This is a genomic window from Chlorobium sp. KB01 (genome assembly GCF_001975465.1).
In the GTDB taxonomy this organism is placed as follows: domain Bacteria; phylum Bacteroidota; class Chlorobiia; order Chlorobiales; family Chlorobiaceae; genus Chlorobium.
In genome coordinates this window covers 1-41,698 of the sequence record NZ_MPJE01000029.1, presented here as the reverse complement: position 1 = coordinate 41,698, position 41,698 = coordinate 1, and the positions used below count along the sequence as shown (strand labels likewise).

Annotated in this window: 40 protein-coding genes and 2 pseudogenes; 31 read left to right on the top strand and 11 right to left on the bottom strand. The window is 50.6% G+C overall.

All coding sequences use genetic code 11. From position 1 onward, the window contains the following. Nucleotides 1–557: 557 nt before the first annotated feature. The 4 genes from BOO20_RS03280 to BOO20_RS03270 all read right to left on the bottom strand — a co-directional run bounded on the left by BOO20_RS03280 (nt 558) and on the right by BOO20_RS03270 (nt 3,344). Nucleotides 558–1,706 carry a YhcG family protein gene (locus BOO20_RS03280; protein WP_076790548.1) on the bottom strand — a complete coding sequence of 383 codons (1,149 nt, stop codon included), beginning with the start codon at nt 1,704–1,706 and terminating at the stop codon, nt 558–560. 238 nt (nt 1,707–1,944) lie between these two features. Beyond that, the gene (locus BOO20_RS03275) at nt 1,945–2,157 is read right to left on the bottom strand and encodes a BrnA antitoxin family protein (protein WP_255372196.1); all 213 of its coding nucleotides are present in this window, start codon (nt 2,155–2,157) and stop codon (nt 1,945–1,947) included. A gap of 143 nt (nt 2,158–2,300) precedes the next feature. Beyond that, nucleotides 2,301–2,453: a hypothetical protein gene (locus BOO20_RS12915; RefSeq protein WP_198935409.1), complete on the bottom strand. Its 153-nt coding sequence runs from the start codon at nt 2,451–2,453 to the stop codon at nt 2,301–2,303. A 117-nt stretch (nt 2,454–2,570) separates the two neighbouring features. Next, nucleotides 2,571–3,344, bottom strand: a complete 774-nt coding sequence (locus tag BOO20_RS03270; protein ID WP_076790545.1) for a sulfite exporter TauE/SafE family protein — start codon at nt 3,342–3,344, stop codon at nt 2,571–2,573. Nucleotides 3,345–4,076: 732 nt separating this feature from the next. On the opposite strand from BOO20_RS03270, the gene BOO20_RS03265 reads away from it, so the two are divergent. From BOO20_RS03265 to BOO20_RS03190, 14 genes and pseudogenes are all read left to right on the top strand, one after another. Next, on the top strand, nt 4,077–4,889 hold the full coding sequence (locus BOO20_RS03265) for a TOBE domain-containing protein (protein WP_076790543.1): 813 nt from the start codon (nt 4,077–4,079) through the stop codon (nt 4,887–4,889). 370 nt (nt 4,890–5,259) lie between these two features. Then, nucleotides 5,260–5,730 (top strand): DUF4395 domain-containing protein, encoded by a 471-nt coding sequence (locus tag BOO20_RS03255; protein WP_076790540.1) that lies wholly within the window; start codon nt 5,260–5,262, stop codon nt 5,728–5,730. 68 nt (nt 5,731–5,798) lie between these two features. Next, nucleotides 5,799–7,130, top strand: a complete 1,332-nt coding sequence (locus tag BOO20_RS03250; RefSeq protein ID WP_076790539.1) for an O-acetylhomoserine aminocarboxypropyltransferase/cysteine synthase family protein — start codon at nt 5,799–5,801, stop codon at nt 7,128–7,130. Between the two features lie 18 nt (nt 7,131–7,148). After that, nucleotides 7,149–7,415 (top strand): HPr family phosphocarrier protein, encoded by a 267-nt coding sequence (locus tag BOO20_RS03245; protein ID WP_076790537.1) that lies wholly within the window; start codon nt 7,149–7,151, stop codon nt 7,413–7,415. Between the two features lie 2 nt (nt 7,416–7,417). Further along, the gene (locus tag BOO20_RS03240) at nt 7,418–8,071 is read left to right on the top strand and encodes a response regulator transcription factor (protein WP_076790535.1); all 654 of its coding nucleotides are present in this window, start codon (nt 7,418–7,420) and stop codon (nt 8,069–8,071) included. A gap of 110 nt (nt 8,072–8,181) precedes the next feature. Further along, on the top strand, nt 8,182–9,135 hold the full coding sequence (gene cysK, locus BOO20_RS03235) for a cysteine synthase A (RefSeq protein WP_076790533.1): 954 nt from the start codon (nt 8,182–8,184) through the stop codon (nt 9,133–9,135). Nucleotides 9,136–9,276: 141 nt separating this feature from the next. Next, nucleotides 9,277–10,188, top strand: coding sequence for a serine O-acetyltransferase EpsC (epsC, locus tag BOO20_RS03230; protein ID WP_076790551.1), 912 nt, complete (start codon nt 9,277–9,279; stop codon nt 10,186–10,188). 67 nt (nt 10,189–10,255) lie between these two features. Next, nucleotides 10,256–11,713 (top strand): family 2B encapsulin nanocompartment shell protein, encoded by a 1,458-nt coding sequence (locus BOO20_RS03225; protein ID WP_076790531.1) that lies wholly within the window; start codon nt 10,256–10,258, stop codon nt 11,711–11,713. Between the two features lie 1,099 nt (nt 11,714–12,812). Beyond that, nucleotides 12,813–13,951 (top strand): annotated as a pseudogene (locus BOO20_RS13310) (aminotransferase class V-fold PLP-dependent enzyme); the annotation flags it as partial. 265 nt (nt 13,952–14,216) lie between these two features. Beyond that, nucleotides 14,217–15,356, top strand: a complete 1,140-nt coding sequence (locus BOO20_RS03210; RefSeq protein ID WP_076790528.1) for a PLP-dependent aspartate aminotransferase family protein — start codon at nt 14,217–14,219, stop codon at nt 15,354–15,356. A 60-nt stretch (nt 15,357–15,416) separates the two neighbouring features. Next, nucleotides 15,417–15,620 carry a sulfur carrier protein ThiS gene (gene thiS / locus BOO20_RS03205; protein WP_198935410.1) on the top strand — a complete coding sequence of 68 codons (204 nt, stop codon included), beginning with the start codon at nt 15,417–15,419 and terminating at the stop codon, nt 15,618–15,620. Nucleotides 15,621–15,645: 25 nt separating this feature from the next. Continuing rightward, a complete protein-coding gene (locus tag BOO20_RS03200; RefSeq protein ID WP_076790525.1) occupies nt 15,646–16,425 on the top strand; it encodes a thiazole synthase in 780 nt (259 codons plus the stop codon). Further along, complete coding sequence (thiH, locus tag BOO20_RS03195; protein WP_076790523.1) at nt 16,422–17,516, top strand: 2-iminoacetate synthase ThiH; 1,095 nt, start codon at nt 16,422–16,424, stop codon at nt 17,514–17,516. Before BOO20_RS03200 ends, thiH begins: the two co-directional genes overlap by 4 nt. Continuing rightward, entirely contained in the window at nt 17,507–18,250 is a 744-nt protein-coding gene (locus BOO20_RS03190) for a HesA/MoeB/ThiF family protein (RefSeq protein ID WP_076790522.1), read from the top strand. The genes thiH and BOO20_RS03190 overlap by 10 nt, the downstream gene beginning before the upstream one ends. An 11-nt stretch (nt 18,251–18,261) precedes the next feature. Here BOO20_RS03190 and hypE read toward each other — a convergent pair whose 3' ends face one another. From hypE to hypA, 6 genes are all read right to left on the bottom strand, one after another. Next, nucleotides 18,262–19,305 (bottom strand): hydrogenase expression/formation protein HypE, encoded by a 1,044-nt coding sequence (gene hypE / locus BOO20_RS03185; protein WP_076790520.1) that lies wholly within the window; start codon nt 19,303–19,305, stop codon nt 18,262–18,264. Further along, a complete protein-coding gene (hypD, locus tag BOO20_RS03180) occupies nt 19,302–20,396 on the bottom strand; it encodes a hydrogenase formation protein HypD (protein WP_076790518.1) in 1,095 nt (364 codons plus the stop codon). The genes hypE and hypD overlap by 4 nt, the downstream gene beginning before the upstream one ends. 11 nt (nt 20,397–20,407) lie before the next feature. Further along, complete coding sequence (locus tag BOO20_RS03175; RefSeq protein WP_076790516.1) at nt 20,408–20,680, bottom strand: HypC/HybG/HupF family hydrogenase formation chaperone; 273 nt, start codon at nt 20,678–20,680, stop codon at nt 20,408–20,410. A 104-nt stretch (nt 20,681–20,784) separates the two neighbouring features. Beyond that, nucleotides 20,785–23,115, bottom strand: coding sequence for a carbamoyltransferase HypF (gene hypF / locus BOO20_RS03170; RefSeq protein ID WP_076790514.1), 2,331 nt, complete (start codon nt 23,113–23,115; stop codon nt 20,785–20,787). Further along, nucleotides 23,076–23,900, bottom strand: a complete 825-nt coding sequence (gene hypB / locus BOO20_RS03165; protein ID WP_076790513.1) for a hydrogenase nickel incorporation protein HypB — start codon at nt 23,898–23,900, stop codon at nt 23,076–23,078. Before hypB ends, hypF begins: the two co-directional genes overlap by 40 nt. Nucleotides 23,901–23,905: 5 nt before the next feature. Further along, entirely contained in the window at nt 23,906–24,259 is a 354-nt protein-coding gene (gene hypA, locus BOO20_RS03160) for a hydrogenase maturation nickel metallochaperone HypA (RefSeq protein ID WP_076790511.1), read from the bottom strand. Nucleotides 24,260–24,415: 156 nt separating this feature from the next. Between hypA and BOO20_RS03155 the strand changes: the two genes are divergently transcribed. Both BOO20_RS03155 and BOO20_RS03150 read left to right on the top strand, forming a co-directional pair. Next, nucleotides 24,416–25,345, top strand: coding sequence for an aspartate carbamoyltransferase catalytic subunit (locus BOO20_RS03155; RefSeq protein WP_076790549.1), 930 nt, complete (start codon nt 24,416–24,418; stop codon nt 25,343–25,345). Between the two features lie 33 nt (nt 25,346–25,378). Beyond that, nucleotides 25,379–26,275, top strand: coding sequence for a DUF1207 domain-containing protein (locus tag BOO20_RS03150; protein ID WP_233120861.1), 897 nt, complete (start codon nt 25,379–25,381; stop codon nt 26,273–26,275). 89 nt (nt 26,276–26,364) lie between these two features. On the opposite strand, the pseudogene BOO20_RS03145 reads toward BOO20_RS03150, so the two are convergent. Next, a pseudogene (locus BOO20_RS03145) lies at nt 26,365–26,861 on the bottom strand (NUDIX domain-containing protein). Nucleotides 26,862–27,172: 311 nt separating this feature from the next. Here BOO20_RS03145 and BOO20_RS03140 point away from each other — a divergent pair. From BOO20_RS03140 to BOO20_RS03070, 15 genes are all read left to right on the top strand, one after another. Continuing rightward, the gene (locus tag BOO20_RS03140) at nt 27,173–28,270 is read left to right on the top strand and encodes a hypothetical protein (protein WP_076790507.1); all 1,098 of its coding nucleotides are present in this window, start codon (nt 27,173–27,175) and stop codon (nt 28,268–28,270) included. A gap of 408 nt (nt 28,271–28,678) precedes the next feature. Beyond that, on the top strand, nt 28,679–29,116 hold the full coding sequence (locus BOO20_RS03135; protein WP_076790506.1) for a universal stress protein: 438 nt from the start codon (nt 28,679–28,681) through the stop codon (nt 29,114–29,116). Nucleotides 29,117–29,189: 73 nt separating this feature from the next. Continuing rightward, nucleotides 29,190–30,764, top strand: a complete 1,575-nt coding sequence (locus BOO20_RS03130) for an MFS transporter (protein WP_076790504.1) — start codon at nt 29,190–29,192, stop codon at nt 30,762–30,764. A 26-nt stretch (nt 30,765–30,790) separates the two neighbouring features. Next, nucleotides 30,791–31,015 carry a DUF6814 family protein gene (locus BOO20_RS03125; protein WP_006365209.1) on the top strand — a complete coding sequence of 75 codons (225 nt, stop codon included), beginning with the start codon at nt 30,791–30,793 and terminating at the stop codon, nt 31,013–31,015. Nucleotides 31,016–31,145: 130 nt separating this feature from the next. Then, a complete protein-coding gene (gene uvrC, locus BOO20_RS03120) occupies nt 31,146–33,020 on the top strand; it encodes an excinuclease ABC subunit UvrC (RefSeq protein ID WP_076790501.1) in 1,875 nt (624 codons plus the stop codon). A 112-nt stretch (nt 33,021–33,132) separates the two neighbouring features. Then, a complete protein-coding gene (locus BOO20_RS03115) occupies nt 33,133–34,533 on the top strand; it encodes a tetratricopeptide repeat protein (RefSeq protein WP_076790499.1) in 1,401 nt (466 codons plus the stop codon). A 24-nt stretch (nt 34,534–34,557) separates the two neighbouring features. Further along, a complete protein-coding gene (locus tag BOO20_RS03110; RefSeq protein WP_076790497.1) occupies nt 34,558–35,430 on the top strand; it encodes a shikimate dehydrogenase in 873 nt (290 codons plus the stop codon). A gap of 41 nt (nt 35,431–35,471) precedes the next feature. After that, nucleotides 35,472–35,981: a signal peptidase II gene (gene lspA / locus BOO20_RS03105; RefSeq protein ID WP_076790496.1), complete on the top strand. Its 510-nt coding sequence runs from the start codon at nt 35,472–35,474 to the stop codon at nt 35,979–35,981. After that, nucleotides 35,971–36,744: a TatD family hydrolase gene (locus BOO20_RS03100; protein ID WP_076790494.1), complete on the top strand. Its 774-nt coding sequence runs from the start codon at nt 35,971–35,973 to the stop codon at nt 36,742–36,744. Before lspA ends, BOO20_RS03100 begins: the two co-directional genes overlap by 11 nt. Nucleotides 36,745–36,890: 146 nt before the next feature. Next, nucleotides 36,891–37,571 carry a tetratricopeptide repeat protein gene (locus BOO20_RS03095; RefSeq protein ID WP_076790492.1) on the top strand — a complete coding sequence of 227 codons (681 nt, stop codon included), beginning with the start codon at nt 36,891–36,893 and terminating at the stop codon, nt 37,569–37,571. Between the two features lie 28 nt (nt 37,572–37,599). After that, nucleotides 37,600–38,091: a peptidylprolyl isomerase gene (locus BOO20_RS03090; RefSeq protein ID WP_076790490.1), complete on the top strand. Its 492-nt coding sequence runs from the start codon at nt 37,600–37,602 to the stop codon at nt 38,089–38,091. A gap of 12 nt (nt 38,092–38,103) precedes the next feature. Continuing rightward, the gene (locus BOO20_RS03085) at nt 38,104–38,793 is read left to right on the top strand and encodes a YggS family pyridoxal phosphate-dependent enzyme (protein WP_076790488.1); all 690 of its coding nucleotides are present in this window, start codon (nt 38,104–38,106) and stop codon (nt 38,791–38,793) included. A gap of 140 nt (nt 38,794–38,933) precedes the next feature. Continuing rightward, nucleotides 38,934–39,755 carry a purine-nucleoside phosphorylase gene (locus BOO20_RS03080; RefSeq protein ID WP_006365218.1) on the top strand — a complete coding sequence of 274 codons (822 nt, stop codon included), beginning with the start codon at nt 38,934–38,936 and terminating at the stop codon, nt 39,753–39,755. Between the two features lie 14 nt (nt 39,756–39,769). After that, nucleotides 39,770–40,834, top strand: coding sequence for an S-methyl-5-thioribose-1-phosphate isomerase (mtnA, locus tag BOO20_RS03075; RefSeq protein ID WP_076790486.1), 1,065 nt, complete (start codon nt 39,770–39,772; stop codon nt 40,832–40,834). Between the two features lie 250 nt (nt 40,835–41,084). Then, nucleotides 41,085–41,698, top strand: a 614-nt coding sequence (locus tag BOO20_RS03070) for a cbb3-type cytochrome c oxidase subunit I (protein WP_198935408.1), incomplete at its 3' end; no start/stop codon positions are given.

Here is a 41,698-nt window from a genome sequence, read left to right as displayed (position 1 = left end):
AGTAAGTGAAATAAAGTTATATTCAGCGAACAGGAGGTGAAGTTGCTGAGTGCTGAGGATGCGGGGTGAGAAACAGTTCAGTGATGAGCGAATTTTGGGTAGAGGAGATTTTGTTCGTGAGATTCTTGATGGCGCTGAAGATTCTGTAAAAGATCGACTGCCGGCGATTTCCAGGTATGTGGAAGCAGCAGAGCGGTTAACAAGGGCTTGTGAAGAGGACGGTATACATGTGCAGGCATTGCAGGGAGGGTGTCGAATGAGGAAGTGTTCGGATTTGCAAAAAAAGCTTGCGGTTGAGTATGTACAGGTGCTCGGGATGAGCTATGCCGGAGCGGTACGTCTGCCTGGGATATCAGGGGGAGGCGTGGAAAAAATTGTGAAGCATTGTTCTTCGGTAAGTAGAGTTATTCGAGAGCGTCCCCTAAAACTCATATCGGGCTAATGAATGGGAAGAGGGTTGCGGTATTACTATCGTTATTCAACAACGTCCCGGATCCTCACGGCAACACCCCCTACTTTGTAGGTCAAAAACTTTCCTGATATCCTGATTGACCCATTTATCGAACATCGTCGGTGCCCTCCTGATCCGAATGTTCACGATGCTCAATGCCTGCCGCCTCTTCCAGTTGCCTCTTCAGCTCCTCTTTTGATGGCAGATAGAGTTGATACTTTGAAGCAAAGATATTTGAATCCTTGGGGAGAGTAAGCTCAACCAGCGCATCATGTTTGCGATGGCACAACAGAATGCCGATTGTCGGCAGTTCATCGTCAGTTTTGACATAGCGATCAAAGTAGTTCACATACATCTGCATCTGCCCAAGGTCCTGATGGGTGAGCTTGTCGCGCTTGAGATCAATGAGCACATAACAGCGCAACAGTCGATTGTAGAAAACCAAATCAACATAGAAGTGGTCATTGTCGAAGGTGAAGCGTTTCTGGCGAGCCTCAAAAAGAAACCCTTTGCCGAGTTCAAGCAAAAAGTGTTCGAGGTGGTCGATGATGGCCGTTTCAAGTGCATGTTCTGAATAGGCGCTCTTCTCTTCCAGATCGAGAAACTCAAGCACCAGGGGATTCTTGATCACATCCGCCGGTTTTTCAATCAAGAGCCCCTTCTCTGCAAGCAGCCTGACTCCATCCTTGTCACGGCTGAGCGCCAGCCGTTCATACAGCGAAGCTGCTATCTGCCGCTCCAGCTCTCTGGCACCCCAACTGTTTTCGCTGGCTTCAATTTCGTAGAAGCGGCGCTCATCCACGTTCGATATGGTCAGCAAAGCAACATAATGTGTCCATCCGAGAGAGATGCTGCCTGCCAGTTTTGCGGAGAGTGCTTGCAGTATTTGAGGAGAATTGATAATCGCATTACAAGAAGGAACAGGCAGCGTCTGTTGAATCTCCTGTAGTCCAATACGGTTATCAGAAGATTTTGCAGGCAGTGCCTGCAAAATTCCGGAATAGGTGAGATAGAACTTACAGCAAAGTGCAAGGCTTCGTTCTGAACAGCCCTTGAGCTTCAACTGGGCTGCGATTTTTTTCAACAAATTGGCGCCATACTCCGCTCTGTCGGAGCCCCCCTGCTCAAACTCGACAATGTACCATCCGAACAGCCAGTTCCGGATCACCAGAGAGGTGTCAACCGAGCGAACAGCTCTCTGCTGCAACGCCCGGTTGGTCTCTTCGAAGAGGGTGAGTAACTGTTTATAGTTCATAGAATTCACACATTACCAGTCCTGGTTCAGATACTTTTTGAGCTGCCCAAAGGCCTCGCAGCGATTCATGATCCTGAACGAGCTGCGATGGGTTACTTCGGGAAGCACACAAACTACCTGCCGAATACTGCAATTATCAAATATACGATATCGGAGAAAAGATCGTGAGATTATAAAGGCAGATGAAAAGTTGAGCGCATAACGGGTTCATCAAGATTCATAAACATTCGGCCACATTTCACTCGCTCCGGAAATGGCGCATTACGTACTTACGAAGCACACCATCCATTCGCGATTGCCAACCTTCACTGGTTGACTTGAAATATGCAATGACCTCAGGGCTATAACACACCGACACAAGCAGCTTCTTGTTTTCAGATCTCGGACGACCACGCAGGGGGCACGTCCACATCAGTGCGGCTTCCCGGTCGAGGTCGCCTGCCATAGCCAGAGAGACACCGTGCTTCGCCTGGTTTGCTGCATCCCTGGCGGGATCGAACTCGGCTCTATGTAGCTACACTTAATGAGAGTGCCAAAAGAACCGCAGGCCGCTCGACTGCGGGGTTAGAAGGGCAAATTAACGAAAGTTGCTTGTCATTTACTTTTTTTCGGATTGCTATTCGGATTGCTAGATTTGCTAGGTTTGAGGGACGGTGTATTCCCTGGTGTTGTTTTGTTATCACGGCGGCGCTGATCCGGTTTCCCTGTTGATTTTGCTATCGGCTTTGGTCCTGGTTTAAGTGTCATGAATGCTCTCCTTTGTGGTTTAAAAAATTACAGTGTGTGCGTACCTTCTAACGTGAAGCTAACCGGGGCTGCGCGGCTTTATCGCGCAGCGTCCGGTTGAGCGTAGTGTTAGACGTGTTACAGCACACCTGACATTAGCCCCAGAGAAACTACGACAAGCAGTATTGACACCACTATCTGTATGGATCTGATGGTGATCTTTTTGAGCAGCTTTGAACCGAGGTATGCGCCAACAAATGCTGAAACCGATGCCGCGATAACAAGTGGCCATTCGACGCCGCGGTGCTGCCCAGACATCTCCCAGCCATATATCAGCATACGGGACGTATCCACCATGACGGCCAGCATTACCCCGGTTGCCACGAACTCTTCTTTGCTTAAACCGGCTTTGAGCAGAAACATGCTTCTGAACGCACCCTGATGGCCAGACAGGCCACCAAAGAAACCGCTGACCACGCCGCCATATGGTAGGTACTTCTTGTCCAGTGCGATGGACGAGAACTTAGGCGACAACTCAAGTACGACAAAGGCCAGAATTAGCATTCCAACGACCAGCTTTAGGGGCGATACGTGTATTTGATTTCCGAATGCGGCGTACTCAAGAATCGACGGAACGACCGAGAGCCATCCGAGAACCAAGGCACCCAAAAATGCCGAAACGACAGCCGGAACACCGAAGCTCAAGAGTACGGATCGGTTGGCTTTCTTGCCGAGCAAAGCAACTTTGAACAGATTGTTTGCTAGATGCACCATGGCCGTAATTGCAATTGCGACTTCGACAGGAAAGAAGATCGCGACAACAGGCATGAGCAATGTCCCAAGGCCAAACCCGGAGAAAAGGGTTAACGCCGAGGCGAATAGTGCAGCTACTGAAACAACAACAATTTCCACAGCGCCTCCTGATACGTCTAACAATGTTTAGACTGATCCGCATAAATCGGAAAATGCAGAAACCCCTTTCTGCATAAGACAAATTCCAAATTATTCAGAAACAGCGTATAATCTATTATCTATAAATGAGTTAAAACAAGAGAACTTTTTTATCATGCCGGTATAGACAGATCAGTCTAAATCAGCAATAAACATATCAAAAGAACTTTTTATTAGTCGACAATCCCTCATCTTCCGTCCCATCCAGAATATCAGAGGGTCAGACAGCGCTCTGTTCTACCAACAACCTCCCGTCGAGCCCAGCCTGAATCAGTAAATGCTAACCGTTCCTCTCAGTACAAGGACGCAGATACCTGCTGATTGCAGTTCTGGTTCATCCTTCAACAATTCGGGCCGGTAGCTCCCGTTTGCATATTTATCTATCACCAAGATAGCGCTGAAATACGGCAAACACAAATTGATCAGCCATAGAATCACCGGTTTTTGTGCTCATCATGGCGGATTGTGTGTGTCAAGGAGGTCGGCGGCGATAAAATCAAGTGACGATGATTGTGACGTTTTTTTGTGGTATGGGGTGAGGAGTCGTTCTCCGAAGAGGTATTGGTTGCGCTATAATCGAATACGTGTAGAGTAAAATCGTAATGGCAGATTACCCGGAAAACTTATATTCCGGTTCGAGTCTGAGCGCCAGACACCAAATACGGAACCGTTTATAACCAATGCGGGAGGAGGATGGTGAAATCCAAAAATGACGCGGTCGGCCTTGAGGGCTCTATCTGGTTTCAGAAAGCTGAAAACAGATATCTGGGCGGAGAGAGAATCGCCCTGCTCGAAAAAATAGATGAGCTCGGCTCGATCAACAGTGCGGCCAAGGCCGTCGGGATCAGCTATAAAACCGCATGGCATCTGGTCAATATGGTAAACAATCTCGCTGAAAAGCCTCTTGTTGACCGTGTAACAGGAGGAAAAGGGGGGGGCGGCACCGTTCTGACAAGGGAGGGAAAAAAAGTTATCGAACAGTTCCGGATTGTTCAGGAAGAGCACCGGAAATATCTCCAAAATCTTGAAAGCCGTCTCGGCGACGCAAGTAATCTTTATCAATTTTTACAAAGAATATCAATGAAAATCAGCGCACGCAACGTCTTTTCCGGCACTATTGAAAAAATTACAAAGGGTGCTGTCAATGCTGAAGTCACGCTTCTTATCGGCACAGAGACCCGCATCATAGCCATCATCACCAACGGTGCAGTTGACAATCTCGGTTTGAAGGCGGGCATGAATGCCTATGCAATCGTCAAATCAAGTTCCATCATTATCGCCCAGGAGCTGCATGATGCAAAATTGAGTGCCCGCAACATCCTGCCCGGCATCATCAGCAAGCTTATCGAAGGTCCGGTCAGCACGGAGGTCGATGTTGAAATCGGTGGCGGCAACGTCATATCGGCCATCATCACCCATGGCAGTTCGGAAAAACTTGCACTCAAAGAGGGCGATCATGCCTGTGCACTCTTCAAGGCATCAAGCGTGATACTTGGTGTTAACTGAACTGAAAACCGTGTAATAGAACAAGCATTCAATCCTGACTTCCTCTGTTTTTTCTGATAGAGGAAGTCAGGAAAAAAACAGAGTTTATTTGGAAAGTTTCCGAAAAATAGTTAACAATCGTTAATACGTAATCAACAAGACGTCGAATCATGAAAGCAATGACCTCCAACATAATCTGTACAAGCTGTTGCTGTTGCTGTTGCGGAATGCAGAGCAACTCTGATACAGGAATATACCGGAGGAGATTGTAGCCCCACTTGGATTCATGAAATGCGTACACTCTTTTAAAAGCCGGTCCTGAATTGTCAGTACCGGCTTTTTTTATTGTAAAACAAATTTTTTTTATCAAAAACACGAAGCACAAACCGCCATGTCCCATTCACTAAAATCAACTGATTCAGCCGTTTGCACAGGAATACCCCTTCCGGTTGTCAAACTGAACCGGGTCGTCCTGCTTACCGGTATTGTTGCTGCCATTCTCACGCAGCAGCCGGTTATTACCACCCTGCTCTTTGTGATCATTCTCGGATCCGTTGTGTTTGGCCGAAAAGGGAGCCTCATCTTCTTTGTCGGATCGCGAATTTTTGCAGAACAGAACAAACACGCGGCCACTGAAGATCCGAAACTGATGCGCTTCAATAACTCCATAGCAGCAATATTGCTCGGAGGTGCCCAGATTGCATTCCTGCTTGGCTCCCCTCTTACCGGGTGGATTCTCTCAGGGTTTGTCGCCGTAGCAGCAGCCGTTGCCCTCGGAGGGTTCTGCTTTGGCTGCTTCCTCTTCTACCAGTTCAATTTGCAGCGGTTCAAATTTTTCGGTCCAAAACAACAACAACAATAACTTTTGCGATCGTCCTGTTTCCAAAAAAACTAACAGCATCATCATTAATCAATCAAGGAGAATTTTCAATGAGTTCAGCAAACTACCGTTTTGAAACGCTCGCCCTGCATGCAGGCCAGAGCGTTGATGCAACCCAGTCGAGAGGTGTTCCGGTCTATCGTACCAGCTCCTATCTCTTCAAGAACACCGAGCATGCAGCAAACCTCTTTGCCCTGAAAGAGCTGGGCAATATCTACACCCGGCTGATGAACCCGACAACCGATGTTCTCGAACAGCGGGTCACGCAGCTTGAAGGCGGCGCTGCATCCGTAGCCCTCGCATCCGGCACAGCCGCGATATTCAACACCATCATCACCATCGCCGAAGCCGGAGATGAGATCGTTTCGGCAAACAATCTCTACGGAGGCACCTACACACAATTCGATGCCATTCTTCCCAAGCTGGGTATAACCGTTAAATTTGTTGATCCGAAAGACCCTGCCAATTTCGAACGGGCGATAACCGAAAAAACAAGAGCACTCTATATTGAAACCATCGGCAATCCCGTCCTTGATTACAGCGATGTCAAGGCCATTGCCGAGGTAGCTCACCGTAACGGCCTGCCGCTGATTGTCGATGCAACCTTCACCACTCCGTTTCTGCTCAGAACCATTGATCTGGGTGCTGATATTGTGATTAACTCACTCACCAAATGGCTTGGTGGCCACGGAACGGGAATCGGCGGGATTGTTACCGATGCCGGGCGTTTCAACTGGAAGGGAGGCAAGCACCCGCTCTTTACCGAACCGGACAAAAACTATCACGGGCTGCGCTGGGGCATTGACCTTCCGGAACCGCTGGCTCCGATTGCATTTGCCCTGAGAGTACGGACCGTTCCGCTCAGAAATCTGGGAGCAAGCATCTCTCCGGATAATTCATGGATCTTTCTCCAGGGTATCGAAACGCTCCCCGTCAGAATGATCCGCCACAGCGAAAATGCGCTCAAGGTTGCAGAGTACCTGGCCGCACATCCTGAAGTGACATGGGTACGCTATCCCGGACTGAAAAACGATCCATCCTACCCGCTTGCATCACGGGACCTTAAAAACGGATTCGGTGGTGTTGTGGTATTCGGTGTAAAAGGGGGATATGATGCTGCTGTTAAAATAATCGACTCCATCAAACTCTTCTCTCACCTCGCCAATGTCGGCGATGCCAAAAGCCTTATCCTCCACCCGGCAAGCACTTCGCACAGCCAGTTGACAGAAAAACAGCAGATCGAGGGAGGGCTTTCACCCGACCTTATCCGCCTCTCCATTGGCCTTGAACATCCCGATGATTTGATTGAGGCTCTTGATGAGGTGCTGCATACGGAGGAGTCGCACAAGCAGAGTTGGCTGTCGAAACTGATCAAGAAATAGATTTTTAACAATACAACCATGGTGCAGAAGCATCTCACAGTAAAGACTCCTCACGGCCTCCATTTCAGGGCTGCTGCGAAAATCGTCAGGATTTCGAGAGAGCAGCAGTGCCCGGTTTTGCTTGAGAAAAAAAATGGGGAAACAGCCAGCGCTGAATCTTTACTTGAGATGCTCACCCTTTGCGCAATTTCCGGAACCCGCCTCAGGGTTACCGCCGAAGGGAAGAACGGGAGCAAAGCTCTTGCCATGATAGAAGAGGTTTTTGAAAACGGGGCAGGCATCTGACCATGAACAATCATAAACGAAACATCACGCTTGTAGTTGCTGATACCCAGTTTTTAACCAACGAAGCACTCAAGTCAATTCTCTCTCCGCTATACCAGGTGGTGCACCTTGTGTCAACCAAGGCCGGGCTCCTGCAGTATCTGCACCAGGAGACCATATCTCTGGTCATTACCGATCACACGCTCTTTGATTTTGATTCAGTCAACGATCTCGGGGAGATCAGAAAAGAGTATCCGGAGCTGGGCATCATCATCCTGACCAACTCGATAACTCACCCGAAAATAAAGGAGCTGAACGACTGCGGCATTAAAAATATCGTGCTGAAAACCGATGACGGTGATGAACTTTTTCATGCCATCGAAGCTGCCCTGAAAGGGAAAAAATACTATTCCGGAGATGTGCTTGATATTCTGCTGAAAAAGGATGGGCCGATGGAAGATGCGAGCCTCCTGACAACATCAGAAATTGAAATCGTCCGTCTGATTGCCGCCGGCTTGTCAACAAAAGAGATTGCGGTTAAAAAGCATATCAGCTTCCATACCGTCATGACGCACAGAAAAAACATCTTCCGGAAACTGAGCGTTTCAAGCAGCCCGGAGCTTATGATGTACGCGATCAAAGCCGGATTGATAGACAATATTGAATACCACATCTGATATACCTATACCCTGTTTGCGGTATAAAAGATGCCCTTTACAGGGGATTTACATTACGGGGCATATTCTTCATCTTGAATTATTCACAAACGCTTAAACAATCAACAACCATGGGACGTATTGCAAAAAAACTGACCGATCTTATCGGTAACACTCCGCTGCTTGAACTTGGCAATTTCGGCCTTGAACATGAAGCTCTGGGCTCGGTCATCGCCAAACTTGAATACTTCAATCCGGGCGGCAGTGTCAAGGACCGTATCGGTTTTTCCATGATCGAGGATGCCGAGAAAAAGGGTCTGCTCAACAAGGATACCGTCATCATTGAACCAACCAGCGGTAACACCGGTATTGCACTGGCATTCATTGCCGCGGCCAAAGGGTACCGCCTGATTCTCACGATGCCTGAAACCATGAGTATTGAACGCCGCAACCTGCTCAAGGCTCTCGGTGCCGAGCTGGTTCTTACTCCAGGACCGGAAGGAATGCCCGGCGCCATCAGAAAGGCTGAAGAGCTTCACTCGGAATATACCAACTCCTTTCTCCCTCAGCAGTTCAAGAACCTGGCCAACCCTGATATCCACCGCAGAACCACAGCCGAAGAGATCTGGAATGATACCGACGGCAAAGTCGATATCTTTGTGAGCGGTGTTGGTACCGGCGGAACGATAACCGGTGTCGGAGAGGTACTCAAACAGAAAAATCCCGGTGTAAAAATTGTTGCTGTCGAACCCTTTGACTCCCCGGTCATTTCAGGAGGAAAACCGGGACCGCACAAGATACAGGGAATCGGTGCCGGATTCATTCCTGATATCCTCAACACCGGTATCATTGACGAAATCATCCAGGTAAAGAACGAGGATGCCCTGCGTACAGGACGGGTTCTGGCCCGCACCGAAGGACTCATTGTCGGTATCTCATCGGGAGCTGCAGCGTACGCAGCCCTGCAACTTGCCCAACGGGAGGAGAACAAGGGTAAAAAGATTGTTGTTATCCTGCCCGATACCGGCGAACGCTACCTCTCTACCCTGCTCTACCAGTTTGAGCCCGAGCAGGTCAATATCTGAGCGTTCATCTGTTCCGGGACGCTCCACTGAAAAGGACAAGTCGGCATGGGATTGAAAATCTACCTGCCGGCTTGTCCCGACAAGGGATTTTTTAAACAAAGGAGAACCGGAAAGGCATCCGGCTCCAGGAGATGTGTAATTATGGAAACAAGAAACGGCAGTATCATTGAAGAGACTATCGCGCTTTTAGCCGGATCCGGCAGCGCTGAATGCGACTATCTGCCAGATCATGAGCAGTTGCAGCCTTCAATCGAAAAACTCAAGGCGATTGTCGAGCTGCTCCGTGCACTTCTCTTTCCGGGATATTTCGGGGAACCGATTCAGCGCCAGCAATCTCTGCCTCACATTCTGGGTGTTCGTACAGAAAAGCTCTACATGCTCCTCTCGGAGCAGATCAGGAGTGTGCAACAGTTCAATCATGAGAACAATCACACGTCAACCTCCGAAGAGAATGCCGAGGCAGTTGCAGAGCAGTTTATCGGAATGCTGCCTGAAATACGAAGGAAACTGTGCACTGACGTCAAAGCAATCTTTGACGGTGATCCTGCAGCAAAAAACTATGGTGAAATCATCTTCTGCTATCCCTCGATCCGGGCAATGATCAATTACCGTGCAGCACATACACTGCTCTCTCTTGGTGTACCTCTTCTGCCGAGAATCATCTCCGAGATGTCCCATTCGGAAACCGGTATAGACATTCATCCCGGCGCCCATATCGGCGAATATTTTTGTATTGATCACGGAACCGGTGTGGTTATCGGGGAGACCTGCATTATCGGCAACCATGTACGGCTCTACCAGGGGGTAACCCTTGGGGCAAAAAAATTCACGCTCGACAACGACGGAAATCCGGCCAAAAATGTTCCCCGTCATCCGATTATCGAGGATAACGTCGTCATCTACTCCAATGCCAACGTCCTTGGAAGAATAACCATCGGCAAAAACTCCATTATCGGAGGCAACGTCTGGCAGACGAAAAGTCTTCCTCCAAACTCCAGGGTACTGCAGCAGAAAGCCGTTGAAAGCAGCTTTACGGACGGCGGCGGCATTTAAAATGAGCATAACCCGGTATCAAACAGTCAGACTCACCCTCTTACACTCTTAAACCAGCACACAACTCATGTCAAACGCACAACGGGAATCGAACAGTCATTTACAGCGCAGTGTAACCACTACTGTAGCAAGAAATCTGGCGAACACGACCAAAACCGTTCCCCAGATGATGTCCATAACCCCGAGGTGGCTGTTGAAGCTGCTCCCGTGGGTACATGTCTCATCGGGGACCTACCGGGTAAACCGCACCAAAATAGAACTGCAGAAACCGGAACGGATCGGTATCAACTTTCAGGAAGGAATCGCCTCGTTCAAACCTGAAGCCCTGAAGAGCATTCCCCTCTTTGCATCCTTTGAAGATGATATCATCAGTCAGATCGCCAAAAAGTTTGTACTTGAAGAAGCCGAGCTTGGAAATACCCTCATTCTTGAAGGCGAAGACCGCCATAAACTCTTTATCATTGCACACGGCCAGGTAGAGATACTGAGCAAGGGTCTCCATGGCGAGGAGCTGCGCATTGCACTGCTATCTGAAGGCGAGTACTTCGGTGCCGAGGATCTGGTATCCGACAAGCCCTCTTCGGTTACCATACGGACTATAACTCCCGGATCGTTTTTCTCGCTTTCAAGTGTCGATATCGAGAAACTCTTCCGCCAGTCCCCTTCCCTGAAGGAGTCCTTCCAGAAAACCGTTGCCGAGTACCTGAAAATCCGCTCCACTGTCAACACGCATGGTGAAAAGCATATCGACCTTGTCGCCGGATTTGCTGAAGATGTCGAGATTCCGGAAACCTATGTCGATTACACAAACAAACCCCGCGAATATTCGCTGCAGGCAATCCAGACTGTAGTCCGCGTTCATACAAGGGTTTCCGACCTCTACAATGAGCCCTACAACCAGATTGAGCAGCAGATGCGCCTGACGATCGAGGGCATCAAGGAGCGTCAGGAGTGGGAGTTTATCAACAACCGAGAGTTTGGTCTTCTCCACTCTGTTGATCCGGGGCAGCGTATCAGTACCCGGTACGGCACGCCAACGCCTGATGACCTTGACGACCTGCTCACAAAGGTATGGAAAAAACCGGCCTTCTTTATCGCCCACCCAAAAGCCATCGCAGCATTCGAGCGGGAGTGCACCTGGCGCGGTGTACCTCCGGCCACCATCAACCTTTTCGGAACTCCGGTTTTGACCTGGCGCGGTGTTCCGCTGATCCCGAGCGACAAGCTTGAAATCAACAAAAACAACAAGTCTGGTCACGGCACCACAAATATCATTCTGCTTCGTGTCGGTGAAAATGAGCAGGGTGTGGTAGGTCTGCATCAGGCCGGTATTCCCGGAGAGATCAGCCCGAGCCTCTCGGCAAGGCTGATGGGTCTCGACAAGCTTGGTGTAGCATCCTATCTCCTGACCCTTTACTCCTCACTGGCTGTACTGACCGATGATGCACTTGCCGTACTTGAAAATGTCGAAGTCGGCTACTATCACGATTACGAGCATCGCAAAACTGCCGCCAAAACCAAGTAAAGGGAACCGAAAAACCACCATACCGGTCAGGAGCTGAACATCCTGACCGGTATGGATTACCAAAGGAGTTATGCCGAGAGAATACGAACAACCATACATTCCGGGAATCGAGAGTGAAGCGATCAACCCGACACTCATTGCAGAGATCGCAAGTCGCCTCTTCAATGATCTTCCGGAAGCCTCCAGCACCCCGAGATATGAGACCGACATACTGACAGCACCCTCTTCACTTGCAGGCAACCTTGGTGACAAAACCGGAGCCGCTGCTCAACAGGGTGATGTGCACCTCCCCGACAATTCGCAACTGAAAGAGCTGCCGACATACCCGGAAATCCCTTATTTTCAGGGTGATGCCCTCCCCTCACAGGAGCATGATCTCTATTTTCTCTCCCCTGCTCCGGCAAAAAAAGAGGAACCGCTTGGACACCATGCCAACAAGCTGACCGACCAGCAGAACTACTCGGAGAACAGCAACGGCTCATACGGACTCGATCAGTTTATCCGCCGTACCCTTCCACCAAAACCGGAGCGTGCTGACGGGTTTGCGGAGGCAAGCCCGGAGAGTATTGCCCCGTTTTTCACCACGCTGAACAGCGGTCTTCCGGGTGAGGACGATTTTTCCTTCAATCTGCTTCTTGCTGCAGCTCAGACGCCCGCCTCCAGTGCAGATATCAACCCGCAGACTGTAACCCCGGAGGCTTTTTCAGACCACCTGCCACAGCAGCAATTTCCCGGAGTACCGGAACCTGCCGGAGACCCGGCAGAAGGTCAATGCTACGCAGAGAAGCTCTACAGGAACTTCGAATTTGAGCAGGGATCTCCTGATCTCTCATCAGTTTTTCAGGCGCTTCGCCGTGCCAATGGAGTTACTTCTCCTGCTCTTCCCGGCATCCCGGAAGCAGGGATACCGGCAAATCTCAAACCTGTGTCCGCTTCCCGACCTGAACTGCCAGGAAAAGCGCCAGCCCCGATAGTGCCGAACAACACTGCTGCTCTGCCCGGCACGACGAATTTGCCATTCAGCATCCCTGATACCTCTCTTGTTGATCCTTACTATTTTTTACGTGAGCCCAAGCAACCCCTGCATACACCTCAAGGGTTTGACGTTGCCACCATCCGCAAGGATTTTCCGGTGCTGCGCCAGTTGGTTCACGGCAAACAGCTTGTCTGGTTTGACAATGCCGCCACAACCCAGAAGCCGCTGAGCGTCATCAACGCGGTTGCGCAGTTCTATGCAACCGACAACTCCAATATCCACCGGGGTGCTCACACGCTTGCCGCGAGGGCGACCGATGCCTATGAGGGTGCACGTGAAAAGATCCGTCAGTTTATCGGTGCCGCTTCAACTTCGGAGATTATCTACGTCAGGGGCACCACCGAAGGGATCAATCTGGTGGCGCAGACCTGGGGGCGCAAGTTCCTCCAGCCGGGGGACGAGATTGTGCTCTCCATTCTCGAGCATCATGCCAATATTGTTCCCTGGCAGATGGTGGCCCATGAACGCGGTGCACGAATCAGGGTTGTTCCGGTCAACGACCGGGGCGAGATCATTATGGAAGAGTACACAAAACTGCTCGGACCACGCACAAAGTTTGTATCACTGACACAGGCGTCAAACGGCCTCGGAACCATCCTGCCCGTCAGGGAGATGATTCAGTTGGCCAAACGCTTTGATGCAAAAGTGCTGATTGATGGCGCACAGTCGGTGGCACATGTTCCGGTCAATGTGCAGGATCTCGATGCCGACTTCTTTGTTTTCTCGGGCCACAAGATTTTCGCACCGACCGGTATCGGAGTGGTATACGGTAAACGGGATCTGCTTGAGCTGATGCCACCATGGCAGGGAGGCGGAAACATGATCCAGGATGTACGTTTTGAGGAAACCACTTACAACGAACCGCCGGCCAAATTTGAAGCCGGAACACCCTCGATCGGCGATGCTGTCGGTCTCGGTGCGGCACCGAACGGCTGAGATCTATTCCGGGTCTGCGACTCATCGGAACAGCACGAAACAAGGTGGGTGTTCTCTCCTTTGTGCTGAACAATCTGCCAAATGAAGAGGTCGGAAAAATCCTCGACCAGGAGGGCATTGCCGTACGCACCGGCCACCACTGCACACAGCCCTCACTGCGGCGCTTCGGAGTGGAGGGCACCATCCGGCCATCACTGGCATTCTACAACACAAAGGAGGAGATCGACCGCCTGGCGGAGGTGATCAATCATATACAGCGCCGATGAAAGTTATCGCTATTAATTTATTCCGCGATTCGATTACTTCGTTGGGCGGTGCTCGAAATCCTCATGTACAGCGTGTACATTCCGGTTTCTGCGCGCCGTCCGCCTCGCACTCAAAGCGCTCATGACAATTAATAGAGATAACCACACGAGTAATTGTTAAAAAGTGTTTCGGTAAAAAAGGAAAAGAACGGTTATCTTTGTTCCCGGCAGTTCCGGAAAAACCGGATCCCGGAGATAAAGAAATAATCGCCCAGGAAAAAGCAACATGCAGTTTGAAACCATAGCCATTCATGACGGTCAGGCTCCCGACCCCCATACCGGTTCGGTAACGGTTCCTGTCTATCAGACATCAACCTTCGAACGGGAAGACCTTGAGCATCACCGTGATTTTTTCTACTCAAGAATCGGCAATCCCACAAGAAAAGCGCTTGAGTCAACCCTTGCCCTGCTTGAAAACGGCCGATTCGGGCTTGCATTTGCCTCGGGAGTTGCGGCAACCATGGCGGCACTTCAGGTGCTCAAACCCGGCGACCATGTCGTAGCAAGCAACGATATCTATGGCGGCTCCTACCGCATCTTTGAGCAACTCCTTCGTCCATGGGGGGTAACGACAACCTATGCGGAGAACGAAACCACCGAAAGCTATGCTTCCTGCATAACGCCCGCCACAAAGCTGATCTGGCTTGAAACCCCTTCCAACCCGCTGCTTCAGCTTTCCGATATCACCGCTCTTTCAGAACTCGGAAAAAGGCAGGGAATTCTTGTTGCCGTTGACAATACCTTTGCCAGTCCCTACTTCCAGCGCCCCCTTGACCTCGGGGCGGATATTGTTGTGCACAGCACCACAAAATACCTTGGTGGGCACAGTGACGTGATCGGAGGTGCGGTCATAACCTCGAACCCTGCTCTGCATACCATCATAAAAAATTATCAGGCTGCAGCCGGAGCCATACCTGCTCCCTGGGAGTGCTGGCTTATCCTTCGCGGTCTGAAAACCCTGAAAATCCGCATGAAGGAGCACGAGGCAAATGCCCTCCATCTTGCCGGGGTTCTTGAGCAACACCCGGCCGTGGAGCGGGTCTTTTACCCCGGTCTTCCCTCCCACCCGCAGCATGAACTTGCAAAGCAACAGATGAGCGGGTTTGGAGGAATGCTGACCATTGCACTCAAAGGAGGACTTCCGGCGGTCAAAACATTGACCGCAAACCTGAAGCTCTTTATCCTTGCCGACTCTCTCGGCGGAGTGGAATCGCTCATCGCCTCGCCGCCGAAAATGACGCTCGGCGCCCTTTCCACGGAAGAGAGGCGGCGCAGAAGATGTACCGACAATCTTGTACGGCTCTCTGTAGGTCTTGAAAATGCAGAAGATCTCGAATTGGACCTTATCAACGGACTTGCGATGTAAGGGCGTATTGCAATACACCCCTGCACCCATATCAATTTGACGATGAAAGAAATGGCACAAATGATTACTATTGAGCTGAATGGAAAGGAAGAGCAGCTACCGTCCGGTTCTGATGTAAACGGGCTGCTCTCAATTATCGGATCCGACGGAAAAAACGTGGCAGTTTTGGTAAACGACCGGAGCGTCCGCCCTGAAAACCGCCCGACGCACCTCTTGCAGGAGGGTGACCGGGTTGAGATACTGATTTTTGCCGGCGGCGGCTAACCTGCCTCAGACAGACACAACAGTTATGGAATTATTGCAGTTAGGCTCTTACAGCTTTACCTCCCGCCTGATTCTTGGAACAGGAAAATTCAGCAACGCCAAAGTTATGCTTGAAGCCGTCAGGGCTTCCGGCACCCAGCTTGTCACGGTAGCACTGCGGCGTTTCAACCGCGAACAGCTTGAGGACGATCTTTTCGGCCCGCTGAAAGAGCTTTCGGGAATAACCCTGATGCCGAATACATCGGGAGCATCAACCGCAGCCGAAGCTGTCCGGGCAGCACATATTGCACGGGAACTCTCCGGAAGCCCCTTCATCAAGGTTGAAATTCACCCGAACCCCCAGCACCTGATGCCTGACCCGATAGAAACTTATGAGGCCGCCCGTATTCTGGCCAAGGATGGATTTCTGGTCATGCCCTATATTGCTGCTGACCCGGTTCTGGCCAAACGCCTTGAGGATGTCGGCTGTGCTTCAGTCATGCCGCTCGGCTCGGCAATCGGCAGCGGACAGGGACTTGCTACCACAGAGATGCTCAATATCATCATCCGCGAAAGCGGTATTCCGGTCATCGTTGATGCCGGACTCCGCTCACCTTCGGAAGCTGCCGCAGCGATGGAGATGGGGTGCGCCGCCGTGCTGGTCAACAGTGCTGTGGCCGTAGCATTGAATCCCCCTCAGATGGCGGAGGCCTTTGCCGGTGCGGTTGTTGCCGGAAGAAAAGGGTTCAATGCCGGACTCATGCAGAAAAGCGGTTCCGCCATTGCAACAAGCCCTCTTACCTCTTTTCTCGGAGCAAAAGCATGAGCACGGCTCCCGATTGGCTGAGAGACGGGCGGGAATCGGCTTCCCTTGCGGCTATGCTTTCGCCCTCTTCACCACTCTCACTTGAATCACTGGCAGCGGAGTCAAAAGCGATCACCCTGCGCCGTTTCGGACGCACCATTTCGCTTTACGCACCGCTCTACCTCTCAAACCACTGCTCAAGTGGCTGTATCTACTGCGGCTTTGCCTCCGACCGAACAACCCTCCGCCGACGGCTTGAGCCGGATGAGATCGAGCGGGAGCTGCTCGCCATGAAAAAACTCGGCATCAGCGACATCCTTCTTTTGACCGGTGAACGGACCAAAGCCGCCGATTTTGATTATCTGCGCCGGGCGGTCGAAATTGCAGCAAGAAGCACACAGCGGGTCTCGGTCGAAGCCTTTCCCATGAGCGTTGCTGAATACCGCGCCCTGGCAGAGTGCGGATGTACCGGTATCACCATCTACCAGGAGACCTACAACCGGGAGCGCTACGAAGCGCTTCACCGCTGGGGGCCGAAAAAGGATTTTCTTGACCGGCTTGAAACCCCTGCAAGAGCGCTGGAAGGGGGAATAAAAACCGTTGGTCTCGGGGTGCTGCTCGGTCTGTCGGAACCGGTGGAAGATGCGCTGATGCTCTACCGCCATGCCCGTCATCTCAGCCGGACATACTGGCGAGCAGGCATCTCGGTCTCATTCCCCCGCATGAGGCCGCAAACAGGAGGCTATGAGCCCCCTTTTCCGGTTGATGACCACTTTCTTGCCCGTATGATCTTCGCCTTCCGTATCGCCCTGCCCGATGTTGAACTGGTACTCTCAACCAGAGAGAGCGCGGCCTACCGTGACGGCATGGCCGGACTCGGCATAACGCGCATGAGCATTGCAAGCCGTACCACGGTAGGGGGCTATGACGATAACAACACCGATAAAGGTCAATTTGATGTCTCTGACGATCGCACGGCAGAAGAGTTTTGTGCCGCACTTCGTGCAAGAGAGATTGAACCGGTATTTAAAAACTGGGAACCGGTTTTCAACGGGCCTTCAGTTACGCAAAGCCGCACATTAACACAGGAGGAACTGCACGCATGCCACTGAACGATAACCAGCGCCAGCGCTACCTGCGCCACCTCTCACTTCAGGAGATTGGCGAAGCAGGGCAGGAAAAACTGTTACAGGCAAAAGTACTCGTGGTCGGAGCCGGAGGTCTTGGCTCACCGGCGGCATTTTATCTCGCAGCAGCCGGTATCGGCTCGCTCGGAATTATGGATGGCGACACGGTGGAGTTGAGCAACCTGCAGCGCCAGATCCTGCATACGACAGCTTCACTCGGAGAAGAGAAAGTGAACTCGGCAGCCGAACGGATTAACGCTCTTGACCCTGACATCCGCCTCTCACTCTACCCCTTCCGGTTGACCGAAGAGAACGCCCCGGAACTCCTTGCCGGTTATGACTTTGTGCTTGACGCAACCGACAATTTCGAATCAAAGTTCCTGATCGCAAAGGCCTGCCACCAAGCGGCAAAGCCCTACTCCCATGCCGGAATCCGGCAATTCTACGGCCAGATGATGACCGTCCATCCCGGCAAAACCGCCTGCTACCACTGCGTTTTTCATGAAGAGGGAGTTCCTGCCGCCTCCACACCATCCGGCCCCATCGGAGCACTCCCCGGCATCATCGGCTCCATGCAGGCAATCGAAGCAATAAAATATATCCTCTCCATCGGCAAACCTCTCGTCAACACACTCCTGACCTGTGACGCACTCACCTCGGAGTTCCGCAACGTTCCACTGAGCCGCGACCCCCACTGCCCGCTCTGCGGCACTCGATAGAATCCTGTAAATCAGCATATCCGCGGAAGCTGTTCGCCGATGGGAAGATCGACAATGCGGCGGCTGCCGAATGCGGTTCGCATGACAACCATGCCGTGGTGGTCGTCAACAACCGAGCCGATAATGGCGGCATCCCGACCCTCTTCGGTAGCACGCATCACCTCAAGAACCCTGTCGGCATCTTTTGAGGCAACTGCCAGCACCAGTTTGCCTTCGTTTGCTACATGGAGGGGATCAATCCCGAGCAGCTCACAGGCACCACGGACATCGGGTTGTACCGGAATTGCAGTCTCGTTGATCTCAATGCCAACATTTGAAGCAGCGGCGAGTTCGTTAAGCGTGGCGGCCACACCCCCTCTGGTCGGGTCACGCATGGCATGAACCCCGGGCACAGCATCAAGAACGTCAGCAATCATACTATTGAGAGAAGCACAGTCACTCTTGATCCGCGACTGAAATGAGAGCCCCTGGCGAGAGGTCATGATCGCCATGCCATGATCTCCGACGGTTCCTGAAAGAATAAGGGCATCCCCCGGCTTCAGATTGCGGCAGGAGAGACCAACACCCTCCCTGATGGCGCCAACCCCCGCTGTATTGATAAAAACCTGGTCACACTGACCTTTGCCGACAACCTTGGTGTCGCCGGTGACAATCATCACTCCCGCTTTCAGAGCGGCTGCCGCCATACTTTTGACAATGGCTTCAAGATCAACCAGCGGGAACCCCTCCTCAAGCACAAAACCGGCGCTGAGGTAAAGTGGCCGGGCACCCCCTACCGCCAGATCGTTGACCGTACCATTGACCGCAAGCTCGCCTATGTTGCCGCCGGGAAAAAAGAGCGGACTCACCACATAGGTATCGGTTGAAAAGGCTGTTCGACCGGGGGGGAGATCAAGCTTTGCCTGATCGTCAAGCAGATCGAGAAAATGGTTGTGCAGATGCGGCATGAATACCCGCTGCATGAGTACCTGGGAGAGCCGTCCACCCGCGCCATGCGCCATCTGGACGGTTTCATGCTGTGTAATGGGAGCCGGACAGACCGGTGCAATTGTCATGGAGTGAAGTTCCTGTGATAGTTATAATAGGCGGCGCAAGCCCCTTCGGAAGAGACCATGGTCGCACCGAGAGGATGCTCAGGGGTACACTCTTTTGCAAATGCCGGACAACCGTCAGGCTTGAGTGCTCCCTGAAGAACCCGGCCGCTCATGCAGTGCGGTGATTCCGATGCACAGATATGGGAAACATTGAACTTTTTTTCAGCATCAAAGCGGGCGTAAGCCTCCCGCAATCCAAGACCGCTCGCCGGAATCATGCCGATACCGCGCCACTGCCGGTCGATCACCTCAAACACCTCTCTGATCGTCTCTTTGGCCGCCCGGTTCCCCTCACGGCTCACCACCCTGGCGTAGCGGTTGACCACCTCCGCCCTGCCAGCTTCAAGCTGTTCGACCGTTGCAAGAATTCCGACAAGAAGATCAACCGGTTCAAAACCGGTAGGAACAATCGGCACATGAAACTCTTTCGCTACAGGCTCATACTCTTCATATCCCATCACAGCGCAGACATGACCGGCGGCAAGGAAGCCCTGAACCCGGTTTCCGGAAGAGGAGAGTATGGCCCGCATGGCCGGTGGAACCATGACCTGACTCACCAGAACGCTGAAGTTCTCAACACCTTCTCTCTGAGCCTGCCAGACCGCCATCGCATTGGCCGGAGCAGTAGTCTCAAAACCTACCGCAAAAAAAACCACCTCTTTCTTCGGATTATCGCGGGCTATCTGCAGGGCATCCAGCGGTGAAAAAACGATGCGCACATCCCCCCCCCGGCTCCGCACCATAAAGAGATCCATTGAACTGCCGGGAACACGGAGCATATCGCCGAAACTGGCAAAAATCACCTCTTTTTCAGCGGCGATTACAAGCGCCCGCTCGATGGCTTCAAGCGGAGTAACACAGACCGGACATCCCGGCCCGTGTACCAGCTCTATGGTGTCAGGCAACAGTTGATCAATGCCGTTGCGGATAATCGAATGGGTCTGGCCGCCGCAGATCTCCATGATGGTCCATGATCGTGTGGTAACTCTTCGGATCCCGGCAAGAAGATTGCGGGCAAGCTGCGGGTCGCGATATTCGTCAATATATTTCATGGCAGGCGCCCTCAAACTGCCCCGGATGAAGGGAGCTCATCCAGAGGATCAAACGCCCCTTTCTCAACCAGCTCCGCCCAGAGTTTAAGACTTTCTGCAGCTTCATCCTCATCGATGATTTTCAGGGCAAACCCTGCATGAACAATGGTATAATTGCCCACCTGAATTTCCGGCACATACTCAAGACATGCTCTTGTTCTGGCACCGTTCACATCAATGGTGCCCATCTTCAGGCCGTTTTCAGAGCTGATTTCAAGAAGTTTTCCGGGAATAGCGAGGCACATTGCTGCTGTTGGTTTGGTTTGGGTTTAGTTTTTTAAAATAAGAAAAGATAGGACATATAGGTCTTATAGGACTTATGGGACGTATAAAAGAGAAGGCAGAAAAGTTACCGGACTCCTTTGTATCTGCCTTTAAGGTATTCGCGGCCGATAATGGCCTGGCCGAGGGAGAGGCCGCCGTCATTTGATGGAACAAGTGAGTGGGCAAGCACCCGGTACCCTCCGGCTTCAAGTTCCCGGATCAATGTTTCAAAAAGAAGCGCATTCTGAAAAACCCCGCCGCTCAGGGCAACTGTTTTTATGCCGGTTGCCATCGAAGCCTTGCCGATGATCTCCTGAAAACAGTCAAGCAGAGTCCGGTGGAATCGGCGGCTGATTTCAGCAACACTCACGCCATGGAGTACCGCTGCTGCCGCATCGCGGACAATCGGCGACACCTGAATGATCCAGCGCCCGTTTTCCTCCTGAAGCCCGTAACTGAATGCGCTGTCGCCTGTGCCGCCCCCGGCTGCATGCATCAGAGCAACTGCGGCCTCTCCCTCATAGCTGATCTCTCCCTTCAAGCCACAAAGAGCGGCAACCGCATCAAACAGCCTCCCGCAGCTCGATGTTTCGTAAAGACCAACCTGCTTTTCAAGCAACTCGACTACCGGGTCAATACTCCGTCCTCTCATAAAGGGAAGTTCAGGCATCTCCGAAAAGCTTCTGAACAGGTAGCCGACTGCTGCCCGCCATGGCTCCATGATGGCCGCTTCCCCGCCAGGCAGGGGCATGGGTTCCAGAAAAGCAAACCGTTCAGCTCCTCCGGCGTTGCCAATGAGCAGCTCTCCGCCCCAGATCCTGCCGTCACTGCCGTAACCGGTCCCGTCAAGGATAAGCCCGATTGCCGGTCCCTCCTCTCTCTGTTCGGCAAGGCAGGAGGCAAGGTGGGCGTGATGATGCTGAACGCCAAGCAGTGCAATATTCTGTTTCTGCGCCCAGAGCGTCGTCATGTAACCGGGATGCAGGTCATGGACCAGAAGTTCGGGTGATGCCTGAAAGAGATGCTGAAGATGAAGGGCAACATGCTCGAAATGACGATAGGATTCAAGGTTTTTCATATCGCCGATATGCTGGCTCAGAATCGCATGGGAGCCTTTCAGCAGAGCGATGGTGTTTTTCAGCTCCCCGCCGGTTCCAAGCACAGAGGGGCCGCTCTCACGAAGGTGGAGCGGTGCGGGAACATACCCTCTGCTCCGCCGTAACTGTCGGAGCTTGCCCGAAAGGTGAATAGTTACCGAATCATCACACTTCAGATAGATCGGCCGGTTATGCAGAAGAAAGGCATCGGCAATACCCTGGAGTCTCTTGACAGCATCATCATTTTCACTCGTAATCGGCTCCTCACTGAAATTCGCGCTGGTCATCACGAGAACCGCCGGACTCCCGTCGAAAAGAAGCGCGTGCAGAGGTGAATACGCAAGCATAACGCCAAGCCGGTCACTCTCTGGAGCCACAGAGGGTGCAAGGGCAGTGCCATCCCGCTTTTTAAGGAGCACAATCGGCGCTTCTGCTGCGTTAAGCGCAGCAAGCTCACCGGCACTCAACTCACCATATCTGACGGCAACCGATGCGTCGCGCATCATCACGGCAAACGGCTTGGCTTCACGCCCCTTTCTCGCTCTGAGCCGCCGGACAGCATCCTCATTGGAGGCATCAACCGCCAGATGAAATCCCCCCACTCCCTTCAAGGCAATAATACCACCGCTTCGGAGAATGGCGGAAGCTTCCGCCAGAACATTATCAGCGTCAGAAGTTCTGCCCGATGCATCAACTAACTGGAGTGCCGGCCCGCAAACCGGACAGGCTGTCGGTTCCGCATGAAAACGGCGGTCAAGGGAATCATGGTACTCCCTCTCACACTCCGGGCACATCGCAAAGGTGTGCATGGAGGTGAACTGACGGTCATAGGGAAGCCTGCTGACTATGGTATAGCGGGGGCCGCAATTGGTGCAGTTGATAAACGGATACCGGAAGCGGCGGTTTTCGGGATCAAAAAGCTCTCTGTGGCAGTCGTTACAGAGTGCAATATCAGGCGGAATAAGCGTTTCAAGCGCCTCTCCGGAAGAGGAACTGCCTATTTCAAAACCTTCTTCAGAAACCACAGGAATGACGCACTCCTCCAGTGCTTCTATCCTTGCCAGCGGCGGCGCATCATGCTGCACAGCCCGGCTGAAACGGTCGAGCAGATCAGCGCGTCCCTGCACCTCAATCAGCACTCCGACGGGAGTGTTCCGGATAAACCCTTTCAAAGCATACCCGACAGCAAGCCGGTAGACAAACGGCCGAAACCCTACCCCCTGCACGATACCGCTGACCCGTATACTCCTCCGCTCTTCAACAGAGGCAGTTGCGGTATTCAGTGCTGTTGAATTTTGCTTTTGATCCACTGCTGCCATAGGTCAAGCCCTTCGCCGGTTTTGGCTGAAACTTCAAGCCACTCAAGATGGTGATTGATACGAAGAGCATTCTCCCTGCACTTCAGGGCATCAAAATCAACATAGGGAAGAAGATCTATCTTGTTGAGAATGCAGAGATCCGCTTCATGAAACATGTTCGGATACTTCAGAGGCTTGTCGTCTCCCTCGGTCACGCTGATGACAACCACTTTCAGAGCTTCACCGAGGTCAAACATTGCCGGACAGACAAGATTGCCGACATTTTCGATGCAGAGCAGAGAGTTATTCTGCAACTCAAGCTCCTTCACGGCACGGTTGATCATCATCGCATCAAGATGACATCCGGAACCGGTATTGACCTGAATGACCGGAACTCCAAGTGCATGAATCCGGTCAGCATCATTGGTGGTCTGCTGGTCACCCTCTATAACGGCAACCGGAGAGTGCGGAACAATCAAGGGAATGATTTTTTCCAGCAGAGTGGTTTTTCCTGAACCGGGAGAGCTCAGAAAATTAAGCGCAAAGATGTTTCGCGCCTCAAAAAAACCACGATTTCTTTCGGCAAGAAGATTGTTCTTCAGGAGAACATCCTGCTCAAGCAGAACCTTCCTGCCGCTGCCCTCTTCATGGTGATGGTGATGCGTGTGGTCATGACGGTGAGCCTCATCATGGCTATGGATAGCGCTTTCGTGATCGCTCTCGACGATATGTAGATGGTAACCGGTCTCACCGGGCTTACGGAGCACCACCCCGCCCTCGGTCGAACAGCCGCAGGTATCGCACATAGGTATTAATCTCCCTCTTCCTCTATTGTGATTGTCTGAATTCTGAACTCCTCACCCGACACAATCCCGATCTTCAAAGAACGGCATTCGGGACACTCCGCATAACAAAAAGAAACCGGAAACTTCCGGCCGCACTCCAGGCACTCACCGATACCTTCAGGTTCCTCTATCTGAAGCAGTGCTGACTCCGCCATACTCCCTTTTGCCGCTGCCGAAAAACAGAATCGCAACGATTCAGGCTGAATCCCTGCCAATTTCCCGACAACCAGATCTATACCGGAAATCCTTTCGGCTCCCTCTTCGCGAGCTTTCGCCTCCACTGCTTCAATAATTGAAAGCGCAATACTCATCTCGTGCATAACGACATTCAGGAACGGTTCGTTCAAAATAAACAGATAAAACTACCCGGATAAAAATTCCGGAACTCCTCATCAGGTAAGGTAGTTCTTGATCATCAATTTTTTTGTAACTTCGCGAAAAGAATCTTTTTGAACAGCTACATTTATAAGTCGGATTTGAAGCACCTAACTGGACTATGCAACGTTCCGGCCTCTGAAATCACCGGACTTCTCGACATGGCTGCCGGGTTCAAGAAAGAGTTGATAACCGGCTCACCCTCATTTGCCGCCACACTCAAAAACAAACGCATTGCCCTTGTTTTTTTTGAAAACTCAACCCGAACCCGATTCTCCTTTGAAATAGCCGCACGCCATCTCGGCGCAGGAACACTCAATTTCAGCGCCTCGTCAAGCAGTGTCACCAAGGGAGAGACGCTGAGCGATACCATCAGAAACCTTGAGGCGATGCAGGTGGACGCCTTTGTGCTGCGCCACCCCTCTTCTGGAGCTGCGGATCTCATAACCGGAATAACTTCAAGAAACGTCATCAACGCAGGAGACGGTTCACATGAACATCCCACCCAGGCTCTGCTTGACATGTTCACGCTCCGCGACTATTTTGGAACTCTGGCCGGACTGAAAGTTATTATTATAGGCGATGTTCTGCACAGCCGTGTCGCTCGATCCAACATCTTCGGACTCCTGACCGCCGGTGCAGAAGTGGGCCTGTGCAGCCCGGTGACCCTGCTGCCTGCGGATCCCGACAGACTCGGCGTAAAGCTCTTCACCAATCTTGATGAAGCCATTGCATGGGCTGACACCGCTATCGTGCTTCGCCTTCAGCTTGAACGAGCAACCGGAGGCTATCTCCCCTCTCTTGAAGAGTATTCCGTCCACTACGGATTGAGCGATGAACGGCTCGAACGGATTCAGAAACATCTGCTAGTGCTCCACCCCGGCCCCATAAACCGCGAAATAGAGATTTCCAACCATGTTGCTGACCGCATACAGCCCCCCGGATATTCAAAAAGCATGCTGCTTGAGCAGGTTACAAACGGCGTTGCCGTGCGCATGGCGGTGCTGAACACCCTGATAGCCGAATCATAAAACCTCATCTTCATGACCGGATACCATACGATAATGCAACAACTCCCCACCATGAAAAGCAACTACTGGCGCTACTGCAGGGCATTCTTCACGCTTGCACTCCTGATCCTGATCCCGGTAAAAAAAGGAGAGGCAGAACCACTGCTTAACCCGAATTTTCAGACAATCTTCACCCCGCTTCAGGCCGATCCGATGGAGCCGAGAATAGCTGTAATGCCTTCGTTAAGTGATCGAACGCTCCAGCTCGACATCGGTTCCTCAGCAGATCTCTATCAGAGTAAAAACAGGGATTTTGCCGTCGGGGTTGATTTCGGTACCTACTCCCGCCTGCGGCGGAGCGAAAGCTTCAAATTCCCGGTTGATGCAATCGACTATATTTTCGGTATCAACACAAGCTGGAAAAAGCCAATCACCAGCGACAGGCTTCCTTTTGATGAATTCAGTGCAAGAGCCAGATTCAGCCATATCTCCGCCCATTTTGAAGATGGCCACTACGACTCTGCTGCCGGTCAGTGGATTCAGGGTGACTGCCCCTTTCCTATCCCCTTCACCTACAGCCGGGAATTTATCAATCTCGTTGTCGCATTGAGTTCGCCGAATAACCGTATCTATGCCGGTTACCAGTTAGTCTATCACACCATTCCCGGCGGCATCAGCCCGCACTCTTTCCAGGCCGGCGCTGAGCTCAACACTCCGGGCAATACCTATGTGGCGGCTGATCTGAAATTACTGCCGATATGGCATGATAACCTGAATGACACCAAAGGATACAGAGGCACATGGAACCTCCAGGCGGGAGTGCGGCTCAAGGCGGCTGGTCTTGAAAACGTTCGGGTCGCTTATAACTATTTTTCCGGAATGAGCCGCCACGGCATGTATTTCTACCGCCCGGAGAGCTTCAGTACGGCAGGAATTATCATCGATTTCTGAAGGGCTCCTCTATCAATTTATTCCGCGATTCGATTGCTTCGTTGGGTGGAACCTTCGTCCATTCCGTCCACTGCTTTTCACTTCTTCTTTTATTCCGGTGAAGCAAAAAACTCGGGCACAGCATTTTCAAGCCCCCCATCCGACTTAGTGCGAATGTAATCGGCAAGAAATGGGGGGTAGAGATCGTAACGGTCAAGATCATGCAAAGGAATCCAGCTCACCGTTATAATCACCTGTTTGTCATCGGGATATTCCGGATCCTTTCCGGTTATCATCCGGCCTCCCGTCACCTCACAAAAGAACCCGAGTGATACCGAGTGATGAAGGGTACCCTGCGCCGAAACTCCAGGATGGGCTCCTTTATAAACAGCAGGTTTCCCACCCTGCACTCAAGACCGGTCTCTTCCAACATCTCCCTCTGAACAGCCGCTTCAAGCGTCTCTCCCCGCTCGACCACTCCTCCGGGCAGAATCCAGTAACTGGAAGGAAGCTTCGGATCATCCGGAGCAAAGCTTTTGTGTTCAACAAGAAGTATCTGAGCATCCTTTATGCATAAAGCACTGACCCTGAGTCGTACCTGTGACATTCGGTAATTATCTTCATGGTTATAAAATCAAAAAAACGTCTGTATATTTTTTTACGCATATTTTATTTCACAGATAAACAGAAATAAATACACCTGCATCAGAATTGAAAAAATATAAACTATTGACGGGAGGATATGTGACAATAATCAACATTTGATCGTGATAGATATTTTTATTATTTTTGTAAAAATTTGTTACTAAAAAGTTCTTTTTAGTTTTATTCCGGACAGCTATATTGTTTTATATTCATTAACAATCGTCGATTTTTTTTCTGTAATAAAGCACACACACAAACCTAACGGAGAACATTATGAAAAAAATGCTATCACTTGCTGCAATGTTTGCAGTACTGTCATATGCATCACCGGCATCTGCTGAACTGAAAATCAGCGGCGATGCAGCAGTTCGAGAGAGAGGCCAGTTCGACAATTCCGCGACAAAAGACCTTAAAACCCAGTACAGAATTCGCCTTAAGGCAGCCGCCGATCTTGGCAGCGGATATTTTTTCAAAAGCATGATTCAGAATGAAGGTGTTGCCGGAGGATGGCAGACGGTTGCAGCTAACAATTCCGAAAGAAATCCGCTCGAAGTCTCAAACTTCTACTTCGGACGTATGCTTGAAGATTGCCACTATATGCTTGGCCGTCTTCCGCTCAACAGTATTAACAATCCGATTTTTGACATTACCCTTTATCCGGTACCAACTGCATTCTCTTCAGCAGGAGTCTATGCTGTCGATATCCCGGTTGCAACGTGGAATTATGACCGTGTCTTCGGCTTCAATTACGGCACCAAAGTTGGCAATGGTGATTTAAATGCTACGCTCGTTGTTTTCGACAACAACTCAACCATTGAAAACACTCCTGCTACCGGCGATGGCCTCTTCAATGATGGCTATGCGCTTCATTTGACCTACAAAACAACTCTCGGCGACGTAACCATTGAGCCACAGGCAATCGTTGCACTTACTGATGTCAGGGGCGTTACCTATCAGAAAGTTTCTCCGAACTCAGCCGGTGCAAACATCTCCATTCCTGCAGGCAAATCCAAAATCGGACTCAGCGGCTTCTACACTATCTGCCGGGACACTAAAGGTCAGAGCAATATGGTTGATACAAATGTTGACTACGATGGCTATCTCCTCAGAGCAAAAGGCGAATCCGGTCCTGTAACGGCATGGGTTGACTACAACAGAACCAAGGACAAATCACCTGCTGCTGATGTCACATACAACAACGTCTTTGTCTGGGCACAGTACAACGTCAAGCTGCATGAATCAGCCGCCGGAACCCTGAGCCTTACCCCGACCTTGCGCTACCGTGCAAGCGGAAAAGATGTTGTAGGTATTACCGGAACAGAAAAGAACAACCAGCTTCGCACAGAGCTCTATGCGACTGTAACGTTCTGATCTGGCTGTATCGGAAAAAAAGCCGCAGGAGACTGCGGCTTTTTTTCTTGTCTGAACGGCTTGTAAAATGTCAATGCGGTATCAGAACATCACAATTGTTGTATTGCATATTTTTCAGGATATTATTAGCTTGATATAATAAAAACGGGTGCGAAAAGAAATTACTTACACACCTATTTTACTTTATCCTGATTTCATTCGACAGACGAAAAGAGTTCCCTCATCTCTTTTTTGTTCTGTTGCGTTACGTATACCCTCTTTTTTTTACAGAGAGAGAGAGAGAGAGAGTCCGGTCTCTTATGATGAATACCCTGAAGTTATACGTTTCCACCCGATTTGCGGCGAATATTTTTTTCTGTTCTTGTTATATGATTTTCATTTCAACAACCAAACTATAACAGCGGAGCTATGATTACCATTAAAAAAATCATCTGCCCGATTGATTTCTCTGAGCTGTCCCGCAAGTCGTTGCAATATGCCAACGAATTTGCCAGACTTTCCGGCGGAGAGGTCTTTCTGGTTGGCGTTATCGAAAACGATCCAACGATCAACTATTCACATGGTCTGGAAACAGAACGCGCAGAGGCCGAAAAAAAGCTCGCAATGCTTATTGAAGAAGAGCAGATGGCCGGGATTGTTTCCGACTATGTCATTTATGAAGGTTTTGCTGAAGAGTGCATTATTGACTATGCAAAACGCCAGGAGGCCGATGTCATTGTCATGGGATCACATGGGCGCCGTGGCCTTAAAAGGATGATTCTCGGAAGTGTTGCCGAGCACGTGGTTCGCCGCGCACCATGCCCGGTACTCATCGTCAAGGAGAACGAGCACGAATTCATCAAGTAATAGTCACTGTTTGCCTGCGGCATACAGAAAAACAGCTTGTAACTACTTTTTTTAACTATCAAAGAAAACCTTTATGGCACAAAATGTCACAAACGTTTCCCATACCGAAGAGGTCTCCAGCACCCGGCGGGTTATCGCCGCCTCTTCGGTCGGGACGCTCATTGAGTGGTATGACTTTTATATTTTCGGTACCCTTGCTAAAATCATTTCCGAACAGTTTTTCCCCAAAGACAACCCTACAGCCGCACTGCTGGCCACACTGGCAACATTTGCCGCCGGTTTTGTCATCAGACCTTTCGGCGCACTCTTCTTCGGGCGCCTTGGCGATCTTATCGGCAGAAAGTACACCTTCCTTGTAACACTCGTCATCATGGGTGGCTCAACCTTTGCCATCGGCCTTGTTCCCGGCTATAAAACCATCGGCTTTTTCGCTCCGGCAATTGTCTTTATTCTTCGCCTTCTTCAGGGTCTTGCTCTTGGAGGTGAGTACGGCGGCGCTGCTACCTATGTAGCTGAACACTCGCCTGAAGGTAAACGGGGATTCTGGACGAGCTTTATCCAGACAACAGCAACCCTTGGTCTCTTCCTTGCACTTGGAGTCATTCTGACTGTCCGTCAGACTCTTGGTGTTGAAACCTTTACCGACTGGGGATGGCGCATACCGTTTATTCTTTCGGCTCTCCTTGTAGGCGTTTCGATCTTTATCCGCATGAGAATGTCGGAGTCACCTCTCTTTGCCAAGATGAAAAAAGAGGGTAAAACTTCTGCAAATCCTCTGGCCGAGAGCTTCAAACAGAAGGATAACCTGAAGATGGTGCTTATCGCACTGCTTGGTGCAACCGCCGGTCAGGGTGTAGTCTGGTACACCGGTCAGTTCTACGCGCTCTCCTTCCTGCAGAATGCCTGTAACGTCGAGTTTGTTCAGAGCAATATGATCATCTCTATCGCTCTGCTTATCGGAACACCGTTCTTCATCGTCTTTGGATCGCTTTCTGACAAGATCGGACGCAAGTACATTATGATGGCCGGTATGCTGATCGCTGTTATTGCCTACAGACCGATCTATACCATCATGTACAGCGATGCCAATCTCAAAACCAAAGAGGTGATCGAAGACAAAACAGTCAACAAGATGAAGTATGAAGTGAAAGGCACCGACTCGCTGATCACTTCCGTCACCACCAAACTTTATACCGACGGAACCAGCTACAAGGAGACCGTCAAGAAAAAGTTTCCGGTTGATCCTGCCGTTAAAGCTGCAATGCCGAAAGACAAGCTGAAACCTGAAACAAAGAAGGAAGTAACCCTTCCCCAGAACCTTTACTACAAGATGATCGGTCTGGTTCTTATCCAGGTTATTTTTGTGACCATGGTTTACGGCCCGATTGCTGCGTTCCTGGTTGAGATTTTCCCGACCCGTATCCGCTATACCTCGATGTCCCTGCCCTACCATATCGGCAACGGCGTCTTTGGCGGTCTGGTTCCGCTTATCTCGACCCGTCTTGTTGAAGCAACCCGTCCCGGTCCGGATCTTCCGCCTGCCGATCCGCTTGCCGGTCTCTGGTATCCGATCCTGATTGCCGGCGTCAGCTTTGTCGTCGGTTCGCTGTACATATCAAACAAGACAAACAACCTTGACGTAGAGTAATCAAGAACCTTTAAAATCAATCTATTATGTCAGCAATAAAAAGGATTTTCGGACTGCTCTGGACGGTCATGGGTGTGGGAATTATCCCGCTTGTGATCATGCAGGCGATGAAAGAGATCGCGGCGAAACCCAGTGAAGAGAACTGGATATTCTGGTCTATCGTTATTGTCGTGCTTATGCCGATTATCGCATTCAGCCTGATTACTTTCGGGATCTTTGCCCTGAAAGGTGAATATGATGTTATTGCATAGCATTCACCAGTAACTGCATGTTTTTTTTCAAGGGAAAGCCGCATCTTTCGTGCGGCTTTCCCTTTTTTTATTTATTGTTTTTTTACCCCGAGCATCGGGAATGAACATCACTTTCCAACCGCATTTGATCATGGATAATCATGATGAACATAACGGCAGATCCAAAGTTCTGAAAGAGAAGCTCTCTACCCTCCCCTCATCTCCTGGTGTCTACCAGTTCATCAATGACAAAGGGAGAGTTATCTATGTCGGCAAGGCAAAAAACCTCAGGAACCGGGTACGCTCCTATTTCAGAAATCCTCAGCAACTGTTCGGAAAAACACTGGTACTGGTTTCACATATTGAGAGTTTTGAAGTCATCATCACCTCTTCTGAGGTCGAAGCGCTTATTCTTGAGAACAATCTCATCAAGGAGCTGAAACCGCGCTACAATGTTAATCTGAAAGATGATAAAACCTATCCCTACCTGGTCATCACCAATGAACCTTTTCCAAGAATCTTTCTGACCCGTCAGGTCAGAAGGGATGGATCAACCTGGTTCGGCCCCTACACCGAGGCCGGACAACTGCGAACCATTCTTGACCTGCTCGGCTCTATCTTTCCCATCCGGAGCTGCAAGCATCGATTGAGTCCGGAAAATATTGCCGCACATAAATTCAAGGTCTGTCTGGACTACCATATCCATAAATGCAAAGGCCCATGCGAAGGGCTTCAGCATGAAGAGGAGTACCTCCTCATGATAGAAGAGATCATCCGTCTGCTGAAAGGAAGAACTTCGGCAATGATCAGAACACTCACTGAACGCATGGAGCACTTCGCGGCAGAACTGAAGTTTGAGCAGGCGGCAGAGCTGAAAGCACAGCTTGAAAGCCTGAAACGTTATGCTGAACGACAGAAAGTAGTCTCCGGTGACGCCCTCGACCGGGATGTTTTTGCTGTTGCGTCCGGAGAGGATGATGCCTGCGCGGTGGTGTTTAAAATCCGGGAAGGAAAACTGCTTGGCTCACAGCGTATCTACATGAATAATACAAGTGGAGAGAGCGTGGAGGTGTTGCAGTCGAGAGTGCTTGAAAAATACTATCTGGAGACCCTTGAGCTGATTCCTGATGAGATTCTGCTCCGCAAACCACTCACTGATGAGGAGGAGAGTGCTCTGCGGGCGCTCCTGACAGAAAAACAGAGAGAGGAGAAACAGGAAAAAAAACAGATCCGGTTCCTGGTGCCGCAGATCGGTGAGAAAGCTCATCTTATGGAGATGTGCCACCAGAATGCGCGACACCATCTTGAGGAGTTCCTGATCCAGAAACAGAAGAGAGGGGAGGCAGCAAGAGAACACTACGGCCTTATCGCTTTAAAGGAGCTGCTCCATCTCTCCGTTATGCCACAGAGGATCGAGTGTTTTGATAACTCTCACCTTCAGGGCACGGATTATGTCAGTTCTATGGTCTGTTTTGAGAAGGGAAAACCAAAAAAAAACGATTACAGAAAATTCAGATTGAAAAGTTTTCAAGGCTCGGATGACTATGCCGCTATGGAAGAGGTTATCCATCGCCGGTATGGCGGATCTCTTGCAAGAGAGCTCGCGCTGCCTGATCTGATTGTTGTTGACGGGGGAAAAGGCCAGGTCAATACCGCCTTTAATGCACTCAATGCACTCGGAATATCCTGCCCTGTAATCGGGCTGGCAAAGCGCATTGAAGAAATTTTCACTCCTCATGCCCCGGACCCCTTCAATCTGCCAAAAACCTCTCCGGCACTTAAACTGCTGCAGCAGCTTCGCGATGAAGCTCACCGGTTTGCTGTTACCTATCACAGAAAACTCAGGACTGAACGGACTCTCCAAACGGAACTCACAACAATAGAAGGAATTGGCGAAAAAACCGCATTCAAGCTGCTGAAACAGTTCGGTTCGGCTGATGCGGTGTCAAGGGCAACCATAGAGGAACTACAGGCTGCAACCGGAGCAAAAAGTGCCCAAGCCGTCTATCTCTTTTACCATCCCTGAATGCTATCGATCTTCCCCATCCCCTCTTCTCATGTATATTTTCTTAAGAAAATTCTGTTATATTTGCTTATGATGATTACGATGGACGATAGAGCAACTCTTATGATTACTTATGAACCTGCCTGATTTTTTTGACGATAACCACCGCCATAGCCAATCGGATCCGTCAGGAAAGGAAGTGCCCGGCCTTGATGGTCTTGATGCGATGTTTGACTCAGAAGAGCTGGTTGACCGGCTCAATCAGTACAATGAGGACGGCTTCGTGATTGAGGCTCTAGCGGTAGCTCGTCGTCTTGAAGAGATAACCCCCTATAATACCGAGACCTGGTTTCACCTTGGGAACTGCCTGACACTCAATGGCTCTTTTGAAGAGGCACTTGAAGCTTTTCAGAAAGCGGTTGTTCTCAGCCCTTCAGACAGCGAAATGGCTCTGAATCTTGCCCTCGCCTGGTTCAATACCGGACATCTTGATGAGGCGCTTGAAGAGCTTGAAAAAATGATTATCGACTCCTCCATTGAGAAGGAGTACCATTACTACCGCGGAATAGTCCTTCAGCGTCTTGAACGCTTTGTTGAAGCTGAAGAGGACTTTGAACGGGCTCTTGAGCTTGACGCTGAATTTTCAGACGCATGGTATGAACTTGCCTACTGCAAGGATATTCTCGGAAAACTTGATGAGAGTACCTCATGCTACCGCAAAACCCTTGATCAGGATCCGTATAATATCAATGCATGGTACAACAATGGCCTTGTACTGAGCAAAATGAAGCGTTACGACGAAGCGCTTGACTCCTACGACATGAGTCTGGCCATCTCCGAAGATTTCAGTTCCGCATGGTACAACCGGGCAAATGTTCTTGCCATTACCGGTCGTATCGAGGAGGCTGCCGAAAGCTACATAAAAACCCTTGAACAGGAGCCGGATGATATCAATGCGCTCTATAATCTCGGCATAGCTTATGAAGAGCTTGAGGATTACAGCGAAGCTGTTCATTGCTACCGCCGCTGTATTGAGATAAACAGTGAGTTTACCGATGCATGGTTCGCTCTTGCTTGCTGCCATGAAGCTCTTGAGGAGTATGAAGAGGCCATTTCGGCCATTGACCAGGCACTGACGGCCCTTCCGGAGAGCATTGAGTTTCTTCTTTTGAAGGCTGAAATCGAGTATAATCTCAATGATCTGGAAAACTCCATATCGACCTATCGGGAGATCATCATGATTGATCCCGAAAGCCCCCAGATATGGGTTGATTTTGCCATGGTACTCCGCGAAGCGGGTGATGTCAATGCCTCCATTGATGCATTGCAGCAATCACTGAAACTTCAGCCCTTTTCAGCCGAAGCCCATTTTGAAATTGCTGCCGCCTATTTTGCGATGGGCGACAAACTCAGCACGCTCAAAGCGCTGAGCAAGGCATTCAAGATCGATCCGGATAAAAAACTGCTCTTCCAGAGCACCTTTCCGGAACTTTACCAGCAGGATTCCGTCAGGCGGATGCTCGGCATTTCATGATCACATACTGACCTGAACACCTGCATGACGAAAACAAGAAAAATCCTTGGTCTTATCGGCCGTGCAGTTGATTATTCGTGGTCTCCGCTTATTCATAACACTGCCTCTGAACTGCTCGATCTTCCCTACTATTACACCATTTTCAACATTGCTGATCCTGAAATGATCGGCGATGCGCTCCGGGGCGCAAAAGCTCTTGGTATAGCCGGGTTCAACGTAACCATCCCCTACAAGAAAACGGTTGTCCCCTTTCTTGATGAGCTTTCAACGGAAGCGGCAACAATCGGTGCGGTCAATACCATCATTATTCGTGACGGCAAAATGACCGGCCATAATACCGATATTGAAGGATTCGCAACACCGCTTAAACCTTATGCAAGCCTGATAGAGGGAAAACCGGTCTCTGTTTTCGGCTGTGGTGGCGCTGCACTTGCAGCCATTGAGGCATTCAGGCTGTTTTTCTCTCCGCGTAAGATCATGGTATATGCGAGAGATCCTGAAAAGGCAACAGCGATGCTTGACGGGTATGAATACAAGGAACTGGTGACAATCTGCCATCAGCGTCTCGTAGAAGAGCAATTGCGGAGCTGTGCCGTTATGGTCAATGCCACGCCGATCGGCACAAAGGGTGGCAATAATGACCAAACAGAGAGTATTGTTCCCCTCGACCGGGAGTTGATTCACAAGGGTCAGATTGTCTATGACATGGTTTACAACCCTCTTGATACCCCTCTGCTCCTGGAGGCAAAACGCAAGGGTGCCACAACCATATCAGGCATTGAGATGCTGATCGGTCAGGCCGCACTCTCCTTTGCGCTCTGGACCGGCAAGGCGATGCCTGTAGAAGCCGTAAAAAAAGTGATCATGCAGGAGATCAAACAGAAAGAGAACGACTGAACTGACCACCTGACTAACTAACACGCTTATTCCTCCTGAAAATGAAACTGTTTCTCTCCCTTATTCTCCTTGTCATCACTGCTGATCAACTGACAAAAAAACTTGCAGTCTCGCTGCTTCGGGACAGTGGTCAAACCTTCACCATCATCCCGAACCTCTTCTCCCTGACCTATGCTGAAAACAGAGGGGTTGCCTTCGGTGTTGAGTTTGCTCCACCTGCGATACTCCTGCTTCTGACCGGTCTGATAACCGCTACTGTCGTTTTCTATGTTATTCGCTCCAAAAACAGGAGTCCGCTCTTTCTTCTCTCTTTCGGCCTCATTGTCGGAGGAGGAATCGGCAATATGATTGATCGTGTAAGCATCGGTCATGTCGTTGATTTCATCTATTTCGACCTCTATCACGGCAATATTTTCGGAACCTGGGTATCCCTTTGGCCCATATTCAATGTTGCGGACTCCGCCATCACGACAGGTGCCTGCCTGCTGATCCTGTTTTATAACCGCGTCTTTCCTGACGCAACAGCAAGAGAGCAGAACAATGCTGGTTGATACTCATGCTCATCTCTCTTTTCCTGATTTCGATAATGACCGGAAAGAGATCATTGAACGACTTTGCCGTGAAGGTGTTCGACTGCTGATTGATCCCGGTATTGATGTTCCGACAAGCCGGAAATCAATTGAACTGGCCTCCGGATATGATTTTATCTATGCCAACGTCGGACTCCACCCGCATGAAGCCTCGAGTCCTGTAGATGGAGAGATCTTTGCGGAACTTGCATCACTTGCCCGCTCACCGAAAGTTGCAGGCATCGGCGAGATCGGACTGGACTATCACTACCCTGATCATAACAAAGCCGCCCAGCAGGATGCGTTCCGCCAGATGCTCGGAGTTGCCCGTACACTTGACCTTCCTGTCGTTATCCACTGCCGGGATGCCTGGGAGGATATGCTGCGCATCCTTTCCGAAGAGAAACACTCATCACTTCGCGGCATGATGCACTGTTTTTCTGGTGACACAACTATTGCCAGAGAGTGCATCAGAATGGGATTCAAGCTCTCCATTCCCGGAACAGTAACCTGGAAGCGGTCGCTGCTTCCTGACGTTATCAGGGAGGTTTCACTTGATGATCTTCTCACTGAAACCGATGCTCCCTACCTCGCCCCTGCACCCTTCAGAGGCAAACGAAACGAGCCTTCCTATGTCCGTTTCGTCACCGGCGCCATAGCCGAAATCCGGGGGATCACACTGCATGAGACCGCGAAACGGATAGCTGAGAATAGTATCGAATTGTTTAGATTACCGGCACTTTGAGAGGTATGGAGACAATCGCCAGGTCAATAAACCCTGGCCTCATTACATTGTTTTGAAATTCATGCAAACTTGCTTAGGTTTGTGGCCGGAATTGCGGGTTCGAAATACCCCGAACACAACCGAAGCAGCAACCAGAAAAACCAGTTATGAACGACATAAAAACAACTTCACAGGCTCCTCAAACGGTTAAACCGGCGGCAGAAGAGAATCTTCTCTACATTGCCATCAAATATAAAAACGCCCTCATCGGCGTTGTTCTCCTCCTGCTCTGTCTCGGTGCTGGCACCTATTTCTGGATGCAGCAGCGACAGGCAAACGAACAGCAGGCATCACTCCAGTTGTCGAGAGTAGCGCCGTTTCTTGACAGCGGCAAATTCAGCGCAGCCATCAATGGAGACGGAAATATTCCGGGACTGAAAAAAATCGCAGCCGAATACCCTGGAACACCGAGTGGCAATATGGCCGCCCTGCTGCTGGCCAATGCCTGGTACTTATCCGGCGACTATACCAACGCCCTGAATACCTTCAAAACAGTTTCTATTGCCAACAAAGACCTTGCAGCGGCCGCACTTGCCGGTGCCGGTGCCTGCTATATCAACAGAAATCAGTTTATTCAGGCGGCAGAGAGCTACCAGGAGGCATCAAAAAAGGCTGAAAATGAAGTGCTCAAGGCACAATATCTTGTCAAGTCGGCAGAAAGTCTCCAGCAGACAAACCAGATTAAAAAAGCAGCAGAACTCTATACAAAAATCATTGACGATTATCCCGGTTCAACAGCAGCAGCTGTTGCACAACGATCACTCTGGCAGGTTTCAGGAAAACTTTAATCAACCCGTCTCTTAACTACCCGTTCCTATGCCCGAAAAATTCACGATCAGGACAAGCCTTGGCGATATCACCATCGCCCTCTATGACGACACCCCCCTTCACCGTGACAACTTTTCCAGACTTGTCAGCGAAAACTACTACGATGGCATCCGCTTTCACCGCGTAATCGAAGGGTTCATGATCCAGACCGGAGATCCTCTCTCGCGCCATGAGGAGAAGCGTGCACTGCATGGTACCGGAGGTCCGTCACAGCAGATACCTGCCGAAATCCGCCATCCAAACAAAAAAGGAACACTTGCTGCGGCTCGCAACAACAATCCCCAGAAAGCCTCTTCCGGCAGCCAGTTCTATATCAACCATAAGGATAACGGTTTTCTCGACGGAGAGTACACCGTATTCGGCATTGTAGAAGCAGGTATTGATGTAGTGGATAAAATTGCCGTTGTCAAAACCGACCCCAATGACAACCCGCTTGTTCCGGTCATCATTGAGACCATTGTTCCGGCTGTACAGTCATAATCGGAACCACTCATGCAAAGCATTGCAGCAAATCTTGAGTCCATACGTGAACAGATAAAGGCTGCCTGCATCAAAGCAGGCAGGCAGCCTGATTCGGTTCGTCTGATCGCTGTCTCCAAAACCAAACCGGCAGCGCAGGTAAAAGAGGCTCTTGATGCCGGTCAGCTTGAGTTCGGAGAGAGCTATGTCCAGGAGTTTCTGGAAAAATCCAGGGATCCCATTCTTGAAAAAAGTCCGATTGTCTGGCACTTTATCGGCCATCTGCAATCGAACAAGGTACGCTCAATCATCGATAAAGTGACGCTCGTTCACGGTATCGATAAACGCTCAACGGCTGAAGAGCTTTCAAAACGGGCACAGCAACACAACCTGCAGATCGACTACCTCCTTGAAGTCAACACCTCCGGTGAATCATCAAAGTACGGCATGCCGCCTGATGAGCTGCTTTCAACGGCAGAGTCCCTCTTTAAACTCCCGAACATCACGCTCCGGGGCCTGATGACCATCGCTTCTCCCGAAATCGAATCAGCCCGGAGGGAGTTCCGCACTCTTCGCCTGCTGCTTGAATCGTTAAAAAAAATCGCCCCTCATCCACAAAAGCTGACTGAACTCTCCATGGGCATGAGCGGAGATTTTGAAGCGGCAATTCATGAAGGTGCCACCATGATTCGTGTAGGCTCCTCCATCTTCGGCTGGCGCTGAAACAGGAATACACAGCAGAAGCACTCCCGCATTTTTATCTGACATCTGAAGAGATTATATTACGGGTCAAATTTTACAGGCAGTTACCGCCTGCCGGGAGGGGCTTCAAATATTCAAATAATCAATAAACCTGACCTACCATGATCTCACAGAAGGTAAAAATCGAGGAAGCAGTTGCCTTTATCAGAAAAAAAACCCAGGATAACTACCCTGTCGGTATTGTTCTTGGAACAGGACTCGGCGCACTGGCAAAGGAGATCAAGGTAGAGTTTTCGCTCGACTATGGAACCATCCCGAATTTCCCTATCTCAACGGTTGAAACCCACCATGGAAAACTGATTTTTGGAACCCTTGCCGGGAAAAAAGTAGTAGCCATGCAGGGCCGCTTCCATTTTTATGAAGGCTACACCATGCAGCAGATTGCCTTCCCGATCAGAGTCATGAAACACCTCGGTGTTAAAACCCTCGGCATCACCAATGCCTGCGGCGGACTCAACCCCTCCTACAAGAAGGGCGATATCATGCTGATCGACGACCATATCAACCTCCTTGGCGGCAATCCCCTCATCGGTCCCAACGATCCGGAACTCGGCTCACGCTTCCCTGACATGTGTGCCCCCTACTCCATGCGACTGCTTGATCTGGCTGAAAAGGTGGCTCTTGACCTTAAGCTCAAGGTTCAGCGCGGAGTCTATATTGCACTTTCAGGACCCTGCCTGGAAACGCGTGCCGAGTACCGCATGCTGAGAAATCTCGGTGCAGATGTAGTCGGCATGTCAACAGTGCCTGAAGTTATCGCTGCCGTACACCAGGGCACAGAGGTTTTCGGCATGTCCATCATTACCGACGAGTGTTTCCCGGATAACCTGAAATCGGTCAGCATTGAAGAGATCATCGAGGTTTCAAACCAGGCTGAGCCGAAAATGACCGCGATATTCAAGTCCGTTGTTGAAAATCTTTAACCCTTTTTTACAGCATGATAGACGCCATCTCGTTCAGTAACGACACGCTTCATTACCTTGACCAGCGGTTCCTGCCGCTCAGGGAGGAGTATGTCTCAACAAAGAGCCATCAGGAGGCTATTGAAGCCATTAAGACCCTTGCGGTTCGGGGCGCACCCCTTATCGGTGTTGCAGCAGCCTATACGATCATTCTCGGCATCAACAGCTTCAGGGGAAGCAAGGAGGAGTTCCCTCCCTTCTTCAAAACACTTATTGCGGACGTCGAAGCATCAAGGCCGACTGCGGTCAACCTCTTTTTCGCCTCTGCCCGTCTGAAACAGGTCTATGACGACAATTTCGAGAGCGATCCGATTGAAGTTCTCTTTGCAAAAATGAATGAAGCCGCAAAGAAAATCCATCTTGACGAGATTGCCAACTGCGATCTCATGTCGCGCTACGGTGTTGACCAGATCAAGATTGACCTTGCCGATATCCTGAAAAAAAGAAAACTCAACGTGCTGACCCACTGCAACACCGGCACACTTGCCTGCTGCGGCACCGGCTCTGCGCTTGGCGTTATCAGACTTGCCTGGCAGGAGGGGCTGATCGAGCGTGTCATCACCTCCGAAAGCCGTCCGCTTCTCCAGGGACTTCGTTTGACTGCATGGGAGCTTCAGCACGACGGCATACCGTTTGTCTCTATTTCCGACTCCTCCTCGGCATTCCTGATGCAGAGAGGCATGATTGATTTCGGCATTGTCGGTGCCGACCGGATTGCCGCCAACGGCGACACCGCCAACAAGATCGGAACCTGCGCCCATGCAATCAGCGCCTACCATCACAACCTGCCGTTCTACATTGCCGCTCCGGTATCAACCATAGACATTACCATTCCTGACGGGACACACATCCCGATCGAGGAGCGGAATGCCGATGAGCTGAGAACCATATTCGGCACACAGGTGGCAACTCCGACCACACCGGTGCTCAACTATGCTTTTGATGTAACTCCGGGCAAGTTCCTCCGGGGCATCATCACCGATAAAAAGGCAGTTGTCGGCAACTATGTTGATGAGCTTAAAACGCTTTTTGGACAATAACACAGCGGTACATCACCAATCCCATCAGTTAAAAATCCGGATCAGGTTAATCCGGATTTTTAATTTTCCGCATGACTAAATCACTATTTCTCATTACATTCATTCTATAAAGTGAACTTTCGCAGATTGTTCATCCCGTTCCCTCTCTCTACTTTTCACAAAGAGCACCTCTTTTGAGTGCTGCACGTTTTGACTTCGTCCCGGCTTTGCGGAACAATGAACTGAGGCGCAAAAAGAACCGGAGTAAGGCATGAATGAAGCAGTAGTGTACAATTACAAAACTGTGCGCGGTTTTGCATGGTCAGCGGTATTCTGGCTGGTCATCGGTCTGCTGGTCGGACTGTGGATTGCCTTTGAGCTTTTCAATCCTGCGCTGAATATCACTCCCTGGCTCAGTTTCGGACGTCTGCGTGTTGTTCATACCAACGGACTCGGACTCGGCTTTGCTCTTGCAGGTATTTTTTCGGCATCCTACTACATGCTGCAGCGGCTGACCAGATCACCACTTGCCTTTCCCCGTCTGGCCCAGGCACATCTCTTTCTCTTCAATGCGATTATAGCTCTTGCCGCCGTGAGCCTCTTTGCGGGAATGAATACCACAAAGGAGTATGCCGAGCTTGAGTGGCCGATTGATATCGGTGTGGTGATTTTCTGGGTCATGTTTGCCGTCAACGTCTTCGGCACTCTGATCAAGCGCCGCGAAAAGCAGATGTACATCTCGCTCTGGTACATTATCGCCATGACGGTAGCCATCGCCATCCTTTACATTGTCAACAACCTCGAAATCCCCGTCACACTCTTCAAATCCTACACTGTCTATTCCGGAGCAAACGATGCCAATGTGGAGTGGTGGTACGGCCATAA

Excerpts from the sequence above, each read along its gene's own strand:
- BOO20_RS03095 (WP_076790492.1), top strand. The coding sequence starts at position 36,891 with ATGAACGACATAAAAACAACTTCACAGGCTCCTCAAACGGTTAAACCG.
- BOO20_RS03140 (WP_076790507.1), top strand. The coding sequence starts at position 27,173 with ATGAAAAAAATGCTATCACTTGCTGCAATGTTTGCAGTACTGTCATAT.
- BOO20_RS03190 (WP_076790522.1), top strand. The coding sequence starts at position 17,507 with ATGCCACTGAACGATAACCAGCGCCAGCGCTACCTGCGCCACCTCTCA.
- BOO20_RS03130 (WP_076790504.1), top strand. The coding sequence starts at position 29,190 with ATGGCACAAAATGTCACAAACGTTTCCCATACCGAAGAGGTCTCCAGC.
- lspA (WP_076790496.1), top strand. The coding sequence starts at position 35,472 with ATGAAACTGTTTCTCTCCCTTATTCTCCTTGTCATCACTGCTGATCAA.
- BOO20_RS03115 (WP_076790499.1), top strand. The coding sequence starts at position 33,133 with ATGAACCTGCCTGATTTTTTTGACGATAACCACCGCCATAGCCAATCG.
- BOO20_RS03100 (WP_076790494.1), top strand. The coding sequence starts at position 35,971 with ATGCTGGTTGATACTCATGCTCATCTCTCTTTTCCTGATTTCGATAAT.
- BOO20_RS03110 (WP_076790497.1), top strand. The coding sequence starts at position 34,558 with ATGACGAAAACAAGAAAAATCCTTGGTCTTATCGGCCGTGCAGTTGAT.
- BOO20_RS03245 (WP_076790537.1), top strand. The coding sequence starts at position 7,149 with ATGGTGCAGAAGCATCTCACAGTAAAGACTCCTCACGGCCTCCATTTC.
- BOO20_RS03175 (WP_076790516.1), bottom strand. The coding sequence starts at position 20,680 with ATGTGCCTCGCTATTCCCGGAAAACTTCTTGAAATCAGCTCTGAAAAC.
- hypB (WP_076790513.1), bottom strand. The coding sequence starts at position 23,900 with ATGTGCGATACCTGCGGCTGTTCGACCGAGGGCGGGGTGGTGCTCCGT.
- hypA (WP_076790511.1), bottom strand. The coding sequence starts at position 24,259 with ATGCACGAGATGAGTATTGCGCTTTCAATTATTGAAGCAGTGGAGGCG.
- uvrC (WP_076790501.1), top strand. The coding sequence starts at position 31,146 with ATGGATAATCATGATGAACATAACGGCAGATCCAAAGTTCTGAAAGAG.
- BOO20_RS12915 (WP_198935409.1), bottom strand. The coding sequence starts at position 2,453 with ATGACACTTAAACCAGGACCAAAGCCGATAGCAAAATCAACAGGGAAA.
- BOO20_RS03085 (WP_076790488.1), top strand. The coding sequence starts at position 38,104 with ATGCAAAGCATTGCAGCAAATCTTGAGTCCATACGTGAACAGATAAAG.
- BOO20_RS03255 (WP_076790540.1), top strand. The coding sequence starts at position 5,260 with ATGTCCCATTCACTAAAATCAACTGATTCAGCCGTTTGCACAGGAATA.
- hypD (WP_076790518.1), bottom strand. The coding sequence starts at position 20,396 with ATGAAATATATTGACGAATATCGCGACCCGCAGCTTGCCCGCAATCTT.
- BOO20_RS03240 (WP_076790535.1), top strand. The coding sequence starts at position 7,418 with ATGAACAATCATAAACGAAACATCACGCTTGTAGTTGCTGATACCCAG.
- epsC (WP_076790551.1), top strand. The coding sequence starts at position 9,277 with ATGGAAACAAGAAACGGCAGTATCATTGAAGAGACTATCGCGCTTTTA.
- mtnA (WP_076790486.1), top strand. The coding sequence starts at position 39,770 with ATGATAGACGCCATCTCGTTCAGTAACGACACGCTTCATTACCTTGAC.
- BOO20_RS03150 (WP_233120861.1), top strand. The coding sequence starts at position 25,379 with ATGCAACAACTCCCCACCATGAAAAGCAACTACTGGCGCTACTGCAGG.
- BOO20_RS03225 (WP_076790531.1), top strand. The coding sequence starts at position 10,256 with ATGTCAAACGCACAACGGGAATCGAACAGTCATTTACAGCGCAGTGTA.
- hypF (WP_076790514.1), bottom strand. The coding sequence starts at position 23,115 with ATGGCAGCAGTGGATCAAAAGCAAAATTCAACAGCACTGAATACCGCA.
- BOO20_RS03080 (WP_006365218.1), top strand. The coding sequence starts at position 38,934 with ATGATCTCACAGAAGGTAAAAATCGAGGAAGCAGTTGCCTTTATCAGA.
- BOO20_RS03210 (WP_076790528.1), top strand. The coding sequence starts at position 14,217 with ATGCAGTTTGAAACCATAGCCATTCATGACGGTCAGGCTCCCGACCCC.
- thiH (WP_076790523.1), top strand. The coding sequence starts at position 16,422 with ATGAGCACGGCTCCCGATTGGCTGAGAGACGGGCGGGAATCGGCTTCC.
- BOO20_RS03265 (WP_076790543.1), top strand. The coding sequence starts at position 4,077 with ATGGTGAAATCCAAAAATGACGCGGTCGGCCTTGAGGGCTCTATCTGG.
- cysK (WP_076790533.1), top strand. The coding sequence starts at position 8,182 with ATGGGACGTATTGCAAAAAAACTGACCGATCTTATCGGTAACACTCCG.
- BOO20_RS03090 (WP_076790490.1), top strand. The coding sequence starts at position 37,600 with ATGCCCGAAAAATTCACGATCAGGACAAGCCTTGGCGATATCACCATC.
- BOO20_RS03280 (WP_076790548.1), bottom strand. The coding sequence starts at position 1,706 with ATGAACTATAAACAGTTACTCACCCTCTTCGAAGAGACCAACCGGGCG.
- BOO20_RS03125 (WP_006365209.1), top strand. The coding sequence starts at position 30,791 with ATGTCAGCAATAAAAAGGATTTTCGGACTGCTCTGGACGGTCATGGGT.
- BOO20_RS03250 (WP_076790539.1), top strand. The coding sequence starts at position 5,799 with ATGAGTTCAGCAAACTACCGTTTTGAAACGCTCGCCCTGCATGCAGGC.
- hypE (WP_076790520.1), bottom strand. The coding sequence starts at position 19,305 with ATGACAATTGCACCGGTCTGTCCGGCTCCCATTACACAGCATGAAACC.
- thiS (WP_198935410.1), top strand. The coding sequence starts at position 15,417 with ATGATTACTATTGAGCTGAATGGAAAGGAAGAGCAGCTACCGTCCGGT.
- BOO20_RS03135 (WP_076790506.1), top strand. The coding sequence starts at position 28,679 with ATGATTACCATTAAAAAAATCATCTGCCCGATTGATTTCTCTGAGCTG.
- BOO20_RS03200 (WP_076790525.1), top strand. The coding sequence starts at position 15,646 with ATGGAATTATTGCAGTTAGGCTCTTACAGCTTTACCTCCCGCCTGATT.